This window comes from Streptomyces sp. NPDC057543 (assembly GCF_042801895.1).
GTDB lineage: Bacteria > Actinomycetota > Actinomycetes > Streptomycetales > Streptomycetaceae > Streptomyces.
In genome coordinates, this window is the sequence record NZ_JBHVFF010000011.1 from 1 (window position 1) to 55,454 (window position 55,454).

Annotated in this window: 54 protein-coding genes and 1 pseudogene (1 of these 55 running past the window's edge); 23 read left to right on the forward strand and 32 right to left on the reverse strand. The window is 69.9% G+C overall.

The window, feature by feature from the left end:
• Positions 1–50 precede the first annotated feature (50 nt).
• The 5 genes from ACFU8Q_RS03790 to ACFU8Q_RS03810 form a co-directional block, all read right to left on the reverse strand.
• A complete protein-coding gene (locus ACFU8Q_RS03790; RefSeq protein WP_384447324.1) occupies positions 51–1,400 on the reverse strand; it encodes a dicarboxylate/amino acid:cation symporter in 1,350 nt (449 codons plus the stop codon).
• Positions 1,401–1,841: 441 nt separating this feature from the next.
• The gene (locus ACFU8Q_RS03795) at positions 1,842–2,138 is read right to left on the reverse strand and encodes a DUF4229 domain-containing protein (protein ID WP_384447326.1); all 297 of its coding nucleotides are present in this window, start codon (positions 2,136–2,138) and stop codon (positions 1,842–1,844) included.
• 122 nt (positions 2,139–2,260) lie between these two features.
• A complete protein-coding gene (locus ACFU8Q_RS03800) occupies positions 2,261–2,785 on the reverse strand; it encodes a GNAT family N-acetyltransferase (RefSeq protein WP_384447328.1) in 525 nt (174 codons plus the stop codon).
• A gap of 127 nt (positions 2,786–2,912) precedes the next feature.
• The gene (gene mqnE, locus ACFU8Q_RS03805) at positions 2,913–4,076 is read right to left on the reverse strand and encodes an aminofutalosine synthase MqnE (protein WP_384447330.1); all 1,164 of its coding nucleotides are present in this window, start codon (positions 4,074–4,076) and stop codon (positions 2,913–2,915) included.
• Between the two features lie 90 nt (positions 4,077–4,166).
• Positions 4,167–4,622, reverse strand: coding sequence for an Lrp/AsnC family transcriptional regulator (locus tag ACFU8Q_RS03810; protein WP_073787137.1), 456 nt, complete (start codon positions 4,620–4,622; stop codon positions 4,167–4,169).
• 132 nt (positions 4,623–4,754) lie between these two features.
• Here ACFU8Q_RS03810 and ACFU8Q_RS03815 point away from each other — a divergent pair, with 132 nt between their 5' ends.
• Positions 4,755–4,889 carry a hypothetical protein gene (locus ACFU8Q_RS03815; RefSeq protein WP_384447332.1) on the forward strand — a complete coding sequence of 45 codons (135 nt, stop codon included), beginning with the start codon at positions 4,755–4,757 and terminating at the stop codon, positions 4,887–4,889.
• Between the two features lie 8 nt (positions 4,890–4,897).
• On the opposite strand, the gene ACFU8Q_RS03820 is transcribed toward ACFU8Q_RS03815, so the two are convergent.
• Positions 4,898–5,578, reverse strand: coding sequence for a UbiX family flavin prenyltransferase (locus tag ACFU8Q_RS03820; protein ID WP_384447334.1), 681 nt, complete (start codon positions 5,576–5,578; stop codon positions 4,898–4,900).
• A 139-nt stretch (positions 5,579–5,717) separates the two neighbouring features.
• Between ACFU8Q_RS03820 and ACFU8Q_RS03825 the strand changes: the two genes are divergently transcribed.
• Complete coding sequence (locus ACFU8Q_RS03825) at positions 5,718–6,353, forward strand: rhomboid family intramembrane serine protease (protein ID WP_384447336.1); 636 nt, start codon at positions 5,718–5,720, stop codon at positions 6,351–6,353.
• A 192-nt stretch (positions 6,354–6,545) separates the two neighbouring features.
• Here the strand turns inward: ACFU8Q_RS03825 and ACFU8Q_RS03830 are convergent, their stop codons facing one another.
• The 5 genes from ACFU8Q_RS03830 to ACFU8Q_RS03850 all read right to left on the reverse strand — a co-directional run bounded on the left by ACFU8Q_RS03830 (position 6,546) and on the right by ACFU8Q_RS03850 (position 11,889).
• Entirely contained in the window at positions 6,546–7,223 is a 678-nt protein-coding gene (locus ACFU8Q_RS03830; protein ID WP_384447338.1) for a DUF4232 domain-containing protein, read from the reverse strand.
• Between the two features lie 455 nt (positions 7,224–7,678).
• Positions 7,679–8,596, reverse strand: coding sequence for a menaquinone biosynthesis prenyltransferase MqnP (mqnP, locus tag ACFU8Q_RS03835; protein ID WP_384447340.1), 918 nt, complete (start codon positions 8,594–8,596; stop codon positions 7,679–7,681).
• Positions 8,593–10,050 carry a menaquinone biosynthesis decarboxylase gene (locus ACFU8Q_RS03840; RefSeq protein ID WP_384447426.1) on the reverse strand — a complete coding sequence of 486 codons (1,458 nt, stop codon included), beginning with the start codon at positions 10,048–10,050 and terminating at the stop codon, positions 8,593–8,595. The genes mqnP and ACFU8Q_RS03840 overlap by 4 nt, the downstream gene beginning before the upstream one ends.
• Before the next feature lie 242 nt (positions 10,051–10,292).
• Complete coding sequence (locus tag ACFU8Q_RS03845) at positions 10,293–10,835, reverse strand: DapH/DapD/GlmU-related protein (RefSeq protein ID WP_384447342.1); 543 nt, start codon at positions 10,833–10,835, stop codon at positions 10,293–10,295.
• Between the two features lie 82 nt (positions 10,836–10,917).
• A complete protein-coding gene (locus ACFU8Q_RS03850; protein ID WP_384447429.1) occupies positions 10,918–11,889 on the reverse strand; it encodes a LysR family transcriptional regulator in 972 nt (323 codons plus the stop codon).
• 248 nt (positions 11,890–12,137) lie between these two features.
• Between ACFU8Q_RS03850 and ACFU8Q_RS03855 the strand changes: the two genes are divergently transcribed.
• From ACFU8Q_RS03855 to ACFU8Q_RS03870, 4 genes are all read left to right on the forward strand, one after another.
• Entirely contained in the window at positions 12,138–12,533 is a 396-nt protein-coding gene (locus tag ACFU8Q_RS03855; protein ID WP_384447343.1) for a PLD nuclease N-terminal domain-containing protein, read from the forward strand.
• A gap of 71 nt (positions 12,534–12,604) precedes the next feature.
• Positions 12,605–13,033, forward strand: coding sequence for a nucleoside deaminase (locus ACFU8Q_RS03860; protein WP_384447431.1), 429 nt, complete (start codon positions 12,605–12,607; stop codon positions 13,031–13,033).
• 119 nt (positions 13,034–13,152) lie between these two features.
• Complete coding sequence (locus ACFU8Q_RS03865; RefSeq protein WP_384447345.1) at positions 13,153–15,333, forward strand: hypothetical protein; 2,181 nt, start codon at positions 13,153–13,155, stop codon at positions 15,331–15,333.
• Positions 15,326–16,888, forward strand: coding sequence for a hypothetical protein (locus ACFU8Q_RS03870; protein WP_384447347.1), 1,563 nt, complete (start codon positions 15,326–15,328; stop codon positions 16,886–16,888). The genes ACFU8Q_RS03865 and ACFU8Q_RS03870 overlap by 8 nt, the downstream gene beginning before the upstream one ends.
• A gap of 256 nt (positions 16,889–17,144) precedes the next feature.
• Here ACFU8Q_RS03870 and ACFU8Q_RS03875 read toward each other — a convergent pair whose 3' ends face one another.
• From ACFU8Q_RS03875 to hemL, 8 genes are all read right to left on the reverse strand, one after another.
• Positions 17,145–17,672 (reverse strand): SRPBCC domain-containing protein, encoded by a 528-nt coding sequence (locus tag ACFU8Q_RS03875; protein WP_384447349.1) that lies wholly within the window; start codon positions 17,670–17,672, stop codon positions 17,145–17,147.
• 56 nt (positions 17,673–17,728) lie between these two features.
• Positions 17,729–18,817, reverse strand: coding sequence for a c-type cytochrome biogenesis protein CcsB (gene ccsB / locus ACFU8Q_RS03880; protein ID WP_384447351.1), 1,089 nt, complete (start codon positions 18,815–18,817; stop codon positions 17,729–17,731).
• A complete protein-coding gene (locus ACFU8Q_RS03885; RefSeq protein WP_384447353.1) occupies positions 18,814–20,583 on the reverse strand; it encodes a cytochrome c biogenesis protein ResB in 1,770 nt (589 codons plus the stop codon). Before ACFU8Q_RS03885 ends, ccsB begins: the two co-directional genes overlap by 4 nt.
• Positions 20,584–20,588: 5 nt before the next feature.
• Positions 20,589–21,353: a cytochrome c biogenesis CcdA family protein gene (locus tag ACFU8Q_RS03890; RefSeq protein ID WP_384447355.1), complete on the reverse strand. Its 765-nt coding sequence runs from the start codon at positions 21,351–21,353 to the stop codon at positions 20,589–20,591.
• A 4-nt stretch (positions 21,354–21,357) separates the two neighbouring features.
• Entirely contained in the window at positions 21,358–21,969 is a 612-nt protein-coding gene (locus ACFU8Q_RS03895) for a TlpA family protein disulfide reductase (protein ID WP_384447357.1), read from the reverse strand.
• A gap of 67 nt (positions 21,970–22,036) precedes the next feature.
• The gene (locus ACFU8Q_RS03900; protein ID WP_384447359.1) at positions 22,037–23,281 is read right to left on the reverse strand and encodes a hypothetical protein; all 1,245 of its coding nucleotides are present in this window, start codon (positions 23,279–23,281) and stop codon (positions 22,037–22,039) included.
• A gap of 350 nt (positions 23,282–23,631) precedes the next feature.
• Entirely contained in the window at positions 23,632–24,324 is a 693-nt protein-coding gene (locus ACFU8Q_RS03905; RefSeq protein ID WP_384447361.1) for a histidine phosphatase family protein, read from the reverse strand.
• On the reverse strand, positions 24,321–25,628 hold the full coding sequence (gene hemL / locus ACFU8Q_RS03910) for a glutamate-1-semialdehyde 2,1-aminomutase (protein ID WP_384447433.1): 1,308 nt from the start codon (positions 25,626–25,628) through the stop codon (positions 24,321–24,323). The genes ACFU8Q_RS03905 and hemL overlap by 4 nt, the downstream gene beginning before the upstream one ends.
• Before the next feature lie 327 nt (positions 25,629–25,955).
• Here hemL and ACFU8Q_RS03915 point away from each other — a divergent pair, with 327 nt between their 5' ends.
• Positions 25,956–26,546, forward strand: a complete 591-nt coding sequence (locus tag ACFU8Q_RS03915; protein ID WP_384447362.1) for a hypothetical protein — start codon at positions 25,956–25,958, stop codon at positions 26,544–26,546.
• Positions 26,547–26,828: 282 nt separating this feature from the next.
• Here ACFU8Q_RS03915 and ACFU8Q_RS03920 read toward each other — a convergent pair whose 3' ends face one another.
• Positions 26,829–27,389, reverse strand: coding sequence for an NADPH-dependent FMN reductase (locus ACFU8Q_RS03920; RefSeq protein ID WP_384447364.1), 561 nt, complete (start codon positions 27,387–27,389; stop codon positions 26,829–26,831).
• Positions 27,390–27,510: 121 nt separating this feature from the next.
• Between ACFU8Q_RS03920 and ACFU8Q_RS03925 the strand changes: the two are divergent.
• Positions 27,511–28,152 (forward strand): annotated as a pseudogene (locus ACFU8Q_RS03925) (TetR/AcrR family transcriptional regulator); the annotation flags it as partial.
• Between the two features lie 79 nt (positions 28,153–28,231).
• Here ACFU8Q_RS03925 and ACFU8Q_RS03930 read toward each other — a convergent pair.
• The 3 genes from ACFU8Q_RS03930 to ACFU8Q_RS03940 all read right to left on the reverse strand — a co-directional run bounded on the left by ACFU8Q_RS03930 (position 28,232) and on the right by ACFU8Q_RS03940 (position 32,020).
• A complete protein-coding gene (locus ACFU8Q_RS03930; protein ID WP_384447366.1) occupies positions 28,232–30,898 on the reverse strand; it encodes a glycoside hydrolase family 65 protein in 2,667 nt (888 codons plus the stop codon).
• Positions 30,898–31,659, reverse strand: coding sequence for an HAD family hydrolase (locus ACFU8Q_RS03935; protein ID WP_384447368.1), 762 nt, complete (start codon positions 31,657–31,659; stop codon positions 30,898–30,900). Before ACFU8Q_RS03935 ends, ACFU8Q_RS03930 begins: the two co-directional genes overlap by 1 nt.
• A gap of 157 nt (positions 31,660–31,816) precedes the next feature.
• Positions 31,817–32,020, reverse strand: a complete 204-nt coding sequence (locus ACFU8Q_RS03940; protein ID WP_384447369.1) for a hypothetical protein — start codon at positions 32,018–32,020, stop codon at positions 31,817–31,819.
• Positions 32,021–32,049: 29 nt separating this feature from the next.
• Between ACFU8Q_RS03940 and ACFU8Q_RS03945 the strand changes: the two genes are divergently transcribed.
• Positions 32,050–33,051, forward strand: coding sequence for an Acg family FMN-binding oxidoreductase (locus tag ACFU8Q_RS03945; RefSeq protein ID WP_384447371.1), 1,002 nt, complete (start codon positions 32,050–32,052; stop codon positions 33,049–33,051).
• Positions 33,052–33,061: 10 nt separating this feature from the next.
• A complete protein-coding gene (locus tag ACFU8Q_RS03950) occupies positions 33,062–34,018 on the forward strand; it encodes a universal stress protein (protein ID WP_384447373.1) in 957 nt (318 codons plus the stop codon).
• A gap of 175 nt (positions 34,019–34,193) precedes the next feature.
• On the opposite strand, the gene arsB is transcribed toward ACFU8Q_RS03950, so the two are convergent.
• Together arsB and ACFU8Q_RS03960 are read right to left on the reverse strand one after the other, a co-directional pair.
• Positions 34,194–35,294: an ACR3 family arsenite efflux transporter gene (gene arsB, locus ACFU8Q_RS03955; protein ID WP_384447375.1), complete on the reverse strand. Its 1,101-nt coding sequence runs from the start codon at positions 35,292–35,294 to the stop codon at positions 34,194–34,196.
• On the reverse strand, positions 35,294–35,605 hold the full coding sequence (locus ACFU8Q_RS03960; RefSeq protein WP_384447377.1) for an ArsR/SmtB family transcription factor: 312 nt from the start codon (positions 35,603–35,605) through the stop codon (positions 35,294–35,296). Before ACFU8Q_RS03960 ends, arsB begins: the two co-directional genes overlap by 1 nt.
• A gap of 145 nt (positions 35,606–35,750) precedes the next feature.
• Between ACFU8Q_RS03960 and ACFU8Q_RS03965 the strand changes: the two genes are divergently transcribed.
• Entirely contained in the window at positions 35,751–36,173 is a 423-nt protein-coding gene (locus tag ACFU8Q_RS03965) for an arsenate reductase ArsC (protein WP_384447379.1), read from the forward strand.
• Positions 36,174–36,245: 72 nt separating this feature from the next.
• On the opposite strand, the gene ACFU8Q_RS03970 is transcribed toward ACFU8Q_RS03965, so the two are convergent.
• A complete protein-coding gene (locus tag ACFU8Q_RS03970) occupies positions 36,246–36,485 on the reverse strand; it encodes a hypothetical protein (protein WP_384447381.1) in 240 nt (79 codons plus the stop codon).
• Between the two features lie 90 nt (positions 36,486–36,575).
• On the opposite strand from ACFU8Q_RS03970, the gene ACFU8Q_RS03975 reads away from it, so the two are divergent.
• Positions 36,576–37,409, forward strand: coding sequence for a DUF6597 domain-containing transcriptional factor (locus tag ACFU8Q_RS03975; protein ID WP_384447383.1), 834 nt, complete (start codon positions 36,576–36,578; stop codon positions 37,407–37,409).
• A gap of 39 nt (positions 37,410–37,448) precedes the next feature.
• On the forward strand, positions 37,449–37,985 hold the full coding sequence (locus tag ACFU8Q_RS03980) for a GNAT family N-acetyltransferase (RefSeq protein WP_384447384.1): 537 nt from the start codon (positions 37,449–37,451) through the stop codon (positions 37,983–37,985).
• Positions 37,986–37,987: 2 nt separating this feature from the next.
• Here ACFU8Q_RS03980 and ACFU8Q_RS03985 read toward each other — a convergent pair whose 3' ends face one another.
• Positions 37,988–38,425 (reverse strand): GNAT family N-acetyltransferase, encoded by a 438-nt coding sequence (locus tag ACFU8Q_RS03985; protein ID WP_384447386.1) that lies wholly within the window; start codon positions 38,423–38,425, stop codon positions 37,988–37,990.
• A 68-nt stretch (positions 38,426–38,493) separates the two neighbouring features.
• On the opposite strand from ACFU8Q_RS03985, the gene ACFU8Q_RS03990 reads away from it, so the two are divergent.
• Positions 38,494–39,234: a Mut7-C RNAse domain-containing protein gene (locus ACFU8Q_RS03990; protein WP_384447388.1), complete on the forward strand. Its 741-nt coding sequence runs from the start codon at positions 38,494–38,496 to the stop codon at positions 39,232–39,234.
• Positions 39,235–39,540: 306 nt separating this feature from the next.
• Here the strand turns inward: ACFU8Q_RS03990 and ACFU8Q_RS03995 are convergent, their stop codons facing one another.
• The gene (locus ACFU8Q_RS03995) at positions 39,541–40,116 is read right to left on the reverse strand and encodes a TetR family transcriptional regulator (RefSeq protein ID WP_384447390.1); all 576 of its coding nucleotides are present in this window, start codon (positions 40,114–40,116) and stop codon (positions 39,541–39,543) included.
• Between the two features lie 125 nt (positions 40,117–40,241).
• Here ACFU8Q_RS03995 and ACFU8Q_RS04000 point away from each other — a divergent pair, with 125 nt between their 5' ends.
• The gene (locus tag ACFU8Q_RS04000) at positions 40,242–41,699 is read left to right on the forward strand and encodes an FAD-dependent monooxygenase (RefSeq protein WP_384447392.1); all 1,458 of its coding nucleotides are present in this window, start codon (positions 40,242–40,244) and stop codon (positions 41,697–41,699) included.
• 73 nt (positions 41,700–41,772) lie between these two features.
• Here ACFU8Q_RS04000 and ACFU8Q_RS04005 read toward each other — a convergent pair whose 3' ends face one another.
• Positions 41,773–42,180, reverse strand: a complete 408-nt coding sequence (locus ACFU8Q_RS04005) for a hypothetical protein (RefSeq protein WP_384447394.1) — start codon at positions 42,178–42,180, stop codon at positions 41,773–41,775.
• A gap of 308 nt (positions 42,181–42,488) precedes the next feature.
• Between ACFU8Q_RS04005 and ACFU8Q_RS04010 the strand changes: the two genes are divergently transcribed.
• The gene (locus ACFU8Q_RS04010; RefSeq protein WP_384447396.1) at positions 42,489–42,824 is read left to right on the forward strand and encodes a YnfA family protein; all 336 of its coding nucleotides are present in this window, start codon (positions 42,489–42,491) and stop codon (positions 42,822–42,824) included.
• Positions 42,825–42,878: 54 nt separating this feature from the next.
• A complete protein-coding gene (locus tag ACFU8Q_RS04015; protein ID WP_384447398.1) occupies positions 42,879–43,637 on the forward strand; it encodes an SDR family NAD(P)-dependent oxidoreductase in 759 nt (252 codons plus the stop codon).
• Between the two features lie 207 nt (positions 43,638–43,844).
• Here ACFU8Q_RS04015 and ACFU8Q_RS04020 read toward each other — a convergent pair whose 3' ends face one another.
• Positions 43,845–45,038, reverse strand: a complete 1,194-nt coding sequence (locus tag ACFU8Q_RS04020; RefSeq protein ID WP_384447400.1) for an RtcB family protein — start codon at positions 45,036–45,038, stop codon at positions 43,845–43,847.
• 170 nt (positions 45,039–45,208) lie between these two features.
• Here ACFU8Q_RS04020 and ACFU8Q_RS04025 point away from each other — a divergent pair, with 170 nt between their 5' ends.
• The 3 genes from ACFU8Q_RS04025 (at position 45,209) to ACFU8Q_RS04035 (ending at position 48,778) form a co-directional block, all read left to right on the forward strand.
• Complete coding sequence (locus ACFU8Q_RS04025; protein WP_384447402.1) at positions 45,209–46,111, forward strand: DUF3558 domain-containing protein; 903 nt, start codon at positions 45,209–45,211, stop codon at positions 46,109–46,111.
• A gap of 195 nt (positions 46,112–46,306) precedes the next feature.
• Positions 46,307–47,110 (forward strand): DUF3558 family protein, encoded by an 804-nt coding sequence (locus ACFU8Q_RS04030; protein ID WP_384447404.1) that lies wholly within the window; start codon positions 46,307–46,309, stop codon positions 47,108–47,110.
• Positions 47,111–47,371: 261 nt separating this feature from the next.
• Positions 47,372–48,778: a DUF2637 domain-containing protein gene (locus ACFU8Q_RS04035; protein WP_384447405.1), complete on the forward strand. Its 1,407-nt coding sequence runs from the start codon at positions 47,372–47,374 to the stop codon at positions 48,776–48,778.
• Between the two features lie 141 nt (positions 48,779–48,919).
• Here ACFU8Q_RS04035 and lysS read toward each other — a convergent pair whose 3' ends face one another.
• Positions 48,920–50,686: a lysine--tRNA ligase gene (gene lysS, locus ACFU8Q_RS04040; protein ID WP_384447407.1), complete on the reverse strand. Its 1,767-nt coding sequence runs from the start codon at positions 50,684–50,686 to the stop codon at positions 48,920–48,922.
• Positions 50,687–50,881: 195 nt separating this feature from the next.
• On the opposite strand from lysS, the gene argS reads away from it, so the two are divergent.
• Positions 50,882–52,654 (forward strand): arginine--tRNA ligase, encoded by a 1,773-nt coding sequence (gene argS / locus ACFU8Q_RS04045; RefSeq protein ID WP_384447435.1) that lies wholly within the window; start codon positions 50,882–50,884, stop codon positions 52,652–52,654.
• Between the two features lie 56 nt (positions 52,655–52,710).
• On the opposite strand, the gene ACFU8Q_RS04050 is transcribed toward argS, so the two are convergent.
• Positions 52,711–54,153, reverse strand: a complete 1,443-nt coding sequence (locus tag ACFU8Q_RS04050; RefSeq protein WP_384447408.1) for a helix-turn-helix domain-containing protein — start codon at positions 54,151–54,153, stop codon at positions 52,711–52,713.
• 312 nt (positions 54,154–54,465) lie between these two features.
• Here ACFU8Q_RS04050 and ACFU8Q_RS04055 point away from each other — a divergent pair, with 312 nt between their 5' ends.
• On the forward strand, positions 54,466–55,215 hold the full coding sequence (locus tag ACFU8Q_RS04055) for a DUF4232 domain-containing protein (protein ID WP_384447410.1): 750 nt from the start codon (positions 54,466–54,468) through the stop codon (positions 55,213–55,215).
• 84 nt (positions 55,216–55,299) lie between these two features.
• On the forward strand, positions 55,300–55,454 hold the beginning of the coding sequence (locus ACFU8Q_RS04060; protein ID WP_384447412.1) for a hypothetical protein. 574 nt of this gene lie beyond the right edge of the window; 155 of the gene's 729 nt are visible here — the first part of the coding sequence; its start codon is at positions 55,300–55,302; its stop codon lies beyond the right edge, outside the window.

The following is a 55,454-nucleotide window of genomic DNA, read 5'->3' on the forward strand; positions in this document are numbered from 1 at the left end:
GTCCGTGCTTACGGACCGGGGGCGCTCCCGTACCTCGGGCGAGGGTGCGGCTACGCGGCGACCGGCACGCGCTGCGGCTCGTCGTCACGCACCTCGGCGTCGTCGACCGGGGAGGACGAGGCCGAGTTGTACGCGTCGTGGTCGAGGATCTTCTCGCGGGCCGAGACGATCACCGGGACCAGCGCCTGGCCCGCCACGTTGGTGGCCGTCCGCATCATGTCCAGGATCGGGTCGATGGCCATGAGCAGACCGACGCCCTCCAGCGGGAGGCCCAGCGTCGACAGCGTGAGGGTCAGCATGACCGTGGCGCCGGTGAGGCCGGCGGTGGCCGCGGAGCCGATCACCGAGACGAACGCGATCAGGACGTAGTCACCGACACCCAGCTGGACGTCGAAGATCTGCGCGATGAAGATCGCGGCCAGCGCCGGGTAGATCGCGGCGCAGCCGTCCATCTTGGTGGTGGCGCCGAACGGGACCGAGAAGGAGGCGTACTCCTTCGGGACGCCGAGGCGCTCGGTGACCTTCTGGGTGACCGGCATCGTGCCGACCGAGGAGCGGGAGACGAACGCCAGCTGGATCGCCGGCCAGGCGCCCTTGAAGAACTGCAGCGGGCTGAGCTTGGCGACGGTGGCGAGCAGCAGCGGGTACACCCCGAACAGCACCAGGGCGCAGCCGATGTAGACGTCGGCGGTGAACGTCGCGTACTTGCCGATGAGGTCCCAGCCGTAGTCGGCGATCGCGTAGCCGATGAGGCCGATGGTGCCGATGGGGGCGAGGCGGATGACCCACCACAGGGCCTTCTGGAGGAGCTCCAGGACGGCCTCGCTGAGGGTGAGGATCGGCTGGGCCTTCTCGCCGAGCTTGAGCGCGGCGATGCCGGCGACGGCGGCCATGAAGACGATCTGGAGCACGTTCAGCTCGGTGAACGGGGTGATCACGTTGTCCGGGATGATGCCGGTGAGGAAGTCGAGCCAGGAGCCCGAGTGTTCCGGCAGCTTGCCGTCCTTCGGCGTGAGGCCGGTTCCGGCACCCGGGTTGGTGATCAGGCCGATCGCGAGGCCGATGGCGACCGCGATCAGCGAGGTGATCATGAACCAGAGCAGGGTGCGGGTGGCCAGCCGGGCGGCGTTGTTGACCTTGCGCAGGTTGGTGATCGACACCAGAATCGCGAAGAAGACGAGCGGCGCGACGGCCAGCTTCAGCAGCTGGACGAAGATGTGGCCGACCTTGTCGAGCGTGGTGTAGAGCCAGTTGATGTCGTACGTACGGGCAAGCCACCCGAGGACGACACCGAGGACGAGACCGGCGACTATCTGGGCCCAGAACGGGACCTTGGGTATACGGGAACCGGAGCCGGATGGGCTGTCGGTCACAGCGTCGGACGCGGGATTCGCGGACACGGACACACTCCAGGGGTGGCGCACCGGGGCGCACGGGGACGTTGTGCGGGGACGGGGGTGCGGCGCCCGCGTCAGGGGCGGCGCCGCTGCATGGTGCCGGTTCAGACGTTGCGGCAACAGACCGCGGACATACAGCGGCAGAGATCGACATGCAGGCGCTCCACGAGCGGGACGCTCGCGGCGAATCGATGGCGCACTGCTGTCTTCATGGCGAACACGTTAACACTTGAACTTTGAGAACCTCAAAGGTCTTCTTTGGCCCCGATCGAGCGGCGACGCGGGCGCCGGAGCGCCCAACACGCCTGCGGGAACGGCAAAACCCCAGTACAGGAGCAGCTGCTCCAGCGCTGGGGTTTCGTATGGAAGGTGTGCGGGTGTGAGGAAACTTACGTAGCCCTTACGGGGCCTCGCGCAGTCGCCCGAGTCGTCCTCGGCCGGTCGTCACGGGGTGACGTGGTCCTCGCTGGTCCGGTTCGCTTCGAGCCGCGCCTTGGTGCGGCCGACCGTGGACACGATCTGCGCGGACATCTCGTCACGCTGCTTGCGCAGCAGCACGTAGCTGAGCGGCGCGGACAGGATCAGGGCGAGGAGGATCACCCAGATGAGATTGGAGCCGCCCGCCCCGGAGGGCAGCAGGCCGAAGTGGACGGCCACGGCCGCGACGACGAAGCAGCCTACGAAGATGCTGAGGCGCATCGCGGTGTACCGAATTGTCGCGCTCGGCTTGGCAGCGGACACAGTTGGCCCCTCTCTCTACGTACGACAGTCCTGCGATCCTGCCCGACCAGTGAAGCATGCCCCGGAATCGATCACTTCGGAGGGCTGCGTCAAAAGGGGTGCGCCGTGTCCGCCGCGGGCTCTCAGCCGAGCGGCAGCAGCATGATGATGTCGTCGCGGTCGTCCCCCTCGGACACCCGGATCGCGTCGGGTACCCGCCCCACCTCCTTGTATCCGCACGACGTGTAGAACCGGTCGACTCCGATGCCTCCGCGGCAGGTGAGCCGGATGGCCTCGATCCCCCCGATCCCCCGGGCGGCGTCCGCGGCGGCGCCCATCAGGTCGCGCCCGTAGCCCTTGCCCTGGTGGCGGGGGTGGACCATCACCGTGTAGAGCCAGAGCCAATGAGCCATCAGCCGGTGCGTGTTGAGGGCGAGGAAGGCCGTGGCGGCGACGGCACCCTCCTCGTCGCGGCCGACCAGGAGGCGGGTGCGCCCCTCGGCCATGGCGACGAGGTGCTTGACCAGCTCGGGCCGGACGTCGTCGTTCGTGACGGGCGGTACGAAGCCGACCGCGCCGCCCGCGTTGGAGACATCGGCCCACAGCTCGGTTATGCCGTCCCGCAGCGCGCGGTCGACCTCCGGGTCCAGCTCAAAAGTAAGTGCCATAGTGGCAGATTAACCATTACCACCCCGCCCCCTCAAGCCATGCCCGGTACCCGAGAAGGCCTCTGCACGAGAAAGCCCCGGCCGACGGCCGGGGCTCTACTCGTACGGGGCTGCCGACGACGGAACGTCAGACGCGCATCGGCTGCGGCGACTCGCGCCGCTCGGCGTCCGGGCCCGGGTACTCGCGGATGATCTCGTACCGGGTGTTGCGCTCGACGGGCCGGAAGCCCGCGTCACGGATCAGGTCGAGCAGGTCCTCGCGGCCGAGCTTGTTCGGCGTGCCGTAGTTGTCCGCGTCGTGCGTGATCTTGTACTCGACGACCGAGCCGTCCATGTCGTCCGCGCCGTGCTGGAGCGCGAGCTGGGCGGTCTGCACGCCGTGCATGACCCAGAAGACCTTGACGTGCGGGACGTTGTCGAAGAGGAGCCGCGAGACGGCGAAGGTCTTCAGCGCCTCGGCACCGGTCGCCATCGTCGTCCGGGCCTGGAGCTTGTTGCGGACCTTGCCGTCCTTCATGTCCACGAAGTCGTGCTGGTAGCGCAGCGGGATGAAGACCTGGAAGCCGCCGGTCTCGTCCTGCAGCTCACGCAGCCGCAGCACGTGGTCGACGCGGTGCCGGGGCTCCTCGATGTGCCCGTACAGCATCGTCGCCGGGGTCTTGAGCCCCTTCTCGTGCGCCAGGCGGTGGATGCGCGACCAGTCCTCCCAGTGGGTGTCGTGGTCCACGATGTGCTGCCGGACCTCCCAGTCGAAGATCTCCGCGCCGCCGCCGGTCAGCGACTCCAGACCGGCCTCGATCAGCTCGTCGAGGATCTCGGAGGCGGAGAGCCCGGAGATGGTCTCGAAGTGGTGGATCTCGGTGGCGGTGAACGCCTTGAGGGAGACCTGCGGCAGGGCCTCCTTCAGCGCGCTGAGCGAGCGCGGGTAGTAACGCCACGGCAGGGTGGGGTGCAGTCCGTTGACGATGTGCAGCTCGGTGAGGCTCTCGCCCTCCATCGCCTTCGCGAGCCGGACGGCCTCCTCGATGCGCATGGTGTACGCGTCCTTCTCGCCCGGCTTGCGCTGGAACGAGCAGTACGCGCACGACGCGGTGCACACGTTGGTCATGTTGAGGTGCCGGTTGACGTTGAAGTGCACGACGTCGCCGTTCAGCCGTGTCCGCACCTCATGGGCGAGGCCGCCGAGCCAGGCCAGGTCGTCCGACTCGTAGAGGGCGATGCCGTCCTCACGGGTCAGCCGCTCCCCTGCGCGGACCTTCTCCTCCAGCTCGCGCTTGAGCCCAACGTCCATGCGGCTGCCTCCCAGGTGTCGACGTTCTTGTGCCTTCCCGGCGATACCGGGTGAAACCCCCGGTCCCCCGGGGGCTCCACCACGTTACGCCTACACCTCTTCGGGAAGTTCCCCGACCCGGTTCTCCCACTTGGTGGAGAGCACGATCGTGGTACGCGTACGCGAGACGCCCTTCGTACCGCTGAGCCGGCGAATGGTCCGCTCCAGACCGTCCACGTCACCGACGCGCACCTTGAGCATGTACGAGTCGTCGCCCGCGATGAACCAGGCGTCCTCGATCTCCGCGAGGTCCTTCAGCCGCCGCGCCACGTCCTCGTGATCGGCCGCGTCGGAGAGCGAGATGCCGATCAGGGCCGTGACACCGAGCCCCAGGGCCGCGGCGTCGACGGTGGCGCGGTAGCCGGTGATGACACCGGCGGATTCCAGCCGGTTGATGCGGTCGGTGACGCTGGGCCCGGAGAGCCCGACGAGCCGTCCCAGCTCGGCGTACGAGGCCCTGCCGTTCTCCCTGAGGGCCTGGATGAGCTGCCTGTCCACCGCGTCCATATGACTGAAACCTTCCATTGTTCAGCAGTATCGCGAGTCTACGTGTAGAATCTAAGGCATGCAGGCATCATCGCCTGCAAATCTTCTCGAACATCCAAAAAAAGCTTTCGAATCCTCAGGAGTGAGAACACCGTGTACACGATCGAGATGGCCTACGCCCGGATGCGCGAGCTGCAGGACCTGGCCAACCGCTCGCGTGCCCACCAGCCCGCCGCCGCGCACCGCATCGACAAGCCCCGCAGCCCGCGCGCCACGAAGAAGCGCTGACCACTGGCTCAGCCATCCCGGCGAGAGCCACCACCGAGCTCTCCCTCCCACCGGCGGTACAGGCCGTGCGGCACCCCCGCCGCGTCCAGCACCCGCCCCGCGACGAAGTCCACCAGATCCTGGATGTGCGTCGCCCCCGCGTAGAACGCCGGAGAGGCGGGCAGCACCACGGCGCCCGCCTCGTCCAGGCTCACCAGATGCTTCAGCGTCTGCCCGTTCAGCGGGGTCTCCCGCACCGCGACGACCAGCTTCCGCCGCTCCTTGAGCGTCACGCTCGCGGCCCGCTGGAGCAGATCCTTCGAGAGCCCGAGCGCCACCCCGGCCACGCACGCCGTCGACGCCGGGACGATCAGCATCCCCTTCGCCGGGTACGACCCCGAGGACGGCCCCGCGGCGAGATCACCGGCCGGCCAGTGCCGTACGCCCTCGATGTCGGCGTCGCCCACGTCGAAGGTGTGCGGCTTGCCGTCCGCCCCGCGCGCCAGCCAGCTGCGCAGATCCTCCTGCCAGTGCGCGTCGCGGAACGCGATCCCGGTCTCGTCCAGCAGCGTCAGCCGCGAGGCCCGGCTCACCACCAGATCGACGCTCTCCCCCGCGGCCAGCAGACCGCGCAGCACGGCTGCGGCGAATGGGGTGCCCGAAGCGCCTGAAACCCCGACAATCCAAGGCTGTCGCTGGTGCTGACTCACTGAAGTCCCGGAATCCACACTCCTGAGCCTATCCGGCGGCACGAAACCGGAACTGAGTAAGGTGCCCCGGGCGTTCCAGGGGTGGGAACAGGGACGGCGGGCAACCGCAAGGAACGACAGGGGACGGCAGGGGGGCACGATGGCCGCATCGTGGGACCGGTCCGCGCCGGCGTGGACCGCGGGCGACCGCGCGAAGACCGCGGCCAAGCTGATGCTGGGCTGGGTGGCGTTCCTCTGGCTGCTCGAAGCTGTCGACGCCGCGACCGGCCATTCGCTGGACTCGTTCGGGATCGAGCCCCGCCGGGCCGGCGAGCTGCTGGACGTGGTGCCCGCGTCCTTCATCCACTTCGGCTTCGGCCATGTCGCCTCCAACAGCGTGCCGCTGCTGGTCTTCGGCTTCCTGGCGGCGCTGAGCGGCGTCCGCAGATTCGCCGCCGTGGCCGCAGTAATCATCGTGGTCGACGGGCTCGGCGTCTGGCTGGTCTCACCGGACGGTTCCAACACGGCGGGCGCGTCCGGGCTGGTCTTCGGCCTCTTCGGCTATCTGCTCGTCCGGGGGTTCGTGGACCGCAGGGTGCTGGACATCGCCGCAGGTCTGGTGGTCGCCGCGATATGGGGCTCGTCGATCCTGGTGGGGCTCTCCCCCGCCGACGCCTCGGTCAGCTGGCAGGGCCATCTGTTCGGGCTGGCGGCGGGCGTGGCGGCGGCGTTCGTCTTCCGCCGCCCCGCGCGCGGCTGGAGCACGGCGACGCCCGCCCGGCCGCTCATACCGTAGAGCGCGTTCGGCCGCTCATGGCGCAGGGCCTGCCCGGCCGGTCATGTGACTTTCTGACCGGCCAGTCGTCGGTTCGGGTACGGGCCGGGGATCTGGCGCATCGCGAGTGGTCGCTTCTGGAGTCGCGTCTACCGCCGTCGGGCAGCCGTCCTCCGCCCATGATCCCCCCGGACGGATCCCATGGTGTCCGGGTCAGCCGCCCTGACCGGCGCTCCCCATCGGGCCGACCTTCACCTGGGAGCCGGAGCCGTCGGTGACGGGCAGCGTGTCGGCGCCCGGCCAGTCGAGGGTGACCGACTTCGTCTCGTCCGGCGGGGTCACCACCAGCCCCGTGATGCGGACGCCGGAGCCGCCCGACGTGTTGATCGGGTAGTTGATGCCGAAGTACACCGACTTCCCGTCCTTGAGGGTCATCGGGGTGGCCTTCTCACCGGTGCGCTTCGCGGACAGCGACCCCGAGCTGGTCTTCAGGTCGACGCCCGCGTACCCGGAGAGCACGCAGTCCCGGCCACCGCCGTTCTTCAGCTCCACCGCGACGGTCCCATCGGAGTCGCCATCGATGGTGCTGTCGATCGCCGTGATCTCCAGTTCGTCGGTGCGGCACTTGCCGGCCTTGCCGTTCTCGCTGGAGCCGGTCCCGGCGGTCGTGCCCTGCCCGCCGGATCCCTGCCCGCCGGATCCCTTTCCGGCGGAGTCCTTCCCGCCGTCCTGATCCGAACCGCCCGAGCCCGAACCGCCGCCGGTGGAAGACGCGGTGGACGCGGACGACGGGGCGATCTGTCCCATGCCTTCGTCGCCGTTCTGGCAGGCCGTGAGCGAGAGACCCGCGACAACGGCCAGGGCTGCGAAGGTGAGCTTCTGTACGCGCATTGTTTCTTCCTCAGCGTCGGTGGGGGGCGGCCGCTCGGCACGGTCGGTACGAGCGAGCGTTTCTGATCACCAAGAGCCGCCCGGCCCGGCAAGGCGTTCCGCCCAACCACCCGCTAATACACCGCTGTTACACGCACTGCCAGGCACGACGCGCACCACCACCGGGCACACCCCGCCCGTACCGCCCCCTGCCGCACCCGCTCCCTGCCGCCGTCCGGCACGGGAATCAGGGGCCGGACACGGCGCGCCGTACCGCGCCGCCGGCCGGCCGGGACGGCGGTTCCCGCCGCCGTTCCGCACCCGTCAACGCCCGCACCCCACTGGGACGGACCCGTAACGCGACGATCCTTGACCAGAGCAGGTGACATGCCTCCTCAACCCGCCTCGCCCGCGCCCGGGGCAGCCGTCCGTCGAGGATGAGGTCCTGGATGCGCCGGACACGACCCCGGGCAGGCTCAGACGGTCAGGCCCCGCACCAGCAGGTCCAGGAGAGCGCACGCGAACAGCGCCATCCCGATGAACCCGTTGACCGAGAAGAACGCACGGTTCAGCCGGGACAGATCGTGCGGGCGCACCACCCGGTGCTCGTACACGAAGGCGACGGCGACGATCACCATGCCGATCCAGTAGAAGAGCCCCGCCTCCGTGGCCAGCCCGAACCAGACCAGCAGCCCGGTCGTCACCACGTGGCAGACCCGCGCCCCCCAGAGCGCGGCCGGGATCCCGAACCGGGCCGGCACCGACAGCACCCCGTGCGCCCGGTCCGCCTGGACGTCCTGGCAGCCGAAGATCAGGTCGAAGCCGCCGATCCAGATCCCGACCGCGAGACCGAGGATCACCGCGTCCCACGACCAGCTGCCGGTCACCGCCAGCCAGGCACCGATCGGCCCTATCGCCTGCGCGATGCCCAGGATGGCGTGCGGGTAGTGGGTGAACCGCTTCCCGTACGGATAGACCACCATCGGCACGACGGCGACCGGCGCGAGCGCCAGACAGAGCGGATTCAGCAGCGCGGCCGCCCCGAGGAAGAAGACGACGGCGATGATCGCCCCCGTCCACGCCGACTTCACGGACACCGCGCCGGTGACCAGTTCCCGGCCCGCGGTGCGCGGGTTACGGGCGTCGATCTCCCGGTCGATGATCCGGTTGCAGGCCATCGCGAACGTCCGCAGCCCCACCATGGCGATGGTGACGAGCAGCAGCGTGCCCCAGTGGATGGACTCGTCCGCCTGGAACATGGCGGTCAGGGCGGCGATGTAGGCGAAGGGCAGCGCGAAGACCGAGTGCTCGATCATCACGAGCCGCAGGAACGCCTTGACCCTGCTGTTCGGCTGTACGGGCCCTGAGCCCAGTGCTGCTTCGGCGGCGCTCACAGTCCGTATTCCTTCCACCGGCGGTCGACCTTCGCCGCCGTCTCGGGGTCGGACTCGACCATCTCCGGCCAGCCCCCGTCCCGCGTGTAGCCCTCCTCGGGCCACTTCCTCGTCGCGTCGATCCCCGCCTTGCCGCCCCAGAACTGCTGGTAGGAGGCGTGATCGAGATGATCGACGGGCCCCTCGGTGACGGTCAGGTCCCGCGCGTAGTCCGTGTTCCCGAGCGCCCGCCAGGCCACCTCGTGCAGATCGTGGACGTCACAGTCGGAGTCCACGACCACGATCAGCTTGGTCAGCGACATCATGTGCGCGCCCCAGATGGCGCTCATCACCTTCTGGGCGTGCTTCGGGTACTTCTTGTCGATCGAGACGATCGCACAGTTGTGGAAGCCGCCCGCCTCCGGCAGGTGGTAGTCCACGATGTCCGGCACGATGATCTTGAGGAGCGGCAGGAAGAACCGCTCGGTGGCCCGCCCCAGCGGCCCGTCCTCGGTCGGCGGCCGGCCCACCACGATCGACTGGAGCAACGGACGCTTCCGCATGGTCACGCAGTCGATGGTCAGTGCGGGGAACGGTTCCTGCGGCGTGTAGAAGCCGGTGTGGTCACCGAACGGCCCCTCGGGAAGCATCTTCCCGGGCTCCAGCCACCCCTCGATGACGACCTCCGCCTGCGCCGGGACCTGCAACGGCACGGTCTTGCAGTCGACCATCTCGATCCGCTTGCCCTGGATGAACCCGGCGAAGAGGTACTCGTCGATGTCCCCCGGCAGCGGCGCGGTGGAGGCGTACGTCACCGCGGGCGGCGCCCCGAACGCGATCGCGACCGGCAGCCGCTCCCCACGCTTGGCGGCGACCTGGTAGTGGTTGCGGCTGTCCTTGTGGATCTGCCAGTGCATCCCGATGGTGCGCCGGTCGTGGCGCTGGAGCCGGTAGAGGCCCAGGTTCCGTACGCCGGTCTCCGGGTGCTTGGTGTGCGTGAGCCCCAGATTGAAGAACGAGCCGCCGTCCTCGGGCCAGGTGAAGAGCGCGGGCAGCAGGTCCAGGTCCACGTCGTCGCCGGTGAGGACGACCTCCTGCACGGGTGCGCTCTCGGACTTCACCTTCTTCGGCGGCACGTGCACCATCGAACCGAGCTTCCCGAAGGCCTCCCGCACCCCGACGAAGCCGTGCGGCAGCTCCGGCTTGAGCAACCCGCCGATCTTGTCGCCGATATCGGCGTACGACTTCAGCCCGAGCGCCTTGAGCAGCCGCTTGTCGGTCCCGAAGACGTTCATGGCCAGGGGCATCGACGACCCCTTGACGTTCTCGAAGAGCAACGCGGGCCCGCCCGCCTTGTTCACCCGGTCGACGATCTCGCCGACCTCCAGATACGGGTCGACCTCGGCCTTGATGCGCTTGAGCTCGCCCTCGCGCTCCAGTGCTCGGAGGAGGGAACGAAGATCGTCGTAAGCCATGCCGTCCAGTTTGTCATCACCGTTGGCGATCACCTGGGTTGCCCCACCTCTGCGCAACATGGCCCTGCTCGTTGAGCGCGGCCTCGATCGAGGCGATGCGTGTGAGTGGCTGTGTGACTGTGGTCGCGAGGCTGGTTCGTCGCCCTGGACCGGAGCCAGTTGTCTCGGTCAAGGGGCGCCAGGCCTTCGATGTGGTGATGGCTGCCCGTAGCCCGGGGCTCGGTGTGGCCCCGGAGAGGCCGTCACCACCGTCGGTGCACGGATGCCTTACTACCGGTCACCAGGCTTGCCGGCGGAACGTCATCGGCCACGACCGCGCCGGCGGCGACCACGGCATCACGGCCGATGCTGACGCCGGGCAGAATCGTGGCACCGGCACCGATCCACACGTTTTCCGCCACGTCGATGGGCGCGCCGCTCAGCCACCCCCGTCGCTCCTCAGGATCGACCGGGTGACCGACGGTGATGAACGTGACCTTCGGTCCGACCATCACGCGCTCGCCGAGCCGGATGCCGGCGTAGTCCAGGAACGTGCAGTTCTGGTTGATGAACACGCGCTCGGCGAGGTCGAGGCGGAGGCCGTGGTCCGTGTAGAAGGGCGGATAGATCGTGACTTTCGCCGGCAGCGGCTTGCCGAGGATCTTTTCGAACAGGTCCGCCTTGCCCGCTTCGTCCTCGAAGGGCAGGAGGTTCAGGCGGGAGGTGAGCTCGGTGACCCGCAGGACCCTCTCGGCCATGGCCTGGAACTCGGCGCTGTGGATGCGCATGAGACGGTCACTGGGCATGTCAGGATCCTTCCTGGTGTACCGGTGACCGGCACAGGACTCACTGGGCGCCGGCGGAGGCTGCTGTCAGCAGCCGGTCGAGTCACCTTCGTCGGGGTTGGGACCTGCGAGCATTCTCGATGTCGCTGTCGCCGCGCCGTGGCGTCGCTGCCCAGGACGGGACCCAGACCGTCCCAGGGAGCCTTGGCAGGCTTCCGAGGTGGGTGATGATTCCACGGAGTCCTGGATGTGGATTCGTTCCGGGGAGGATGAGCGAGAGTGGGTATGCGAGGGTCGGATTCACGACAGGGATGCGGCGTAGATCGTAGTGCGTCGGCCAGGTGTACCGGTCGCGTGCCCCGACGAGCGTGGCCACGTCCGCGGAGTCCGCGAGCGTGTCCAGGAGTACTTCGTCTCCGAAGTGCGGGCCTGTGGCGTCGATGCGTAGGTCGAAGTCGGTGGCGAGATGATCGTAGAACTCGGCCCATTCGCTTCGGGGCGCGATACCCGGCACCCAGATCCGGTGCTTACGCAGCTGCGGTGGTGTCAGTCTTCGCGCGGAGGCGAGCGGATGTCTCGGTCCGACGAGAAGTTCCAGCGGTGAGTCGAACGCGTGGATCATTTGCAGGGCGGGCGGCAGTGTGGCCGGGTCGGTGACGGTACGGAACGAGGCGTCGATATCACCTGCTTCGACGGCGGCGACCGCCACGCGTGGGTCATTGACCCTGAGGGTCACCACATCGAGGTTGGTTTCGGGATGCGACCGCCAATAGTCGTGCAGAACAACGGCCTGCGCGCTTCGCAGGCCGAGAACGTCGATCCGAAGGGCCCGGGAGCCCGGCCTGACCGCGGCGATGGCGCGCTCGACACCCGCGACGACGCTCTGCGCGTGAGGGAGAAACGCCCGACCGTCGAGCGTCAGCTCAACCCCTCGGGCGGTACGTGTGAACAGACGGACTTCCAGCTCGCGCTCCAGGGCGGCGATCCGCTTGGAGACTGCCTGCTGTGTCACACCCAGCTCATCGGCCGCATGTTGCAACTGTCCGAGCTCGGCCGCCCGGACGAACGATCGCATTGCCTCGGTGTCCACCGGTTCACCTTAGGCGTGCACAACTGATCGTTGTGACTCGTCGAGGATCGGTTGACCGGATCGCGGATGTCCACCTCCGCGCCGGCCGCGGCCGCACGGCGGACCCGTACCCCGACCTGTCGGCCGCCGGTTCCCACCTGCTCGCCGTGGGACGTCATTGGCACCGGCTACTCTGGGCCCGTCACCGGGGCGGGACAAGCCCCGCCATCTCTCCGCGGGGGGACCTTTCCACCATGTTCCGGGCCCTGATCTATCTCCTGCCTCTGGCGCTGACGATCTACGCGTTCATCGACTGCCTGAACACCCCCGAGGACGAGGCCAAGCACCTGCCGAAGATCGCCTGGGTCTTCATCATCCTGCTGTTCTGGATCGTTGGCCCGATCGTCTGGCTCGCTGCGGGCAAACTGCGCCAGGTGCCCGCCGGGGGCCGTACGCCCTCCGAATGGCACCGCAACCACCGCTCGCAGTGGGTGGCGCCGGACGACAATCCTGAGTTCCTGAAGGCGCTGAAGGAAGAGAACAAGAAGGACGAGTCGCTCCTCAAGGACTGGGAGGCGGACCTGCGCCGCCGCGAGGAGGAGCTCAAGCGCCGTGAGAGCGGCGAGAGTTCGAGCCCTTCCGGCGACTGACGAGCGGGGTGCCGGGGGCAGCGGCCCCCGGCGACGACGATCAGGAGCACGCACGCGTGAACGACAGGGCCATGCTCGCCACCGCCCTCGCCGAGGCCCGGACCGGGCTCGCCGAGGGCGGCATCCCCATCGGCGCCGCGCTGTACGGGCCGGACGGCACGCTCCTCGGGCGAGGGCACAACCGCCGGGTGCAGGACGGCGATCCGTCGCTGCACGCGGAGACGGCCGCCTTCCGCGCGGCCGGGCGGCAGCGTTCGTACCGGGGCACGACGATGGTGACGACGCTCTCCCCGTGCTGGTACTGCTCCGGACTGGTACGGCAGTTCGGGATCTCGCGGGTGGTGATCGGCGAGGCGCGGACGTTCCACGGCGGTCACGACTGGCTGGCCCGGCACGGCGTCGGGATCGTGGTGCTCGACGATGCCGAATGCATCGCGCTCATGCGGGACTTCGTACGGGATCGGCCCGATCTGTGGAACGAGGACATCGGCGCCGGCTGACACCCCCGCCCATCCCGCGTCCCAATCGTTCGAAAATCTACACCTGGCTCCAACACCCGCCCGATATCCTGGTGTTGACGGTGTGACAGATCGGATGGGACAGCGGCGCTGGGGGTGCTGTGGAGAGAGATCTGTACGGGCGCGAAGCGATCTTCGGCGATGACGGACTTGCGGCGCGTCTGACCGGTCTCACTCCGTACGGCTCCGCCCGGGTCGCGTACGAGCATCGTGACGATCCGCCGGTCGCCGTGCTGACCGGTGGCCGCGGCATGGGCAAGACGGCCGTGCTCAAGCAACTGCGCCATCTGTACCGGGAGATCACTCCGGTCGCCCTGGTCGACTGCGAGGCCGTCGTGCCGCCCGCGGACCCGGGGCCCGGCTGGACCCCGGTCACCGGGGCGCTTCAGGAGCTCGCCACCCAGCTGACGGCGAAGGTGCATGCGGCGCGGCAGGTGCCGTTCCCCCGGCTGAGCCTGGGGCTCGTCGCCGTCGCCTCGATCTCCTGGACGCGGGAGGACGAGACGCAGGCGCAGCAGGATCTGCAGTCGCTCGGCCCGGTGCTGGCGACCGTCGACACCCGTGGCGACGCGGCGACGGGCTGGGTCACCAAGGTGCTGACGAAGCTGGCGGCCAGCGCCTTCGACTCGATGGTGCCGCTGGCCGGGATGGTCGCGGAGGCGACGATCGAGACGGTGCTGGAGGAGTCGTTCAGCCGGTTCCAGCGGCGGGCGGCGGACTGGTACGGGACTTATCCGCACGCGGGCGGCAACGGCAGGATCGGGCTGCGGCAGCTGGCCGTCGATTTCGAGCGCGGTGGTGATCTGCGCCGCCGGGCCGAGGATCATCTGGTGCTCGCGCTGGTCGCGGATCTGGTGCGGGCGTACGGGGGGCTGGCGCGGGGTGCCCGCCGGGGCCGTCCGGTGCTGCTGCTGGACAACGCGCACACGCTGCTGGGCCGACAGCTGGTGGAGCCGGTGCTGCGGCAGCGGGCCGCCGGGGTGCGCGATCAGATCGCCGTGTTCGCCTCCTCGCGGGCCCGTGCCCACGTGGGGCTGAGCCATGCGGTGCGCAGGCGGCTGCCCGAGGTGGCGCACGGTTCGCACTGGGTGCGCGGTTCGGAGGTGACGTCCGGGATTCTGGCCGTGGAGCTCACCGCGCTGAGCCCGGTGCATGTGCAGGCGGCGTTCGACCGGCACGATCCGGTGGGCCGGGCCCCGGCCGGGCTGGCCCGTGGGGTGCACCGGCTGACGGGCGGGCGCCCGCTGGGCGTGGCGCTGCTGGCGCAGGCGGCGGGCGAGGCGCTGTTGCCCGGGGCGTCACGGCCGCAGGCGCCACGGCCGGGCGCGCCGCGATCGGGGAGGCCGGCACCCGAGTCGCTGGTGCCGGGTGCGTTGCTGGACCGGACGGTGGAGCTGCGGGAGGACCGGGCGCCGGTGCGGGTGGCGGACGAATTGCTGACGCGGCTGCTGCCGGGGCAGCAGCTCGACGTGCTGAGCGTGCTGGCCGCCGCGCACGGTGAGGAATCGGCGCGGCGGCTGGCCTCGGGCCGCCTGCGTGGCCTGTCGACGGACAGCAATGTCGCCCTGCGGGTACGGGATGTGCTGCGGTCGCAGGACTGGCCGGTCGGCCCCGAGTACTTCGTCGCCGATCCGCTGCTGCGGTCGCTGCTGCTGCACCGGCTGCGGTTCCAGGGCAACGACCACCGGGACTCCGGGGCGTGGCGTGCGGTGCACGAGACCCTGCACAGGGAGTACGCGCCCGGGGGCCACTGTGTGAGCGTCCGGCATCAGCTGCACCAGGAGCTGGTGCTGGGCAGCACGGGAAACTGCGTGACGTATCTGCGGGAGCGGTTCACCGGGCCCGATGTGACGGAGTGGCTCGACCGGCTGCGGTTCATCGCCTCGGCACCGTATCCGCATCCGCCCGGCCGTACCGGTCCCGATCCGCGGCGGGCGGTCGCGCTCGGCCGGGACGAGCCCGGTTCGTTGCCGGACGAGGAGACGGGACTCGACAGGCTCGGCGAGCGCGCCGCGGGGCTCCAGTTGCAGCTGCGCAGGCTGCTGTACGCCGTATGGCTGCTGTCCGATCCACTGGCTCTGCCGGACGAAGAGGTGATCGACAAGATGGCGCACGAACTGCGACAACTGTCCGGCAGGCATCCGACGGGCAACAGTGTGCTGTGGGACGCGGCGACGCACTGGCCGCGGGACATCAGGGCCTGGCACCCGCTGTCCATGCCGCCGGGTTCGGGCGGAAGCCGGGGCGGGCAGCGGCGTGGGGACGGTGGCTCGGATGCGTAACCCGCTGCGCTATCGCGTCTGGTACACGGCGCGGCAGAAGGTCGTCACCACGGTGGTGGCCGGCGCTCTGCTCGTCACGTCCGGCTGGTACGGCATCGGCCGGCTCACCGCCCCCGAGGACCGCTCCTGCGCGAAGGGGGTCGAGCGGCCGCCGGGCAGCGACGAGTGCATCGGCATCTCCGGTGACGGCTACGACTTCGGGCGGTCGAAGCTGACCGTGGTCGCGGCGGCCATCGCCCGGGAGAACGCCACTCTGAAGCCGGGCCGGTACGCGACGGTCGCACTGCTGCTGCCGCTGACGTCGACGGACGAGGCCATGCAGACGAAGATGCGGCGCGAACTCCAGGGCGCGTTCGCCGCCCAGTACCGGGCCAACCATCTGTCGAACGAGCAGGTGCCCAAGATCCGCGTCGTGCTCGCGAACACGGGGAAGAACAACCTGCTGTGGAAGCCCACGGTGGACCGGCTGAAGACGATGACCGGCGCCCCGGACCGCCTGCGGGCCGTGTCGGGCGTCGCCACCAGCAGTACGCAGGTCAAGGCGGCGGTCAAGGAGCTGACCGCCGCGCACATCGCGGTCGTCGGCACCACCATCACCGCCGACGACATCGCCAACGGTCCGGGCGGCGACCCGTTCCCCGGGCTGGCCCGCGTATCGCCGACCAACCGGGACGAGGCGCGGGCGCTGGCGCACTTCGGGCAGGTGAAGGCGGACAAGGCGCTGCTGGTCCAGGACACCCGTACCGGGGACCACTACACGGACACGCTGCGGGCGGCGTTCACGTCGCTGGTGAAGGGCACGCAGTACGAGCCGGAGCTGTTCACCTCGCGCGAGGACCCCAACGACGAGGGCACCACGGCCAATACGTTCCAGCAGATCACGCACATCATCTGTGACACGGACGCGGAGACGGTGTTCTTCGCCGGACGCCACACCCAGCTGCGGCAGTTCATCAACGCGCTGGGGGCCCGGGGCTGCCAGAGCCGCCCGTTCACCATCCTGACCGGCGACGAGGGCTCGTACCTCGGCAGCGACAAGAAGCTCGACCGGGACGCGCTGCGCCGCAAGCTGACGGTCCGCTACGCCTCACTGGCGCACCCGGATGCCTGGACGGCGGCGACGGCGGCGGGCAAGGCCGGCCCGGCGACCGGCGGCTCCCCGGCGGACTACCGGAGCTTCCTGGAACTGCTGGCCACGGTCGCGAAGAAGCCTGTGGGCCCGATCGGTCCGACCCGTCACCAGGATCTGACCGACGGCCAGATCATCATCGCGCACGACGCCATGACGCTGGCCGTGCACGCCGTCCGCCAGGCAACCCCGCAGGACAAGCAGCTGCCGCAGCCCGCGGACGTGGGTGAGCAGTGGCCGCGGGTGAAGGGTCCGTTGCGGGTGTCGGGGGCCGGCGGCTGGATCTGCCTGGACAACCACGGGAACCCGTACAACAAGGCGGTGCCGGTGGTGGAGCTGGCGCCCGAGGACGCCCGTCAGCGATTCGTGGCGATCGCCTGGCCGGCGGGAGCGCCGCCCGACCCGAAGTGCCTGCCGCCGTCCTAGGGTGTCCCGCGGATCAGGGCCGGACAGGGCGCGGCGTCCGGTGCGGTGCGTCGCAAGGCGCCGGAGCGTCCTGAGGTGGGGCCTCCCCTGCTCGAACGGAGTCGAGAGCCTGGGGAAGGAGCTCTTCGGTCGTTTCGGCAACGCCGCGAGGTGCCGTGCCGGGCGTCGCGACCCCGGCCGTGATCCGCCGGACAGGCCCTGGTGCCCCTCCCGGCAGGCTTCGCCGGTCACGGCACCGGACGGCCGTGATGTCGCGTCACCGCGCGGTGGCCGCGTACTCCTCGCGCAGCTCCGCCCACCGGACCGGGGTCCACCTCGTCCAGTCGGCGGGGTAGCCGTCGAGCGCGTCCACGAGGTAGAGGAAGTGGTCGTGCCAGTCGGCGAGGCGGTCCAGGCGCATCGTGTCGTAGCCCCGGAACTCGTGCCTGAAGCGCAGCAGCACATGGTCGCCGCGCGGTGGCTCCAGATGGAAGCGGATGCGGCCGTGGGCCCCTTCGAGGGTGTATTCGGCGACCCGCTCGACGTCCCAGGCGGTGACGGTGCCGGAGGCGGCCGAGGCGCGCCCGTTCAGGTCGGTGGTCAGCCGGCGCAGCGTGATCGCGCCACCGATGTGCGGTTCGAACGGATCGGCGGCGCCGAGCCAGCCGGCCAGCCCCTCGGAACTGGCTACGGCTGCCCACACCCGTGGAACGGGGTGGGGCAGCCGTAGCAGGAACCGCAGAATGTGCAGGTCACCGTGGGTCTCGCTGGTGCCACGCTCGATGACGGGGGTCGCGTCGGTCATGGTTCCAGCGTGGCCCGGTGGACCGGGATCCGCACCCCTTACGGGGCGGGCGCGGGTCAGACCCCGGCGTAGGAGTGCTTGCCGGTGACGAAGATGTTCACGCCGTAGTAGTTGAAGAGCCAGCAGCCGAAGGCGATGAGCGCCAGGTAGGCGGCCTTGCGGCCCTTCCAGCCGGCGGTGGCGCGGGCGTGCAGGTAGCAGGCGTACGCGACCCAGGTGATGAAGGACCAGACTTCCTTGGGGTCCCAGCCCCAGTAGCGGCCCCACGCGTCGCCCGCCCAGATGGCGCCCGCGATGATCGTGAACGTCCACAGCGGGAAGACGGCGGCGTTGATGCGGTACGAGAACTTGTCGAGCGTCGCGGCGGCGGGCAGCCGGGAGAGCACGGACTGGGCGAACGAACCGGGCTGCACGCCATTGGCGAGCTTGCTCTCGTAGCTGTCGCGGAAGAGGTAGAGCAGGGTGGCGACCGCGCCGATGTAGAAGACGGCGCCGCAGATGATGGCGGTGGAGACGTGGATCCACAACCAGTACGAGTGCAGTGCGGGCACCAGCTGGTCGCTGGAGGTGTAGAGCACCGTGGTAGCGATGCCGAGGTCCAGCAGGACGGTGGTGACCAGGAGCAGGCCCATCCAGCGGACGTTCTTCTTCAGCGCGAGCAGGATCAGGTACGCGCCGACCGCCACCGTGGAGAAGGTGATGGAGAACTCGTACATGTTGCCCCAGGGCGCACGCTGCACGGACAGCGCGCGGGCGATGACTCCGCCGGCCTGCACGAGGAAGGCGAGCACGGTCATGGAGACCGCCATGCGTCCGTACAGGTCGCCCTTGAACGTGCCGCCGGCCGCGCCGGGCCCGTCCGGGACGTCGCGGGAACCGGCTGCGGAGCGCGTGATGATCTTCGGGCGGTCCAGTACGGCGGTGCCGCCGCCCTGCTGCGCGACCTGCACCTTCACCGAGGCCCCGGCGCCCTGTCCCCCGGCGCCGGTCAGGGCGGCGGCGGTGCGGCCGACCTTGCTGCGGCTGCCGAACACCCATTCCGCGATGTGCGCGAAGAAGGCCAGGGTGTACACGGCCATCGACGAATAGATCAGCACATTGCTGGTGTGCGCCAGGTTCTCGTTGGTTGCGGCGGCGAGATTCACTTCTCAGCCCCTTCGGCAGGTTCTACGGGGGATTCTTCGACGGAGCCGGAATCGGATCCGGGGTCGGGGCCGGGCGCGGTGGGCGCGACGGCGTTGAGCGTGACCGCGAGATCGGCCAGCTCCTCGGGAAGCTTCGCGGACTCGCTGCGGCCGAGACCCGCCATTTCGACGACGGTGACGCCGTCCGCACCGCGTACGGCCCGCACCCAGACCCGGCGCCGCTGAATGAACAGCGAGCCCGCGAGTCCGGCGATCGCGGCGATGGCTCCGGTGAGCGCCCAGCCGCTGGCGGGCTGCTCGGAGATCTGGAAGCTGGCCCACTCCTCGACGCCCTCGAAGGTGATCGAACCGGCGCCGTCGGGCAGCTTCATCGTGTCGCCGACCGCCAGGCGCTGCTTGAGCAGGTTGCCCTTGCTGTCCTTGAACGCCTTCATCTTGGACTTGTCCAGCTGGTACACGTTCTGCGCCAGCCCGGAGTCGGGCCCGAGGTAGCCGTAGTAGCCGTTGAGGGCGAGCCGCGGATTGTCGGCGGCGGGGAACTGGGAGAACATCGTGCCCTGGTTGTCGCCCGCGAAGGTCGGCACGAAGAAGGCCTGGAAGCCCAGCTGGGTCTTCTCGCCGTTCTTGTCGCGGTAGCCGTCCAGCACCTTGATCGCCCCGGTCGAGGTGACGTTGTTGTCGATGGGCAGCAGCGGCACGGCGTTCCGGTAGACCACCTTGCCGCTCGCGTCCTTGACGGACACGACGGGCGCGTAGCCGTGCGCGTTCAGATAGACCTTGGTGCCGTCGATGACGAGGGGCTCGTTGACCCTGATGACGGTCTTCTGCGGCTTGCCGTACGCGCCCTTCTCGTACGTCACATGGGCCTCGTAGGTCCGGGGCGTACCGATCTGGGGGCCGCTGCGCTCGTACGTACCGATGAACTTGTCGAGCTTGAAGCTGAACGGGGCGAGCGAGTCGGTGTCGAACAGCGAACCGGACTTGAAGTCGTCGTACTGGGTGAGTGTGTTGGAGAAGCCGTCGCCCTCGACGACCAGTTTGGCGCCCTCGGACTTGAAGAGCTGTCCGAAGGCGAACGCCACCAGCATCACGATCAGGGCGATGTGGAAGATCAGGTTCCCGGCCTCGCGCAGGTAGCCCTTCTCGGCGGCGACCGCGTCCCCCGCGGTGTGCGCGCGGTACCGGCGCCTGCGCATCATGGCGAGCGCGGCCTCGCGGACCTGTTCGGGCTCGGCCTCGGTGCGCCAGGTGGTGTACGCGGGCAGCCGGGTCAGGCGCTTGGGGGCGCCCGGCGGGCGGCTGCGCAGCTGGTCGATGAACTGGCCGGTGCGCGGCACGATGCAACCGATGAGCGAGACGAACAGCAGGATGTAGATCGCGGAGAACCACACCGAGCTGTAGACGTCGAAGAACTGGAGCTTCTCGTAGATCGGCGTGACGGTGGTGTGGGCGTCCTTGAAGGTCTGCACCTTCATTTCGTCCACGCTGTTCTGCGGGATCAGCGAGCCGGGGATGGCGCCGAGCGACAGCAGGAAGAGCAGGATCAGCGCGACCCGCATCGAGGTGAGCTGCCGCCAGAACCAGCGGACCCAGCCGATGACGCCCATGGCCGGCAGGGCGGCCGCGGTCTCCTCGCGCGGGGCGGTGGAGAGCTGGGAGCCGGCCGCGCCCAGTTCGCGGGCGTTCTCCCGGTCCTGCTCGTCCCGGATCTCCCGCTCGTCCCGGTGCTCGCGCTCCGGGGCCGGGTTGGACTTGGTGTCGCTCATGGAACTCAGATCCCCACAGTGAAGCCGTTGGACCAGCCCTGCAATGCCTGCATCATGGTGTCCCACACGCCGGTGAGCAGGAGCAGGCCGGTCGCGATCATCATGACGCCGCCGATCCGCATGACCCATGCGTAGTGGCGCTTGACCCAGCCGAAGGCGCCGAGCGCCTTGCGGAAGGCGACTGCCGCGAGCACGAACGGCAGACCGAGCCCGAGGCAGTACGCGACGGTCAGTATCGCCCCGCGTCCGGCGGTGCCCTGCTCCATGGCGAGGATGCTCACCGAGCTGAGCGTCGGGCCGAGGCACGGGGTCCAGCCGATCCCGAAGAGGGCGCCCAGCAGTGGTGCGCCCGCCAGCCCGGTCACCGGCCTCTTGTGGATACGGAATTCGCGCTGCGTCATCCAGGGCATCAGGCCCATGAAGAAGATCCCCAGCAGGATCATCAGCACGCCGAGGATCCTGGAGAGCGTTCCGCTGTGCTCCTGGAGGGTGTCGCCAAAGAAGCCGAAGAGCGCGCCGCCGGAGACGAACACGGCGGTGAAGCCGAGCACGAAGAGCGAGGCGCCCACGACCATCCGCCCCCGCTTGGCCTGCGCCAGGTCCGTGCCGCTCACGCCCGTGACGTACGAGAGGTAGCCGGGCACGAGCGGCAGCACGCACGGTGAGAAGAACGAGACGAGCCCACCGAGTACGGCGATGGGCAGGGCGACGAGCAGCGCCCCGTGCAGGACGGTCTGGTTCTCGCCCTGGAGCGCGGCAAGGGTGAACACGGAATCACTTCTCCGCGATCAGCGGGTCGATCATCTTGTGCAGCTTGTCGGCGTCGAGCGCGGTCAGGGAACGGGCGGCGATCTTCCCGTCCCGGTCCAGCACCACGGTCGACGGAATGGCCTGCGGACGGAGTGTGCCCTTGGGGAAGCGGAGCATGAGCTTGCCGGTCGGGTCGAAGAGGCTCGGGTAGGGAACCCCGTAATCCTTCTCGAAGCTCAGCGCGGGGCCCTTCTGGGCGTCGCGCGTGTTGATCCCGACGAACTGGACGCCCTTGTCCTTCGTCTCCTTCGCCACCCTCGCGAAGTACTGGGCTTCCAGGCGGCAGGGCCCGCACCACGAGCCCCACATGTTCAGCACGACGACCTTGCCCTTGTAGTCGGCGACGTCGAGCTGCTTGCCGTCGAGGGTCTCGCCGTCGAGTTTCGGGGCGGCCTTGCGGTCACCCTTGGCCACGGTGGAGATTCCGCCACTGCCCGTGACGAAGTTCGTGTTGCCACCGCCACCGACCTTGTTGTCGTCCCCGCCGCACGCCGTCAGCGTGAGTGCGAGTGCGACGACCGCGGCGGGGGCGGCGAGCAGGGTGAAGCGGCGTCGAGGTACCCGGCCATAGCTCATGTGAAAAGTTTCGCATGGCGGTTACGGCGATCTCGGGCACCCCCCTCGGTGCCCGTAAAGCCCGTTGTCAGGTCTGTTTAAAGAAGGCGTTCCAGCCGCCTTCGGGTGCCTGCCCGACGCCCAGCGTACGGAGCTTGTCGAGCACGGCCGGGGTCTGCACGTCGAGCCAGTCGACGAACTGCTTGAAGGAGACGAGCCGTACGTCCGGCTTCCCCGCGATTTTCTTGATCGCTTCCTCGACCGCGTCCATATATATGCCGCCGTTCCACTCCTCGAAGTGGTTTCCGACGTAGAAGGGCGCGCGATTCGTCGTGTACGCGCGGTCGAAACCGGCGAGATACGACTGGGTGGCCTGCTTGCGCCAGCCCGGATAACGGGAGGGCATGCCCTTGGTCGAATTCTGCGACTGGTTGGCGAGGATGTTGTAGTCCATCGAGAGGACTTCGAAGGAGTGCCCGGGGAACGGCATGCCCTGCAGCGGCAGGTCCCAGACGCCCCCGCGCTTCTGGGGCCACACCTGGATGCCGCCGGGCGAACTGGCGTCGTAGCGCCAGCCCAGCCGGCTCGCCGTGGGCAGCAGATTGTCCTGGCCGAGCAGACAGGGGGCGCGGCCGCCGATCAGTTCCTTGCGGTAGTCGAAAGGCAGCGGATCGAGGTCGGTCCAGCCGGTGTTGGTGCGCCATTCGGTGACGAAGGAGACCGCCTGATCTATTTCGCTCCGCCACTGGGAGGGCGACCAGTTCGCGACCGATCCGGAACCGCCGCAGAAATGCCCGTTGAAGTGGGTGCCTATCTCATGTCCGTCGAGCCAGGCCTGCCGGACGTACTTCAGCGTCTGCTTGATGTGGTCATCGGTGAGATATCCGATGTCGGAAGCGCCGACCGGGTTGTTGGGCGGCCGGTACCTGGACTTCTTCGACTCGGGCAGCAGATAGAGGCCGGAGAGGAAGAAGGTCATCGCCGCGTCGTGTTCCTTGGCGAGTTCCAGAAAGCGAGGGAAGAGCCCGTTGCCGACCTCGCCCGCGCCGTCCCAGGAAAAGATCACGAACTGCGGCGGCGTCTGCCCGGGTTCGAGCGGAACCGGCGCGGCGGGCTGGTGCGGCTGCTTCCCGGTGTCCGCGGTGGAACCGTCGCCGATCTCCCGGACGTCCTTCTTGGCAGGCCCGGTCCCCGGGGTCTGCCCGTCGGCACCCTTCTCCCCCGCATCAGCGCCCGGCAGGCCCGTATCGGAGGTACCGCACCCCGCCAGACCGATGGCGGCCACGGCCCCAAGCCCGGCTCCGAGCAGACCCCTTCGGCTGATGTCGCGCATGAATTCCCCATCTGCGGTCGTTTTGCCTCAAGTCCCTACAAACTGACAAAGGCTTAGATGGGGGAAGCAGCACAAGGGTTCCGCGATTAGCACATCTTCCTGTGTGCGACCAGACCTCTCCTGCGATCGAACGCATGACCGAGCAAGCTGGGCGCAGCGGGAGCAGGGCTCGACCGCCGCCTCGGAGCGCCGGTCCCGTGGCGGCGGCAAAAACGCCGGACGGGCGAAAAATCAAGCCCGTCCGGCGATTGAGGACAGACCGGCAACCGGACGACCGGGGAATCCGGCGGACCGGGCGTGGGGCGGGGGCTCGGGAGCATCCCACCCCACGCCCCGCGGCCCCAGGCCGGCTACGCGCCGAACGCCTTCGACTTCCCCTTCACCGGCTTCGCTCCGGCCCGCAGATGAGCCGGCACCAGATCCCGCGCCGGCTCCGTGTACCCGACCGACACGATCTTGTCGCCCTGGTACGTGAAGCTGGTCAGCGACGCGAGCGTGCACTGCCGCTTGCGCGGGTCGTGCCACAGCCGCCGCCGCTCCACGAAGCTCCGCACGATCCAGATCGGCAGCTGATGGCTGACGCACACCGCCTCGTGACCGCGCGCCGCGTCACGCGCGGCGTCCAGGGCGCCCATCATCCGTACGACCTGCTCGATGTACGGCTCGCCCCACGACGGCCGGAACGGATTCGTCAGGTGCTTCCAGTTGTCCGGCTTGCGCAGCGCCCCGTCGCCGACCCCGAAGGTCTTGCCCTCGAAGACGTTGGCGGCCTCGATGAGCCGGTCGTCGGTGGCCAGGTCGAGGCCGTGCGTCTTGGCGATCGGCGTGGCGGTCTCCTGCGCCCGCTCCAGCGGGGAGGCCACGACATGGGTGATGTCACGGTCCTTCAGGTGCTCGGCGACCCGGTCCGCCATCTGCCGGCCCAGCTCGGAGAGGTGGTAGCCGGGGCGGCGCCCGTACAGCACGCCCTCCGGGTTGTGCACCTCTCCGTGCCGCATCAGATGGACGACGGTGACGTCCTTGCGGCTTTCGTTCGCGCTCATGCGGTGGCCTCCGATGCGGCGCGGGCAGCGGCGGGCAGGGCGGCGGCGATGCGCTCGACGGCCTGCGTGTCGTGGGCCGTGGAGACGAACCAGGACTCGAAGGCGGACGGCGGCAGGTAGACGCCCTGCGACAGCAGCGAGTGGAAGAAGGCGGTGAAGCGGAAAGCTTCCTGCCGCTTCGCGTCCTCGTAGTTCCGCACCGGCCGGTCCGTGAAGAAGACGGAGAACATGTTGCTCGCCGTCTGCACGGTGTGCGCCACGCCTTCCTTGGCGAGCGCCTCGCTGACCAGGCCGCGGATCTCCGCGGAGACCGCGTCCACCTTCGCGTACGCCGCGTCGTCGAGCAGCCGCAGCTGCGCGAGACCGGCGGCCGTGGCGACCGGGTTCCCGGAGAGGGTGCCCGCCTGGTAGACGGGACCGGCCGGGGCGAGGTGCGCCATCACGTCCGCGCGCCCGCCGAAGGCCGCGGCCGGGAAGCCGCCGCCCATGACCTTGCCGAAGGTCATCAGGTCGGGCCGCACCCCGTCGACGCCGAACCAGCCGGCCTTCGAGGTACGGAACCCGGTCATGACCTCGTCCGAGATGTAGAGCGCGCCGTTGGCGGCGCAGATCTCCTTGAGCCCGGCGTTGAAACCGTCCAGCGGCGGTACGACGCCCATGTTGCCCGGCGACGCCTCGGTGATGACGCAGGCGATCTCGCCGGGCTGCGCGGCGAACGCCTCCCGCACCGCCTCCAGGTCGTTGTACGGCAGCACGATCGTGTCGCCGGCCTGGGCACCGGTGACGCCGGGGGTGTCCGGAAGGCCGAAGGTCGCGACACCGGACCCGGCGGCGGCGAGCAGCGCGTCGACGTGGCCGTGGTAGCAGCCGGCGAACTTCACCACCTTGGCACGGCCGGTGAACCCGCGGGCGAGACGGATCGCGGACATGGTCGCCTCGGTGCCGGACGACACCAGCCGCACCTGCTCCACGGGCTCGACCCGGGCCACGATCTCCTCGGCGAGCGCGACCTCGCCCTCCCCGGGCGTACCGAACGAGGTACCGCGGCCGACCGCCTCCTGGACCGCGGCGATGACCTCGGGGTGGGAGTGACCGAGGATCATCGGCCCCCACGAGCACACGAGGTCGACATACTCACGGCCGTCGGCGTCGGTGAGGTACGGACCGGTACCGGACACCATGAAGCGGGGCGTACCGCCCACGGCCCGGAAGGCACGGACGGGAGAGTTGACGCCGCCGGGCGTCACGAGGGACGCGCGGTCGAAAAGCGTCTGCGAAACTGGGGCTTCATATTTGTAAGGCAGTTCGGTCATGACCTGCGACTTCTCCGACTCCGGGGGGCTAGTGACCTCCCCAGGGTAGGACAGCGCCCGTACGCGGCCGGGCGCGGAAGATTCCGGCCACCGAAAGCCCGGCGGGCACATCCGTCACGTGACGACCGGGCGTCGGCCCCCTCGCGTCTGCGAAACTGGGCCGACACAGGGAAAGCTCACACAATCCATGGTGTCCGAGCCACGGACGGTCTTGCGGACAGGTGTTTCACCGCGCGCCCGTGGGGGAGGTCACTGACACGATGATCGGGTTGCGCGGCGGGGGCTGCGTCTCCTAAGTAGTAGTCGGGTGGATGAAATATGCATCGCGGTGGCGGAGTGGGCGAAGGGACCGACGACCTGGGGCCCGAGCCTGCCCGGCGGGGTCGGCACCGGCGTGAGGCGGAGCGCAGACAGGGCATACAGGCCGGTGGTGCGCAGGGTGGCGGAGCCGGAAGCAGGAGTGGTGGCCGGGTGGGGGTGACCTACAAGTACTTCGGTGCCCCCGACGGGGCCACCGCGGCACGCGTGCCCATTTCGATGCGCCCCGAGGAGCTCGGGGGCGACGAACTGGGCATGGGCGGCATGTTCACCAAGATCAAGCCGGAGACGGTGGCGGCGATGGTCCTCACCGGCATCCAGGGCATACCCCTGCACAAGGTCCCCCCGCTGGAACTGGTCGTACTCCACCCCGATTACGCGGTGGTCAAGCTTCCGATGACGGTCGTCGACCCGCTGCGCGGCGTCGGCGAGGAGTCGGTGGGTGCCGCGGCCTTCATCTGGTCCACGGTCCCGGACCGGGGCGGTCCGCGCGACGCGTTCAACGTCTACCAACTGCTGCACGAATGGCAGGATTTCAGCCATCGCCTGCACGACGCGGGGCATCAGGCGTACTGCCTGGTGTGGCCCTGAAACAGGGGTTCCTCGCGGGGTGGGCGAATCGGACCGGGCCGGGGTGCATCGGGCCGGGGCGGTCCGGATCGGGCCTCGGCGCATCGGGCCGGGGCGGGCCTGATCGGGCCTCGGCGGACCGGGCCTGGACGGGGTGCATCGGGCCGGGGGCGGTCCGGATCGGGCCTCGGCGCATCGGCCGGACGGGGTCGCCGATGAGCCGGACTCGCCCGCGCCCGCGCGGTACGGCTTCGTACGGCGGCGGCGCGGCATCCTCGGCGGGCCGCCGCCGCACGTGGCGGGTCAGGCAGCGGCGGTCGTGGCCTGCTCGGTCACCTGGCGGATGACCTCGGTGAGCGCGGTGACGACCTCGGCGTCGTCGGCGGGGTGGGTCTCGGCGAAGCGCGTCACGGAGCCGGGGATGGACAGCTTGACGTCCTCCAGGACCACACCGCCCGCGATCCCGGCGGACTTGCGGGCATCGTCCTGTGCCCACACGCCGCCGTACTGGCCGAAGGCGGTGCCGACCACGGCGACCGGCTTGCCGGAGATGGCGCCGGCGCCGAACGGGCGGGACAGCCAGTCGATGGCGTTCTTCAGGACGGCCGGCATGGTGCCGTTGTACTCGGGCGAGAACAGCAGGAAGGCGTCGGCCCGGCCGGCCGCGTCGCGCAGCTGGACGGCGGCGGCCGGGACGCCACCCTCGACGTCGGTGTCCTCGTTGTAGAAGGGCACGTCGGCCAGGCCCTCGTACAGCTGGATGTCGACGCCCTCGGGGGCGTGCTTGGCGGCGGCTTCGGCGAGCTGGCGGTTGTGCGAGCCGGCGCGGAGGCTGCCGACGAGCGCGAGGATGCGTACAGACATGAGGAACTCCCAAAAGGGCGGAAACTTCGGAAACGGTTTCAAGCGGACCACGGTCCGTTGAAATTTGTACCACTTAAACGGACCACGGTCCACTTTCCTTTCCGGACGCTACCCTGAGCCCATGACCGGTCCCGAAACCCCGCCTCTCAGACCGTCCGACCCCGGCGAGGCGCGGACGAGTCTCCCCCTCGCCCCGACCGATGAACCGCCGCAGCTACGGGCGGACGCCGCACGTAATCGCACCCGCCTGCTGGACGCGGCCTCCCGGCTGATGTCCCAGTGCGGAGCGGCGAACCTGACCATGGAGTCGGTGGCTGCCGCCGCGGGGGTCGGCAAAGGCACCGTCTTCCGGCGCTTCGGCGACCGGGCCGGGCTCCTGATCGCGCTCCTGGACCACCGGGAGGTGCAGTTCCAGGCCGCCTTCCTCTCGGGTCCGCCGCCCCTGGGCCCCGACGCCCCCGCGGCGGAGCGGCTGCACGCCTTCGGGCCCGCCGTCCTGCGCCACGAACGCGATCACCACCCGCTGATCCTGGCCGGCCGGACCGACCCGCTGCGCGCCTACACCGTCCCGGCCAGCCGTCTGCGGCTCAGCCACATCACGATGCTGCTGCGTGGGGCGCGGGTGGCCGGTGACCCGGAACTGCTCGCGCACACCCTGCTCGCGTCCGTCGACACCGCTCTCGTCCACCACCTCACGCAGGAGCGCGGCATACCGCTGGAGCGCCTGGAGGAAGGCTGGCACCACCTGGTCACACGGCTCGGGGCGACCCGGCCGTCGGACCGGGCGGACTGTACGGACTCGCGTGACCGGGCGGACTGTACGGACTCGTCCGACCGGGCGGCTAAGGGCTCGGCGGTGGAGGGCCCGGCGGTGGAGGGCTGTGCCGGGTCGGGGGCAGATCGAGCCATCGGGCCGTACCAGGTGTGATCACATGGGTGTGGCCTCCCAGGACGACCCGGACGGCCGGGTGGTGCGAGTCCGGGACAGCGATCCGGAGCCGCTGGGAACGGAGGCGCAGGTCCACGTCCCAGTGGCGGCGGAACCGGATCCGTACCCCGAATTTCGAAAGCTGCGGCAGCGTGGCCGGCGCGAGCCACAGCGCGTCGTCGCGGGTCTCCAGCCCTGTCATTCCGCGCTGTACGAAGTCGACGGTGCCCGCCATCGCCCCCAGGTGGATGCCTTCTTCGGTGGTGCCGCCCTGGATGTCGGCCACGTCCCCGGTCAGGGCCTCCACGCAGTACTTCCACGCCGCCTCGCGGCGCACCCGGGCCAGAACCCAGGCATGGACCAGGGAGCTGAGCGTGGAGCCGTGACTCGTCCGCGCGAGGTAGTAGTCGACGGTGGCACGCCAGATGTCCCCGTCCAGCGGGTACCCGAGCCGGCGGAAGAGACCCGCGAGTTCTTCCGGTGAGAAGAGGTAGCCGAGCATCAGCACGTCTGCCTGCTTGGACGCCTGGTAGCGGTTGGCCGTGTCGCCCTCCGCCTCCAGGATCCGGTCCAGCCGCCGGATGTCCCCGTACCGCCTCCGGTACCCCGTCCAGTCGAGCTCCTCCAGCTCCCCGTAACCGGCGAACTGGCTGATGATGCCCCGGTGATACGGCACATGCAGCCGACGGGAGATGTCCTCCCAGCGTTCCGGTTCGGCGGAATCGAGACGCATCCGGTCGCACAGCCGCCGACGCCGTGTCTCGGGCAGGGCCCGGTACAGCTCCGTCGAACGTGACAGAACCCAGGCCGCTGTCACGTTCGTGTACGTGTTGTCGTCGAGGCCTGCCGCCTCCGTTCCCGGATAGGCGTCGTGGTACTCGTCCGGCCCGACGACGCCGCGGATGCGATACCGGGCCAGGGACTCGTCCCATGCGGCGCTGTCCGCCCAGAACCTGGCGATCTGCAGCAGCATCTCCGCACCCCTGGAGTACAGGTACTCCGTGTCCCCGGTGGCCTGGCAGTACTGCCACACGTTGTACGCGACGGCCGAGCCGACATGGTGCTGCAGCCGGGAACGGTCGGGCAGCCAGCGCCCCGAGTGCGGGTTGAGATGGAGTTCCTGGGTCTCCTCGCGTCCGTTGGCGGCGCTCTGCCAGGGGTACATCGCCCCCGCCCGGCCGGCCTCGCGCGCCGCCCGGCAGGCCGCGGGCAGCCGCCGATAGCGATAGTCGAGAAGGCCCCGTGAGACTTCCGGGAGATGCAGATTCAAGAACGGCAGTACGAACAGCTCGTCCCAGAAGACATGGCCGCGGTACGCCTCGCCGTGCAGCCCTCTGGCCGGTACGCCGACGTCGAGTTCGGCAGTGTGCGGGGAGAGCGTCTGCAGTACGTGGAAGAGGTGCAGCCGCAGAACGCGTCCCGCTTCGCCCGGGACGTCCAACCGGACCTGCCCCCACAGGTCGGCCCAGGCCTGCCGGTGCGAGGACAGCAGCTGTGCGAAGTCCGGGGCCCTTCGCACCGCGGCAACGGCTGCCCGCAGCGGGCTGCCGATCGCGAGGTCGCGGGTGGTGTGGAGGGCCACCGTCTTGTCGACGGCGACCGTGGCGGTGGTGTCGGAGTCCGGGCTCAGCGGCAGGACCAGCCGTTGGAAGACCGTCTTCTCCCTCTGCCGGGGGTGGGGATGGGGATGGGAGTGCGCATCGGGTCCCGGGGCGGAGTCGGGGCCGGTCTCGGGGCCGGGGCCGGTCACGGGGCCGGGGCCGGTCACGGGGCCGGGGCCGGTCACGGGGCCAGGACCGGTCACGGGGCCAGGACCGGTCTCGGGGCCGGGTTCACCGCCGTACACCGCGAGCGTGCGGGCCGCCAGCGCGACACCGATGTCCGACTCCACCGTGCGGCACTTCAGCGACACCACACCGTCCTCGTCCGCGCCGGTCACCCAGCCGGTGAGGTGCTGGTCCGACAGATCCCGGTACCGCGCGACGCCGGAGTTGCGGACGCCTCCGTCGATCCCGGACTCCACCTCGATCACGCCCGCCCACCCCTCCGCCCGGAACACCGTGTGCAGGGCGGCGAGATGCGGATCGCCCATGTGCACCAGACGGCACTGCTCCACGTGCAGCCGCCGGCCCGCCTCGTCCTCGTAGACGGATCGGCGGATCAGCGTGCCGCCGCGCAGATCGAGTGACTGACCGTGTTCCACGAGGTGTTCGTGGTCCGGGGTGAGCCACGGTCCCGGGGCGGTACCGGCAGGGTGGATGCGGTAGTGCAGCGGCAGCCAGTTCGGGAGGTTGACCAGGTCCTCGTTCTCGACCCGGCGGCCCCGGACCGTGGAGGTCAGCCGGTTGTAGCAGCCCGCCACGTAGGTGCCGGGGTAGTGCGGCCACGCCTCGGACGACGTCTCAGATGTCACGGGTGTCACGGGTGCCATGGGTGTCACAGAAGTCAGGGATGTCACGGGTGTCTCGGACGCGGCTCCTCGGGTGGCGAAGTAGCCGTTGCCGAGCGTGCACAGCGCCTCCCGCAGCCGTTCCTCCCGCGGGTCGTACCCCTCGTACGACCAGGTCCAGGCCTGTGCCATCAGTCGTCACCGGCCGTCAGCAGGTCCCCCGGATCGGACACCACGAGGTCGGCACCGTGGCCGCGGAGTTCGGCGGCGCTGGTGGGGCCGCCCGTACGGTCCACGCCGATCACGAGTCCGAAGCCGCCCCGGCGCCCGGCCTCGACCCCGGCCAGCGCGTCCTCCACCACGGCCGTGTCCCGGACCGGGACCCGCAGGCGCCTCGCCGCTTCGACGAAGAGCGCGGGGTCCGGCTTTCCCGGCAGCCGCAGCCGTTTCGCCTCGTTCCCGTCGACCACGGCGGCGAACCGGTCGATGAGGCCGACCCGCGACAGCAGTTCCGTCGCGTGCCGGGACGCGGACACGGCGGCACACGGCATCCGTTCGCCGCGCAGCACGTCGAGGAGGCGGACCGTGCCGGGCCAGACGTCGACCGGGTCGGTACGCAGGCCTTGCGTGAACAGTTCGTCCTTGCGGGCCGCGATCGCCCACACGGTCGCGGTTCCGGGCGGGTCGTCGGGGCTGCCTTCGGGGAGGACCAGCCCCCTCGACGCCAGGAACGCCGCCGCGCCGTCCCTCCGCGAGCGGCCGTCGACGTGGCGCAGGTAGTCGTCGACGGCATCGAAGGGCCGCTGCCCCTCGACGGCCGACAGAAAGGCGTCGAACGCCTTCTTCCAGGCTGCGGCGTGACTCCGGGCGGAGTCGGTGATCACTCCGTCCGTGTCGAAGACCACGGCCCGCACGGAGCGCAGGCACGGTGCCGGGGACAGTGCGGCTGCCACGATCGGGGGTCCCTTCGTCAGGGGCTCTGTTTCATGGCATCACGGTTCCGGCGCAGGGGCGCGGCGTGGCTCCGTGCGACGTCCCAGTGGGTCCCAGCAGTCCCAGAAGCTCCCAGAGCTCCCAGAGCTCCCAGAGCTCCCAACAGTCCTAGCAGTCCTAGCAGTCCCACCGGTCCCAGCAGTCCCAGCGGTCCCAGCAGTCCCAGCGGTCCCAGCAGTCCCACCGGTCCCAGCAGTCCCAGCGGTCCTGGCGGTCCCAGCGGTCCTGGCGTTTGCTGGGCGCGAGGGCCGTCCGGAGCCCGGGGCGGGACGAACGGCCCCATCCCACCGGAACGAGATCTGTTCCATGCTGGAGAGACATCGACCGTTCCCGATCTCCCGGGGGTCCCGATGCTCAGCCAGACACTCGACGACACGACGCTGACCGGCCTCGTCGCCGATGCCACCGCCGCCCCCTCCATGCACAACGCCCAGCCCTGGCAGTTCCGCTACACGCGCGCCGGCCGCACCCTCACGCTCCTTGCCGATCTCCGCCGCACGCTGCCGGAGGCCGACCCCGCCACCCGCGCACTGCACGTGGGCTGCGGCGCGGCCCTGCTGAATCTGCGGGTGTCCGCAGCCCACCACGGCCTGGAGGCGGTCACCGCGCTGCTGCCCGAACCGTCGGACCCGGCCCTGCTGGCCACCATCCGGTTCGGCGTCCGCCACGACGCCCCGCGAAAGCCCGAGGACGAAGCGCTCGACGCCCTCCACCCCGCGATCCCGGACCGGCACACCAGCCGCTACCCGTTCGACGACCAGCCGATCCCCGAGGACGTCCGCGCGCGCTTGGCCGAGGCGGCCCGCGTCGAGGGCGCGGACTTCACGTTCCTGGCCTCGCCGCATCTGGAGACCGTGCTCGAACTGATCCGGGACGCCGAGGGGTACAACCGCGGGGACCCGGCACGGGAGGCGGAGCAGCGGCACTGGACCCGGGACACGAAGACCGAGGCGCCCGTCGACGGAATCGCGGACTACGCCTTCGGCCCCCGCGACGCCTCCGAACGGGCGATCACCCGCGACTTCGTGGGATCCGGCGTATTCCCGGGCCGACCGCGCGTCCCGTTCGAGAAGCGTCCGCAACTGGCCCTGCTGACCACCCCCGGCGACCACGCCCTGGACTGGCTGTGCGCCGGTCAGGCGCTGGAGCGCGTCCTGCTCACCGCCACGCTCCACCAGGTGTCCACCTCGTTCTCGACGCAGCCCATCGAATGGCCGGACCTGCGATGGCTGCTGCGCGACCCGGTCTTCGGCACGGGACAGGCCCAGATGATCGTCCGCCTGGGGTACGGCCCCGTAGGACCACGCACGCCGCGCCGCCCCCTGGACCAGATACTGACCATCGAACCGTAGAAACAGAGCCGTGGAAACAGAACCGGTGGAAACATCCGTACGGAAGGCGGTGGGAGCGATGCGGCTCCCCGTAGTCGTCGGAGTGGACGGATCGGAGGGCAGTCTCCGCGCCCTGGACTGGGCGGCGGCGGAAGCGGCCCGCTCGGAGCACCCCCTGCGCGTCGTCCACGCCTCGCTGTGGGAACGCTACGAGGGCATGCACCCCGACTCCGACAGTGAGCGTCCCACCGAAAAGGCCCTGGCCGAGCATCTCGTCGCCACCGCCCGTGAACGCGCCCAGCGGCTCGGGCCCGAGGTGGCCGTGACGGCCTCCGTGGAACCCGAGGACCCGGTGGCCACACTCGTCAGGGAGAGTCACGAGGCGGCCATGGTCGTCCTCGGCTCCCGCGGCCGCGGGAGGATCGCCGGGATGCTCCTGGGGTCCGTCAGCCTCGCGCTCGCCGGCCGGTCCCACTGCCCGGTCGTCGTGATCCCGGCGAGGACACCGGACACCCTGCCGCAGTCCGGCCGCGTCGTCGTCGGGATCAGCGACGCCGCGGAACCGTCGGCGGCCACCGTCTTCGCCCTCGCCCAGGCCGCTTCGCGTCACGGCGAACTGGTCGCCGTGCGGGCCTGGCGCCGCCCCGCCCACCACGCGGTGGTCCATCCGCTCATCTCGGGTTCCCCCGCCTCCGCTCACCACCGGCAGGCCGAGGAGCACCTCGAAGAGGTATTGGCGCGGCTGGACCGGACCGGTGCCCCCGACGTCACCATCCAGAGGTCGGTGGTGCAGGGGCCGGTCCACCAGGAATTGATCGAAGCCGCCAAGGGTGCGGAACTGCTGGTCGTCGGCGCGCGGCGGCCCAGCGGATGGCATGGCACCCACCTGGGCCCGGTGAACCACGCGATGCTGCACTACGCGCCCTGCCCGGTCGCTGTCGTCCCTGACGCGTACCACCGCCCCGAGCCCGGGCCGGATACGGACTGAGCGGAATGTTCAGCAGCAGTTGCCGGGGCGCCGATCGGTAAGGTGCCGCAAGCCGCTGCAGCCGCAACCGGAAGCCGAGGCCGGAGCGGCCAGATGCTGCGCACCCCCGGCCGTAGCCCCCCGACCGCAAAGCGTCGGCCGCCCCGCCCCCTTTCGTACGCACGCCCCCACACACTCAGGAGCGCGGCGTGAACCTCTTGCGCCAGGCCAGCGACACGTACACCAGGGCGATCAGGACGGGAACCTCGATCAGCGGCCCGACCACACCCGACAGCGCCTGCCCGGACGTCACGCCGAACGTGGCGATGGCGACCGCGATGGCCAGCTCGAAGTTGTTGCCGGCGGCCGTGAAGGCCAGCGTCGCGGTGCGGTCGTAGCCGAGGCCGATGGCCTTGCCGAGCAGAAACGTGCCGAACCACATCACCGCGAAGTAGACCAGCAGCGGCACCGCGATGCGGACGACGTCCAGCGGCCGGGAGGTGATGGTTCCGCCCTGGAGCGCGAAGAGGATGACGATCGTGAAGAGCAGCCCGTACAGGGCCCACGGGCCGATCCGCGGCAGGAACGTCACCTCGTAGCCGGCACGCCCCATCCTCTGCTCGCCGACGCGGCGCGTCAGGAAGCCGGCCAGCAGCGGGACGCCGAGGAAGACGACGACGTTGAGGGCGATCTTCCCCATGGAGATGTCGAGCTCCTGGCCGTCACCGAGGCCGAGCCAACCGGGCAGCAGATCGAGATAGAACCAGCCCAGCACCCCGAACGCGACAACCTGGAAGACCGAGTTGAGCGCCACGAGCACGGCGGCGGCCTCCCGGTCGCCGCAGGCCAGGTCGTTCCAGATGATGACCATGGCGATGCAGCGGGCCAGGCCGACGATGATCAGACCGGTGCGGTACTCGGGCAGATCGGGAAGGAAGATCCAGGCCAGCGCGAACATGACGGCAGGGCCGACGATCCAGTTGACGACCAGGGACGACACCATGAGCCTGCGGTCACCGGTGACGGCGTCGAGCCTGTCGTAACGGACCTTGGCCAGGACCGGATACATCATGACCAGCAGGCCGACGGCGATCGGCAGCGAGATACCGCCGATCTCGACCTCGGCGAGAGCGTCGCCGAGCCCCGGGATCAGTCGGCCGAGCCCCAGCCCGAGACCCATGGCGATCAGGATCCACACGGCGAGGAACCGGTCGAGCGTGGACAGCCTGTCGACGATCGAGCCGTCGTCACCGCTCTGCGGCGGCACGGCCGCGGCGCCCGGTTCGGTCGCGGTCATCAGCAGGCCCGCTTCCGGCCGGTCTCGACGGTCGTACGGGCGACTGCGGCCAGCTCACCGAAGGAGCCGGCGAGCGCCTCCATGACCTCGGGCCGCAGCCTGTAGTACGTGAACCGGCCGCACGGCTCCGTCTCCACCACGCCGGCCTCGCGCAGGACCTTCAGATGGTTGGAGAGGTTCGTCTGCCGCGCCCCCGTCTCCTGCACGAGGTGGGTGGTGCACAGGGTCTCGTGCGCGAGCAGGGTCACGATCTGCAGCCTGAGCGGGTCGGCGAGAACCCGGATCAGGTCAGTGGTAGCTGACGTCATCATGGACTGATACTGTCACATCAGTGATGCCTGACGTCATAGTGCACTGATGTCACTCGCTCCTGACGCCGCCCCCTCTCGCCGCCCAGGTCCACCTTTGCCGCCACCACTGATTCCACCGCGCGACGCGCGACAGGAGAGACCCCCGATGCCCGACAAGCCCTCCGTGCTGTTCGTCTGCGTCCACAACGCCGGCCGCTCCCAGATGGCCGCCGCCTGGCTGACCCACCTGGCCGGGGACCGCGTCGAGGTCCGCTCGGCGGGATCGGATCCCGGCGACGCCGTGAACCCGGCCGCCGTCGAGGCGATGCGCGAGGTCGGCATCGACATCTCCGCCGAGATCCCGAAGATCCTCACGGTCGACGCGGTCCGCGAGTCGGACGTCTGCATCACCATGGGCTGCGGCGACACCTGCCCGGTCTTTCCCGGCAAGCGCTACCTGGACTGGAAGCTCGAAGACCCGGCAGGCCAGGGTGTCGAGGCCGTCCGCCCGATCCGCGACGAGATCAGGACCCTGGTCGAGGGCCTGATCGAGGAGATCGCCCCGGCCGCATCGGCGGCATCGGAGTAACGCCCGCGAACCCGCCGCATCGCGTCACGACCGCACCGCGTCACAGCCGCACCGCGTCACGACCGCACCGCGTCACAGCCGCACCGCGTCACGACCGCACCGCTTCCGCATTGCTCTGCGTTGTTCTGCGCCGCGAGGAGACCTGCGGTGGGCGTGGAAGTTGACGACCACTTGGAAAAGGTGGTTGATCAGGGTCCGTACGTCGTACTCCGTGCACGGCGTGGGGTCCCCCAGCCTGTTGTCGTCGATCCCGGCCAGCACGGGAACGGCCCGTCCGGCGGCCGTTTCCAGCAGCTCGCTGATTTTCTCCATCCTTCGACCCTGCACGCCGGAACCTACGGGCGCTTGAAGAAACGCGACATCGCCCCCACGGAGTTTCGCGCCCACCGTAGGATCGCGGCCATGCCAGGTCCGCGACGCGACACCCGGGGCATCGTCGATGCCCCCGACCTCTTCGCGCGGGTACGTTTCCGCCGCCGCGAACCGGCCCCCGGACTGCGGCCGTACCTGGAGCACTACTGGCTCATCGACTGGGATCTGCCGGAGCCCTACGCCTCCCATCTGGTGCCGCACCCGTCCGTGAACCTGGTCTTCCAGTGGTACGGGACCGAGGGCGGGACCCGAACCGGTGAGGACCACCACGACGCAGGCTTCGCCGAGATCTCGGGCATCGGCCCAAAGCTCTTCACACAGAAGCTGGAGGGGCGGGGACGGGTCTGCGGGGTGCAGTTCCGGCCCGGCGGATTCCGCCCGTTCGCACCGGACCGGCCGGTCTCCGCGTGGACGGGGCGGCGGCTTCCCGCGGACGAGGTGTTCACCCCTCCCGCCCCGCCATCGGCCGTGCTGGACCTGGCGGACGAGGACGCGCGGGTGGCGGCGCTCGACGCGTACCTGCTGGCGCTCGGCCCGGAACCGGACCCGCAGGCCGAGCGTGCGATGGCCCTGGTCGACCTGGTCCGTACGGACCGCACGGTGCGCCGCGTCGACGAACTCGCCCGCGTCGAGGGGCTGTCGTCGCGCTCGCTCCAGCGGCTGTTCGCCGCGTACGTCGGAGTAGGCCCCAAGTGGGTCATCCTCCGCTACCGCATCCATGAGGCACTGGAGCGGGCCGCGTCGGATCCGGAGGTGGACTGGGCGGCACTCGCGGCGGAGCTCGGCTACAGCGACCAGGCCCACCTGGTCAGGGACTTCACGGCAACGGTCGGCGTCCCCCCGACGGCGTTCGCCCCACGCTGACCCTGTCCCACTGTCAGCGCCCCGTTCTACAGTTTTGGCATGGAACGCACCGCTTCATCTTCCGTAAGGATCGAGCCCTGGTCAAAAACCGACCTGGAGCTGCTCCGCCGTGCCAACGCACCGGAGTTGATGGACCACCTGGGCGGTCCCGAGTCGGAGGAACAGCTCATGGCGCGTCACGAGCGCTATGTGGAGATGAGCGCGGACCGGACGGGCCGGGGCAGGATGTTCCGCATCGCCCTGGCCGACGGGGACAAGGCCGTGGGCACGATCGGCTTCTGGGAGCGGACCTGGCAGGGCCGGGAGGTGTACGAGACGGGGTGGGCCGTCCTCCCCGGACACCAGGGCCTGGGCATCGCGACGGCCGCCACGACAGCCGTGGCCGAGCAGGCCCGCGCCGAACACAGGCACCGTTATCTGCACGCCTATCCGTCGGTCGACAACGGCGCGTCGAACGCGGTGTGCCGCAAGGCGGGCTTCACCCTGATCGGCGCGTGCGACTTCGAGTACCCACCCGGCCATGCGCTGCTGACGAACGACTGGCGACTGGACCTCACCCCGGACGAGGAGGGCTGACCTCAGTCCAGATCGAGGGCCTTGTCGAAATTGAACGCGCCGATGCTCAGCCGCTCCCGCAGATAGAAGCGGTGGGCGTCGGTGCGCTGCGTGCCCGAGTCCAGATTGAGGTGCAGGCAGCCCGCGGCCCTGGCCCGCCCTTCGATGTGCCTCAGGAGCAGACGGCCGACACCGGTGGAACGGACCCCTTCGGCGGTCACCAGATCGTCGACGTACAGCATCCGGATCCGGCTGGTGTTGTGGACGACGCGCCAGCCGGCCGCGCCCACGCAGGCGCCCTCGTCGTCATAGGCGGCGCTGAACCGCAGTCCCTGCGGGTGCCCCTTCTCGTACACCTCCCGGAAGAGGTCCTCGGTGAGGTGCGGGCGGAGTTCACGCAGCACGGGAAGCAGGTCGGCGGCCAGTCGGGCATCGCCGGGTTCGAGATCGAGGATCTTCATGCGGGAACTGTAGGCACGCGAGGAGAAAGCCCTCGCCGACGCACCCCACCCGATGACATCCTGACGGGGTGAACGGACCGCAGATCCACCTCGAAGTCGCCCCCGAGCTGCGGCTCTTCGTCGCCCACGAACGCCGCCGGGGACGCTCGACCGTGACCACCGACGGCGCGTCCACCCTCGGCCACGTCGTGGAGTCGCTCGGCGTCCCGCTCACCGAGGCCGGACAGCTCCTGGTCGACGGTCGGCCCGTATCCGTCTCCCACATCCCGAGGGCGGGCGAAGTGGTAGAGGTGCGCGCCGTGGAACGCCCCCAGCGCGTCCCGGGCGCGCCCTTGAGGTTCCTGCTCGACGTCCACCTCGGCACGCTCGCCCGGCGGCTTCGGCTGCTGGGTGTCGACGCGGCGTACGAGAGCGAGGACATCGGCGATGCCGCACTGGCCGCCCGGTCCGCGGACGAGCGCCGCGTGCTGCTCTCCCGGGATCGCGGGCTGTTGCACCGGCGGGAGATCTGGGCCGGGGCGTATGTCTACAGCGACCGGCCGGAGGACCAACTGCGGGACGTGCTGGAACGGTTCACCCCGCATCTGGTCCCCTGGACCAGATGCACCGCCTGCAACGGCCCGCTGAAGGCTGCCGACAAGGACTCCGTCAGCGGCCGGCTGGAACACGGGACCCGGCGTTCGTACGACGTCTTCGCGCAGTGCACGGAGTGCGACCGGGTCTACTGGCGGGGCGCACACCACACCCACCTGGACGCGATCGTCGCGAAGGCGCTCCACGACTTCGCGTCCACTCCCCCGGAGCTCTGAGAGCCCGAGGAACCCCACAAACCTCAGGAACCCCAGGACCCCTACGCCCCTCACGAACGCCAGGACCTCAAGGTCCGAAGACTGAGGGGCCGCCCTCCCGCAACGCCGCGGCCCGCCGGGCGCTCAGCTCGGCAGTCCGCCGCATATAGCGATGAGCAGCGCCACCTCGTCATCGTCGTACGCCTCGAACGTTGCCGCCACGCGCCGCTCAGCCGCTCCCACACCGCGCCGCGCACTGCGGTGCCCCGGGATTTCTGCGGCCTGCGGAGGGCGTACGAAGCAGTCGCTGTCGGCCGACCCGTCGCTCTACGGCCGCTCGGCGGTCAGGTAGCGCTGAACGGTGGGCGCGAGCCAGGCGATCACCTCCTCGCGCGGCATCGAGACGGCGGGTTCGATCCGCAGGACGTAGCGCGCGAGCGCCATCCCCAGGATCTGCGAGGCGACGAGAGCCGCACGGCGCGGGGCGGCGGCCGCGTCGGGGCAGACGCCGGCCGCTATCGGGCCGAGCTGTTCGGCGAAGACCGCCCTCATCCGCTCGGCTCCGGCGTCGTTGGTGACACCGACTCTGAGCAGGCCCGTGAGCACGTCGTCGCCCTCCCAGCGGTCCAGGAAGTGCGCGACCAGGGCAGCGCCGATGTGTTTGCCCGGTATCGCGCCCAGATCCGGCATGCGCAGGTCGATCACGGACGCGGCGGCGAACAGCCCCTCCTTGTTGCCGTAATAGCGCATGACCATCGACGGGTCGATGTTCGCATCACGGGCGATGGCCCGGATCGTGGCGCGCTCGTACCCGTCGGCGGCGAACCGCTCGCGCGCGGCTTCGAGAATCGCGGCCTTGGTGGCGTCCGAGCGGCGGTTGGCGGTAGCGGGCTTCGTCTCCATGCCAACAACTGTAGGCCAACGCGCGTTGACATGCCAGGCATGACAGGGTTACCGTTGCCAACAAGCGTTGACCAACGGTTGTTGGCACGATGGTGACAGCTGACGAACGGGCCCAGGAGGCAGCCATGACCACCACCCCGAGCACCGCACCCGACACCGTCGACGTCCTCGTCGTGGGCGCGGGCCCCACCGGCCTGCTGCTCGCTGGCGACCTGGCCGCCCAAGGCCTCTCGGTCGCACTCGCGGAGCGCCGCCCGCACGAGACCGGCAACATGACCCGCGCCTTCGCCGTACACGCCCGCACCCTCGAATTGCTCGACACCCGCGGCGTGGCCGACGAGCTCGTCAAGACGGGCACCCCCCTCTCCGCCCTCCGCTTCTTCGGCAAGCTCTCGCTCGACCTCTCCCGGCTGCACACCCGCTTCCCCTTCGTGCTGATCACCCCGCAGTACGAGGTGGAGCGCCTGCTGGAGCGCCGCGCCCGCACCACAGGCGTCCATTTCCGCTACGACACGGAGCTGACCGCGCTCCATCAGGACGCCTCATCGGACACCGTCACCGCCGAACTGCACCGGGCGGACGGCAGCGCGACCACGGTCAGGGCCCGCTACCTCGTCGGTACCGACGGCGTGCGCAGCCGAGTGCGTCAGGCGCTCGGTCTCCCCTTCCCCGGAGAATCCGTGATCCGGTCGATCGTCCTCGCCGACGTCCGGCTCACCGAGGAGCCCCCGGACCTCCTGACGGTCAACGGCGTGGGGGACGCCTTCGCCTTCATCGCCCCCTTCGGCGACGGCTGGTACCGCGTGATGGGCTGGAACCGCGCCCACCAGGCCGCCGACAGCGACCCCGTCGACCTCGACGAACTGCGCCAGATCACCCACCGCGCCTTCGGCACCGACTACGGCATGCACGACGCGCGCTGGATCTCCCGCTTCCACAGCGACGAACGCCAGGTGCCCGCCTACCGCACCGGCCGGGTCTTCCTCGCCGGGGATGCCGCGCACGTCCACTCCCCCGCAGGCGGCCAGGGCATGAACACCGGCCTCCAGGACGCCGCCAACCTCTCCTGGAAGCTCGCCGCCGTTCTGCGCGGACAGACGGCCACCCCGGAGGCTTTGCTCGACAGCTATCACGCCGAACGGCACCCGGTCGGCGCAATGGTGCTCCGGTCCAGCGGCGCACTCATCCGCCTCGCCATGGCCCGCACGCCGCTCCAGCGGACGGCCCGCGCCCTCGTCGCCGCCGTGCTGTCCACGATCCGACCCGCCGCCGACAAGGCCATCGGCCAGGTCTCGGGCATCTCGATCGCCTACGCGGCCCCGCGCGGCGCCCACCCCCTCACCGCGAAGCGCGCCCCGGACCTGAGCCTGCAGGAAGGCCGCCTCCACCAACTCCTGCGCGCCGGCACGTTCGTCCTCGTCACCCCCGCCGACGCCACCCCTCCGGCATCACCCATCCCCTTGGTGCACGCCCACTGGAGGAGCGACCGCACCACCTCGCTGCTCATCCGCCCCGACGGCTACATCGCCTGGGCGAGCGACCACGCCGACCGGGCGGCCCTGCAGACCGCACTCACGCTATGAGCACCCACCTCGCACCCACCCCCGCCACCCCGCACCCACAGCGCCCGTCGTGCCGGCATCGCCCCGCGGACGGTCAGAACACGTACTCGTCCCCAGTGGCCGGGGCCAGCACCTCGTGGTCATTGTTCTGCGGGTTCCGGTCGGTCGCCCCGCCGTTCCACAGCGTGTCGACCCGCACGACGACCTCGTCCGGCCGCCCCGCGAGCTGCAGTTCGAGGGCGAGCCACCGCCCCTCCGTCTCGTCCGTGCGCAGCGCACCCGTCCGGCACAGCACAGTCAGCCGGTCCGTCTGCAGACAGCGTTCCGGAAGCTCCTGCCGCCCGGAGAGCGACACCGATGTACGCACCCGTACCGTCACATCGGCCAGGTTCGACGGACCATAGTTCACGCTCTGCACCCAGACACCGAGCCCCGAACCCCACAGCGAGACATGCCCGTGGTGCGACACATCCGCTTCGGGCCCGATGCCCCCGGCCGCCACCCCCGCCCCGGTTCCCGCTCCAGCCCCATTCCCAACCGCAGCCGCAGCCGCGCCACCCGTGCCCAGCACCACAGCCACAGTCACAGCCATGGCTGCCGCCACCGCGGCAGCAGCGGACTCCGCAGGCGCACCTCTACGTGTCACTACCATGCCCCGAAGATACAGATCACCCCGAATCATCCATATTTACCCACCAGTTCGGCGCGCCTTCCCTCGCGCCCCCCCTTCACCTCCCCTCGACTCCCCCGGCCTCCCCGGGCCTCGCCCCCTGGACCCGACTCCCTCCCCTCCCATGACACGCTGGATCCATGGTCGTCGCCCGCTCCGTAGCTCTGTTCGTCGTCGCCGCGCTTTTCGAGATCGGCGGCGCCTGGCTCGTCTGGCAGGGCATACGTGAGCATCGGGGCTGGATCTGGATCGGCGCCGGCGTCATCGCGCTCGGCGTCTACGGCCTCGTCGCCACGCTCCAGCCGGACGGCGAGTTCGGCCGCATCCTCGCCGCGTACGGCGGTGTCTTCGTCGCAGGCTCGATCGCCTGGGGCGTCGTCGCCGACGGCTACCGCCCCGACCGCTGGGACGTGATCGGCGCGCTGGTCTGCCTGGCCGGCATGGCCGTCATCATGTACGCCCCCCGCAACCACTGACCGCACGCCTGCCTATCCTGACCCCGTACCGATCAGCTGTCCGAGGAGTCCGCCATGGCCGCCACCCCGATCGCCGTCATCACCGGAGCGAGCAGCGGCATCGGCGCCGCGACCGCCCGGCAGCTCGCGGCCGCCGGCTACCGCGTGGTCCTGACCGCCCGCCGCAAGGACCGCATCGAGGCGCTCGCCGCCGAGATCAACGAGGCGGGCCACCAGGCAACGGCCTACGCCCTGGATGTCACCGACCGCGACGCGGTGGACGAGTTCGCCACGGCGTTCCGCACCCTCGCCGTCCTCGTCAACAACGCGGGCGGCGCGCTCGGCGCCGACCCCGTCGCCACCGGCGACCCCGCCGACTGGCGCCGGATGTACGAGACGAACGTCATCGGCACACTCAATGTCACCCAGGCCCTGCTCCCCGCGCTCACCGAGGGCGGCGACGGCACGATCGTGATCCTCTCCTCCACCGCGGGCCTCTCCACGTACGAGGGCGGCGGCGGCTATGTGGCCGCCAAGCACGGCGAACACGTCCTGGCCGAGACGCTCCGACTGGAGATCGTCGGCACCCCGGTCCGCGTCATCGAGGTGGCCCCCGGCATGGTCAAGACGGAGGAGTTCGCCACCACCCGCTTCCGCGGCGACACCGAGAAGGCGGCAAAGGTCTACGCGGGCGTCGAGGCCCCCCTCACCGCCGACGACGTGGCCGACACCATCACCTGGGCCGTCACCCGCCCCAGCCACGTCAACATCGACCTCCTGGTGGTCCGCCCCCGCGCCCAGGCTTCCAACACCAAGGTCCACCGCACCGCCTGAGCCCTCCGGGGCCCCCGAGGGAACAGCCGGACGGGCCCGGACACAAGTAGATCCCGGACAAGCGGACCTCGAATCGTAAGCGGACCTCGGCCGCAAACGGACCCTGGACGCAAGCGGGACCCCGGACGCAGGCGAGCCCCGGACGCAAGCGGGACCCCGGACGCGCAATCCGCGCCCGGGGCCCTCGTTTCGCATGCGTAAGGGGCCTCAGCCCTTCACGCACACCACCTGCTTGAGCTTGGCGACGACCTCCACCAGGTCCCGCTGCTGCTCGATGACCTGCTCGATCGGCTTGTACGCGGCCGGAATCTCGTCCACGACGCCGGAGTCCTTACGGCACTCCACGCCCCGCGTCTGATCCTCCAGGTCCCGCGCCGTGAAGCGCCGCTTCGCGGCGTTCCGGCTCATCTTCCGGCCGGCCCCGTGCGAGGCCGAGTTGAAGGACTTCTCGTTCCCGAGGCCCTTCACGATGTACGAGCCGGTGCCCATCGAACCCGGGATGATTCCGTACTCACCGGACCCGGCACGGATCGCGCCCTTCCGAGTGACCAGCAGGTCCATGCCCTCGTAGCGCTCTTCACTCACGTAGTTGTGGTGACAGCTGATCTCCGGCTCGAAGGTGACCTTGGCCTTCCTGAATTCCTTGCGGACGACTTCCTTCAGGAGCCCCATCATGATCGCGCGGTTGCGCTTCGCGTACTCCTGCGCCCAGAACAGGTCATTCCGGTAGTCCGCCATGGGCGGGGTGTCGGCGATGAACACGGCCAGGTCACGGTCGATCAGGTTCTGGTTGTGCGGCAGCTTCTGCGCCTGCCCGATGTGGAAGTCGGCCAGTTCCTTGCCGATGTTCCGCGATCCGGAGTGCAGCATCAGCCAGACGGAACCCGACTCGTCGAGGCAGAACTCGATGAAATGGTTTCCCGATCCGAGCGTTCCCATCTGCTTCGTGGCTCGTTCCCGACGGAATTTGACCGCATCGGCCACCCCGTCGAACTCTCCCCAGAAGTCGTCCCACCCCTTCGCCGAGAGGCCGTACACCCGGTCCGGGTCCACTGCGTCGTCATGCATGCCTCGGCCCACCGGAATGGCCTGCTCGATCTTCGACCGCAGCCGGGACAGGTCGCCCGGCAGGTCGTTGGCCGTCAGGGACGACTTCACCGCGGACATCCCGCAGCCGATGTCCACGCCGACCGCCGCCGGACACACCGCACCGCGCATCGCGATCACCGATCCGACCGTCGCGCCCTTGCCGAAATGGACGTCCGGCATGACGGCGAGTCCCTCGATCCAGGGCAGGGTGGCCACGTTGTGCAGCTGCCGCATCGCAACGTCCTCGACCGAAGCCGGGTCGGCCCACATACGGATCGGAACCTTCGCGCCCGGCACCTCTACGTACGACATACTTCCTCGATTCCCCCGAAAAGCCTGAAAGCGCAAAACCGGTGCCAAGGTCGACAAATAAGTCTGTCGACCGGCAATCACAGCGGCGCGTGCGATACACATTGTGTCCACCGGTCGCCACCGAGCGGCAACCGTTTTTCGCACGAAGGGAGCCCAGGACCGTGCGACGAATGGCGTACGTACCCGGCACCGCGCTATTGGCAGCGCTTGTCGTCGGCTGCAGTGCCGGCACCGGAACGGGTGGCTCCGCCCCCGACAGCAAGCCTGGCGAGGCAACCGCCACGGCCGCCGCACCGGGCAAGTACCGCACCCTCCTCGATCCCTGCCGCGCCGTTGCGCCGTCCGCCCTGAAGGACCTGCTCCCGGGCACCGCCGACCTTCCCGAGGACCAGCAGAAGAAGGTGTACGGCGGCACGGCCTCCGTCACCTACGACACCGACCGCCGCGTCGGCTGCCGCTGGAAGTCCGAGGCCTCCGACTCCTCGCGCACTCTCTTCGTCGACTTCGAGCGGGTCGTGTCCTACGACCCCTCGGTGAGCGACGACGACCGGGCTCGCGAGGTGTACACGAAGAAGGAGGCCGCCGCCGGCCTGACCGCGGACGCGAACACCGATGCCGCCACCGGCGCCGCCACGCCCGGCAGCTCGAAGAAGCAGACGCCCCTCTCCTCGGACTCCGCATCGCCCTCCGCCTCGCACGCCCTCTCCGGTCCGGCCGCCGAGGACAAGAACGCGGACAATCCCGAAGGCGACAACGCCGACAGCAACAACAGCGGACCCACCGACGGCAGTACGGCTGACAGTTCCGGCAACCCCGGAAGCTCCGACGCGAGCCTCGTCCCGCGCACCCTCGACGGTCTCGGAGACAGCGCATTTCTGGACGATCTGCTCACCCGGGCAGGTTCCACCACACAGAACCGCACGGTGAGCGTGGTATTCCGCACATCGAACGTCATCGTGACCGTCCAGTACACCGCGCAGCCGACCGTCTCCACGGTGGTCCCCGACAGCAAGGAACTGCAGGAGAAGGCCCAGTCGCTGGCCCGGAAGCTGGTCGAGAAGTTCAGCGAATAGCCCCGCCCGGAACGCCCCGGACCGGCACCGTCCCCGCCCGCCGAGCACCCGACCGAGGCGGCATCCGATCGCCGTCCGTCGTACCGTGGCCCTCCGGAACACCAGCCGGAACACCAACCGGGCCCCCCGGCCCCTCCCGGAACGTCCGCCGACCACCTGGCAGCCCGACCGCCGCGCCACCCGAGTGAAGGAACCATGCACCGTTCAGCCCCGCGACTCTCCCGCATACTCGCCTGCGCCGCCGTTCCGGTGATGCTCGTCGTCGCCGGCTGCTCGTCGGACTCCGGCGGCAAGGACAAGAAGGACTCGCCGGGTTCGTCCTCGTCGTCCGCAGCGCCGAGCGCGAAGAAGTCGGAACCGAGCGTCGCGCCCGCCAAGTTCGCCACGCTGCCCGACCCGTGCAAGTCGATCGCCAAGAAGACGGTCACCTCCCTGGTCCCCGATGCGAAGTCCAAGAACGGCACGCCTGCCAACTCCAGCGACACCTCGTACCGCGCCGGCTGCTCCTGGAACGGCCTCGCCGACAAGGGCGTGAACGGTTCCCAGTACCGCTGGCTCGACATCGGCTTCACCCGCTTCGACTCGGACCAGGCCCTGGGCAGCGGCGCCGAGCGGGCGCAGCAGGACTACGCGAAGCAGGTCGGCAAGGCCAAGGCGGCCGAGGGTGCGAAGAGGGTCGCCGAGGGGCCCGTCAGCGGAATCGGCGAGCAGGCCACCAAGATCACGTACGACCTCACCAAGACGAGTGAGGACTTCAAGTACGCGACGATCGTGGCCCGTACGGAGAACGTCGTCGTCACCCTCACCTACAACGGCGCGGGTTACGCGGGCGCGAAGACCCCGTCCGCCGACGACATCCTGAAGGGCGCCGAGAAGGCGGCCAAGGAGGCGGTCGCCTCGGTCGCCACCCCCGCCGCCGGCTCGAAGCCGGACGCGCCGAGCAAGCCCGCCGAGCCCAGCAAGTCCGCCGAGCCCAGCAAGTCCGCCAAGACGAGCTAGCCGACGCGACAGGGCGTGGCGGGCCCCTCGGGACGCGCCTCAACGCCCCTGCCCAGAAGCAGTTCTACGAAGCCCCGGACGAAGCCCTTCACCAAGCCGTTCACGAAGCCCGGTGCTCCCCCGAGTACCGGGCTTCGCCCCTCCCCGCGCAACGCGCCGCGCCCTCATGTGCCAGGCTGTGCCCGCCGGAAGTCGAAGCAGGACGTCGAAGCAGAGCATCAGCGCAGGGCGTCGGATACGGGAAACGGGGAGGGAATGCGGGTGGCCGCGATGCAGCTGACACGCACCCACCGAATACTCATCGGGCTCGTGGTCGCCGGTGCGGTGCTCATCGCCGCGATCGGTTTCGCGGGCTCGTACGCGGCGGTGCGCGAACTCGCGCTGCAGAAGGGCTTCGGGAACTTCTCGCTCGTCTTCCCGATCGGCATCGACGCGGGCATCTGTGTCCTGCTCGCCCTGGACCTGCTGCTGACCTGGCTGCGCATCCCGTTCCCGCTGCTGCGCCAGACGGCCTGGCTGCTGACCGCCGCGACGATCGCCTTCAACGGCGCCGCCGCCTGGCCCGACCCGCTCGGTGTCGGCATGCACGCGGTCATCCCGGTGCTGTTCGTGGTCTCCGTCGAGGCCGCCCGGCACGCCGTGGGCCGGATCGCCGACATCACCGCCGACAAGCACATGGAGGGCGTGCGGCTCACCCGCTGGCTGCTCTCCCCCGTGCCGACGTTCAAGCTGTGGCGTCGGATGAAGCTCTGGGAGCTCCGGTCGTACGAGCAGGTCATCAAGCTCGAACAGGACCGACTGATCTACCAGGCGCGCCTCCAGGCCCGCTTCGGCCGCAACTGGCGTCGCAAGGCACCCGTCGAGTCCCTGATGCCGCTGCGCCTGGCGAAGTACGGCGTCCCGCTGGCCGACACCGGTCCGTCCGGCCTCGCCGCCGCGGGCATCGAACCGGCCCTGCTGCCCCCCGCCCCGGCGCCCGCGCCGGCCTTGTCCGGACCGGATGATTTCCCGGAGTTGCCGTACGCAGAGCCCCACCCGGAGCAGCAATCCCAGCAGCAGCACCCGCAACAGCAGCAGCAGCACCTGGCAGAGCAGCAGCGCGCCCACCCCTCCGAGCCTGCCCCCGCCTCCGAGGAGTGGCCGCAGGAGGGCCCCGGCTCGCACGAGAGTCCCTGGTTCGCGGCGGCCCATGTCCCGGACGACACGTACGAGGGTGCGTACAACCCGGCGTACGTCGAGGGCCTGGAGCCCACCCCGATCATGGTCCCGTCGGGCGCCGGCGGCCGCACCCGCCCGCTGGGCAACGTGGGCACCATCGGCGCCGTCCCGGGCCCCCGCACCGCGGAACACCAGGAAGCGCAGCCCCAGCCGCAGCCCCGGCCCGAGGAGTCCCTGCCCAAGGAGCCGGAACCCCGGCCCGTGCAGCAGCAGGAGCCCGACCCGTCCGAGTGGGCCGAGGTCGAAGTCGAGTTCGGCAAGATCGCGTACGAGGCGTTCACCGCGTACACGAAGTCGCACCAGGACTACCCGAGTGCGGAGGTCCTCGACATACACCTCTCCGACCTCCACAACGTCCGCCATCCCCGCAGCGCGGCCCTGCTCCGCCGCCTCCTGCCGGGATTCAAGCAGCGCTTCGACACCGAGATGACCGAGAACCACATCGCGTAGGACCCCGCCCCGCCCGTCCGGCGTTCAGAGCCGGAACCAGCACGGACGCGACACACACGCGACGAGCACGCGACGGAGCCGGCAACGGCGGAGGGCCGTCACCCGAATCACCGGGTGACGGCCCTCCGTGTCGAGTACCCCCTACGCGCCCAGCAGCCTGCGCACCCGGTCCGCCCCCACGGCCAGCAGCAGCGTAGGCAGCCGCGGCCCCGTGTCCCGGCTCACCAGCAGCCGGTACAGCAGCGCGAAGAACGACCGCTGCGCGGCCTTCAGCTCGGGCGTCGGCTTGGCGTCCGGCTCCAGACCCTCAAGGATCTTCGGCACGCCGTAGACGAGCGTGGTGAGCCCGTCCAGCGACCAGTGCGTGTCCAGCCCTTCCAGGAGCAGCCGCAGCGACTCCCGGCCCTGCTCGTCCAGTGAGCCGAGCAGTTCCTTGTCCGGCTGGTCGCGGACGATGGTGCGGGCCTCGGCCGGGACCTGGCTGGTGATCCAGTTCTCGGCGCGGTCGAGGCGGGGCCGGGCCTCGTCGAGCGAGGTCAGCGGGTTCTCCGGGTCCAGCTCGCTCAGGATGCGCAGCGTCTGCTCGTCGTGCCCGCCCGTGATGTCGACGACCGACGCGAGCGTGCGGTACGGCAGCGGGCGGGGCGTGCGCGGCAGCTCACCGGCGGCCGTGCCGATGGCCCGCGCGTACGCGGCCGCGTCGGCCGACAGCACCGAGCCGTCGGCAACCTTGCGCGCCAACGAGTCCCACTCGTCGTAGAGCCGCTGGATCTCCTGGTCGAAGGCGATCTTGAAGGACTGGTTGGGCTTGCGGCGCGCGTACAGCCAGCGCAGCAGCGGCGCCTCCATGATCTTCAGCGCGTCGGCCGGGGTCGGCACACCGCCCTTGCTGGAGGACATCTTCGCCATGCCGGAGATGCCGACGAACGCGTACATCGGGCCGATCGGCTGCACGCCGTCGAAGACCTCGCGGACGATCTGACCGCCGACGACGAACGAGGAGCCCGGCGAGGAGTGGTCCACACCGCTCGGCTCGAAGATCACGCCCTCGTACGCCCAGCGCATCGGCCAGTCGACCTTCCAGACCAGCTTGCCGCGGTTGAACTCGCTGAGCCGGACGGTCTCGGCGAAGCCGCAGGCCGTGCACGTGTAGTTCAGCTCGGTGCTGTCGTCGTCGTAGGACGTGACGGTCGTGAGGTCCTTCTCGCAGTTGCCGCAGTAGGGCTTGTACGGGAAGTAGCCGGCCGAGCCGCCGCTGCCGTCGTCCTCGCCGGCCGCGCCGGAACCCGCCTCGGCCTCCAGCTCGGCCTCGTCGACCTTCTTCTGCTGCTGCGGCTTCTTGCCGCCCTTGGCGCCCGCCGCGCCCGGCTCCTTCTTCGTCCGGTACCGGTCGAGGACGGCGTCGATGTCGGCGCGGTGCTTCATCGCGTGCAGGATCTGCTCGCGGTACGCGCCCACCGTGTACTGCTCGGTCTGGCTGATGCCGTCGTACTCGACGCCCAGCTCGTCCAGCGCGGCGGTCATGGCGGCCTTGAAGTGTTCCGCCCAGTTCGGATACGTGGACCCGGCCGGGGCGGGGACCGAGGTCAGCGGCTTGCCGATGTGCTCGGCCCAGGACTCGTCGACCCCCGGGACTCCGTTGGGAACCTTGCGGTAGCGGTCGTAGTCGTCCCAGGAGATCAGGTGCCGGACGGTGTACCCGCGGCGGCGGATCTCGTCGGCGACGAGGTGCGGGGTCATGACCTCGCGGAGGTTGCCCAGGTGGATCGGGCCCGACGGGGAGAGGCCGGACGCGACGACGACCGGTTTGCCAGGCGCACGACGCTCCGATTCGGCGATGACATCGTCCGCGAAGCGGGAGACCCAGTCGGTCTCGGTGCTGCTCTGACTCTGAGCCACGGTCTGCACGTCCTTCTCTCTTGTGGGGCTCGCAGGGACAAAACCCCTGGCCGGGCCAAAACCCTTGGCAGGGGCAAAACCCTTGTGGGACTGGTAAGGCATTGCCCATTGTCCCAGGTCCCACCGACAGCGCGAAAACGGCTTTACTCTCCGTGGAATACTGGGTGTGATCCCTTGTACTCCTACGGAAACGGCAGCCAGCCCATGGCCTCGGTCAATTCCCTCGCTTCCTCGCTCCAGCAGCAGCTGGCGGACGCCCTGACGGCAGCTCTGCCGGATGCCGGCACCGCGGACCCGCTGCTGCGACGAAGCGACCGGGCCGACTTCCAGGCCAACGGCATCCTGGCCCTCGCCAAGAAGCTCAAGGGCAACCCGCGCGAGCTGGCGTCCCAGGTCACGGCCGCGATCCCGGCGGGCGGCCCGATCAAGGAGATCGAGGTCTCCGGCCCCGGCTTCCTGAATGTGACGCTCACCGACCGGGCGATCATCGAGACCCTCGCCGCGCGTGACGCGGACGACGAGGGCCGCCTCGGTGTCCCGTACAACAGCGCCGCGGGCACCACGGTCGTCGACTACGCGCAGCCGAACGTGGCCAAGGAGATGCACGTCGGTCACCTCCGTTCCGCGGTGATCGGTGACGCGATGGTGCAGATCCTGGAGTTCACCGGCGAGACCGTGGTCCGGCGCCACCACATCGGCGACTGGGGCACCCAGTTCGGCATGCTCATCCAGTACCTGATCGAGCACCCGGGCGAGCTGAACCACGAGGGCGCCGACAGCGCGGCGGACGGCGAGGCCGCCATGTCCTCCCTGAACCGGCTCTACAAGGCGTCGCGGGCGCTGTTCGACTCCGACGAGGAGTTCAAGGCCCGCTCCCGGGACCGGGTCGTGGCGCTCCAGGCCGGTGACGAGGAAACCCTCTCCCTGTGGCAGCGCTTCGTCGACGAGTCGAAGATCTACTTCTACTCGGTCTTCAACAAGCTCGACATGGAGATCCGCGACCCCGACATCGTCGGGGAGTCCGGCTACAACGACATGCTGGAGGAGACCTGCCGCATCCTGGAGGAGTCGGGCGTCGCCGTCCGCTCCGAGGGTGCGCTGTGCGTGTTCTTCGACGATGTGAAGGGCCCGGACGGCAACCCGGTGCCGCTGATCGTCAAGAAGGCGAACGGCGGTTACGGCTACGCGGCGACGGACCTCTCCGCGATCCGCGACCGGGTCCAGAACCTCAAGGCGAACACCCTGCTGTACGTCGTGGACGCCCGGCAGGCCCTGCACTTCAAGATGGTCTTCGAGACGGCCCGCCGGGCCGGCTGGCTGAACGAGGACGTCAAGGCCGTGCACCTCCCCTTCGGCACGGTGCTCGGCAAGGACGGCAAGCCGTTCAAGACCCGTGAGGGCGAGACGGTCCGGCTGGCCGACCTCCTGGACGAGGCGATCGACCGGGCGTCCGCCGTCGTGCGCGAGAAGGCCAAGGACCTCACCGAGGACGAGATCACCGAGCGTGCCACGCAGGTCGGCATCGGCGCGGTGAAGTACGCGGACCTGTCGACGTCGGCCGCCCGCGACTACAAGTTCGACCTGGACCAGATGGTGTCGCTGACCGGCGACACGAGCGTGTACATCCAGTACGCGCACGCCCGTTCCCGCTCCATCAAGCGCAAGGCGGGCGAGCTGAAGCCCCAGCCGCACCCCGAGCTGGAGCTGGCCCCGGCCGAGCGCGCGCTGGGCCTGCATCTGGACCAGTTCGGCGAGGTCGTGGCCGAGGTCGCCGCCGCGTACGAGCCGCACAAGCTGGCCTCGTACCTCTACCAGCTGTCGTCGCTCTTCACGACGTTCTACGACCAGTGCCCGGTGCTGAAGTCCGACGTCCCGGCCGATGTGGCCGAGAACCGCCTCTTCCTCTCGGACCTCACCGCCCGCACCCTGCACCAGGGCATGGAGCTGCTCGGCATCCGGACCCCCGAGCGCCTCTGACCAGAACGCCAGTCAGTCCGTACGCACCGGCCCGGTGGCCGTGACCACGAGGGACGCTAGTCCCACTCCTTGGTCACCCACTGGGCCGTGTCGTACCGGTACATGTACTGCGGCCGCGCCTGGATGCTGCTGGTACGGAACGGCTTCCCGCCGTCGTCGATGCGCAGCATCCCCGTCCGGCCGCCGCTGCTCCACTCCAGGTCCAGGTACCAGCTGACGTCGTGCCCTTCGACGTGGACCTTGAGGTCGAACACCTCCACATCGGTGGAGGACACCTGGAACGGGAAGTCCTTCGGCGGCACCCGCACGTCCCCCTGCTGCCCCGCCACCGGGGTGAGGTTCGGCCGGTCGTCGTCGAGGTCGATGTCGAAGGACTGCGGGGTGATGCCGCTCCCGCAGCCCTCGCCCATCGAGTACGCCGACCACGCCAGCGGCGCCTTCCGGGACAGCGTCCGCACATGCAGTCCGGTCAGCACGACGGCCTGCCCCGACTTCCCCTGCACGGTGAGTTCGAGCTGCATGCTGCCGCCGTCCACCCCGCCGAGCGCCTTGGCCCAGCCCCGGGTGCCCTGCGGCGAGGGCGGCGGAGGCACGTCCTCCGGCTTCTGGTCCAGAACGTAGTTCTGGCCGCAGGGCTCTTCCCAGTTGTACGAGCTGATGGTGGCGGTCAGCGGCACGCCCCCGCTCTGCTGCCCACCCGAACCGGATCCCGTGCCACGTCCCCCGGTCGTGGCGGAGGCGCCGCCGGACGGCGGGGACGAGACGGTCGCCGAGCCGGACGGCACGGGCTTGCCCGACTTCTTCGCCCCGCTCGGTGAGGCGGTGGCGCTCGCGTCGTGGCCGGGCCCGGCGAGCTCGGCCTCGCCCGGGTCCTTCGCGTCCACGGCGGGGGCGTTACTGAGATCGTCCTTGTCCGTACCCGACAGATTGCTGACGACGATCGAGGTGGGCACGGTCAGCGCGACGACGGCGACGGCCGCGAGCAGCACGCGCGCCCGTGCCGAGGCCAGGAACCGCCTGGGCCGGCTCGCCCCACCGGCCACGATCGCGGGCTCGGGTTCGAGCGTGAGCGCGGACGCGTCGCCACCAGCCTCGGCCTCGGCCTCGGAGCCGCGAACCGCCTCCGGACCCGAGTCGGAAACCATGTCCGAAACCGCATCCCGTCCCGGCTCCGAACCCGCGTCCCGTACCGGTCCCGCAGCCGCGTCCCGCACCGGCTCAGCAGCCGCAGGAGCAGCCGCGGCCGGGCGCCGCCGGGCCGCATCCGCCACGATCCATCGCCGGTGCAGCTCCACCAGCTCCTCCGGGCTCGCCGCACACAACCGCGCCAGCCGTTCCACCGGGGCGTACTCGTTCGGCACCGCATCACCGTTGCAGTACCGGTGGAGCGTCGACGTGCTGACGTGCAGTCTCCCGGCGAGAACCCCGTAGCTGCGCCCCGAACGGTCCTTCAGTTCCTTCAGCAGAGCCGCGAATTCCCCGGCCTCCGGCGTCGCCACTTCGGCGTTCCCCCTCCTGGTCCGTCCCGGAACACCGTTCCAGGGACGTGGAATCTGCCCAGGTCACAGTACGCGCAGGCATTCCAGCTTCCCCAATGGGCTGTTCGGCGTTGCGCTCGGATTCCGCCGCCCCGCAATCTGTGATCACACCGCAGCGACCACCGGGACAACGCAGTGCGAATCCACTACCGCATCGAGCTCATCGATGCCGTGGCCATCGGAGTGGTGATCGTGTCCACCGCGATCGTCATGGTCCTGATCTGCCACAACTGACCGAACGACATCACCAGCCCACACACGGGGAGTACCAGCATGCGCAGCAACCACATCCGCACCACCGCCCTCGCCGCGACCGCCCTCCTGGCCGCCCTCTCGCTCACCGCCTGCGGCGGCGACGACACGGACAACGGCAAGAAGGCGGGGGCGGCGGCTCCGGCGGCAAGCACCACCGCCACCGCCCCCGACACGGGCAAGGACGCCAAGGACGCTGAGGACACCAAGGACACCAACAGCGGCACGGCCAATGGCCCCGCCGAGAACGCCTCCGCCACCTCCAAGGGCTCCACCGGCGGCAGCAGGAGCGAGAAGAGCGGCGCCGGCACCACCGGCAGCGGCAGCGGCAGCGGCAGCGGCAGCAAGTCAACCGTCACCTGCACCGGCTCGAACACCAAGGTCACCATCAGCAAGGTGAGCCGTCCCATCAACCACCTGCTGCTCACGGCGACCAACACCGGCTCCGTACCCTGCTACGCGTACCACGCGCCGGCGCTCCGCTTCGACGACGCCCAGGCCGCCTTCCCGGTCCTCCGCGACAGCATCCCGCAGGCCGTGGTCACCCTTGCGCCGGGTCAGTCCGCCTACGCGTCGATCGGGCTGTCCGGTGAGCCGGACGGACAGGAGCTGCACAAGGGCACCCACCTCACGGTGTACTTCACCGGTAAGGCCAACCAGGGCTCCACGGGCGCCCCCGCCGAGCTGACCCTCCCCGCCGGCACCTCCTGGGGCGACAACGGCTTCGTCACCTACTGGCAGAGCGACATGGCCGACGCCCTCACCTACTGATTCCGCACGCGCCGAGCCAACAACTCGCGGCCCCCCGAAGGCAATTGATCGTAAGATCTGAGATCGAAACCTGGAGGGGGCAACGTGCGGACACACAAGGGCGCCGGATCAACCACCTCGGCCGTACGGGCATCGGCAGCCATCGCGGCCGCGGCCGCGTTGCTCGCCCTGATCACCGGCTGCGGCAAGGCGACGGGGTACCGCGCATCGGACAAGGAGTCCGGCAGCCCCACCGCCTC

Excerpts from the sequence above, each read along its gene's own strand:
- ACFU8Q_RS03895 (WP_384447357.1), bottom strand. The coding sequence starts at position 21,969 with ATGAGCTATGGCCGGGTACCTCGACGCCGCTTCACCCTGCTCGCCGCC.
- ACFU8Q_RS03840 (WP_384447426.1), bottom strand. The coding sequence starts at position 10,050 with ATGGCTTACGACGATCTTCGTTCCCTCCTCCGAGCACTGGAGCGCGAG.
- ACFU8Q_RS03970 (WP_384447381.1), bottom strand. The coding sequence starts at position 36,485 with ATGGAGAAAATCAGCGAGCTGCTGGAAACGGCCGCCGGACGGGCCGTT.
- ACFU8Q_RS04015 (WP_384447398.1), top strand. The coding sequence starts at position 42,879 with ATGGCCGCCACCCCGATCGCCGTCATCACCGGAGCGAGCAGCGGCATC.
- ACFU8Q_RS04020 (WP_384447400.1), bottom strand. The coding sequence starts at position 45,038 with ATGTCGTACGTAGAGGTGCCGGGCGCGAAGGTTCCGATCCGTATGTGG.
- ACFU8Q_RS04030 (WP_384447404.1), top strand. The coding sequence starts at position 46,307 with ATGCACCGTTCAGCCCCGCGACTCTCCCGCATACTCGCCTGCGCCGCC.
- ACFU8Q_RS03965 (WP_384447379.1), top strand. The coding sequence starts at position 35,751 with ATGCCCGACAAGCCCTCCGTGCTGTTCGTCTGCGTCCACAACGCCGGC.
- ACFU8Q_RS03960 (WP_384447377.1), bottom strand. The coding sequence starts at position 35,605 with ATGATGACGTCAGCTACCACTGACCTGATCCGGGTTCTCGCCGACCCG.
- mqnE (WP_384447330.1), bottom strand. The coding sequence starts at position 4,076 with ATGGACGTTGGGCTCAAGCGCGAGCTGGAGGAGAAGGTCCGCGCAGGG.
- ACFU8Q_RS04000 (WP_384447392.1), top strand. The coding sequence starts at position 40,242 with ATGACCACCACCCCGAGCACCGCACCCGACACCGTCGACGTCCTCGTC.
- ACFU8Q_RS03845 (WP_384447342.1), bottom strand. The coding sequence starts at position 10,835 with ATGCCCAGTGACCGTCTCATGCGCATCCACAGCGCCGAGTTCCAGGCC.
- arsB (WP_384447375.1), bottom strand. The coding sequence starts at position 35,294 with ATGACCGCGACCGAACCGGGCGCCGCGGCCGTGCCGCCGCAGAGCGGT.
- ACFU8Q_RS03875 (WP_384447349.1), bottom strand. The coding sequence starts at position 17,672 with ATGACCGACGCGACCCCCGTCATCGAGCGTGGCACCAGCGAGACCCAC.
- ACFU8Q_RS04025 (WP_384447402.1), top strand. The coding sequence starts at position 45,209 with ATGGCGTACGTACCCGGCACCGCGCTATTGGCAGCGCTTGTCGTCGGC.
- ACFU8Q_RS03825 (WP_384447336.1), top strand. The coding sequence starts at position 5,718 with ATGGCCGCATCGTGGGACCGGTCCGCGCCGGCGTGGACCGCGGGCGAC.
- ACFU8Q_RS03900 (WP_384447359.1), bottom strand. The coding sequence starts at position 23,281 with ATGCGCGACATCAGCCGAAGGGGTCTGCTCGGAGCCGGGCTTGGGGCC.
- ACFU8Q_RS03975 (WP_384447383.1), top strand. The coding sequence starts at position 36,576 with ATGCCAGGTCCGCGACGCGACACCCGGGGCATCGTCGATGCCCCCGAC.
- ACFU8Q_RS03810 (WP_073787137.1), bottom strand. The coding sequence starts at position 4,622 with ATGGACGCGGTGGACAGGCAGCTCATCCAGGCCCTCAGGGAGAACGGC.
- ACFU8Q_RS03850 (WP_384447429.1), bottom strand. The coding sequence starts at position 11,889 with ATGCGATCGTTCGTCCGGGCGGCCGAGCTCGGACAGTTGCAACATGCG.
- ACFU8Q_RS03995 (WP_384447390.1), bottom strand. The coding sequence starts at position 40,116 with ATGGAGACGAAGCCCGCTACCGCCAACCGCCGCTCGGACGCCACCAAG.
- ACFU8Q_RS03855 (WP_384447343.1), top strand. The coding sequence starts at position 12,138 with ATGTTCCGGGCCCTGATCTATCTCCTGCCTCTGGCGCTGACGATCTAC.
- ACFU8Q_RS03980 (WP_384447384.1), top strand. The coding sequence starts at position 37,449 with ATGGAACGCACCGCTTCATCTTCCGTAAGGATCGAGCCCTGGTCAAAA.
- ACFU8Q_RS03915 (WP_384447362.1), top strand. The coding sequence starts at position 25,956 with ATGCATCGCGGTGGCGGAGTGGGCGAAGGGACCGACGACCTGGGGCCC.
- ACFU8Q_RS03860 (WP_384447431.1), top strand. The coding sequence starts at position 12,605 with ATGCTCGCCACCGCCCTCGCCGAGGCCCGGACCGGGCTCGCCGAGGGC.
- ACFU8Q_RS03800 (WP_384447328.1), bottom strand. The coding sequence starts at position 2,785 with ATGGCACTTACTTTTGAGCTGGACCCGGAGGTCGACCGCGCGCTGCGG.
- ACFU8Q_RS03830 (WP_384447338.1), bottom strand. The coding sequence starts at position 7,223 with ATGCGCGTACAGAAGCTCACCTTCGCAGCCCTGGCCGTTGTCGCGGGT.
- ACFU8Q_RS03905 (WP_384447361.1), bottom strand. The coding sequence starts at position 24,324 with ATGAGCGCGAACGAAAGCCGCAAGGACGTCACCGTCGTCCATCTGATG.
- ACFU8Q_RS04055 (WP_384447410.1), top strand. The coding sequence starts at position 54,466 with ATGCGCAGCAACCACATCCGCACCACCGCCCTCGCCGCGACCGCCCTC.
- ACFU8Q_RS03945 (WP_384447371.1), top strand. The coding sequence starts at position 32,050 with ATGCTCAGCCAGACACTCGACGACACGACGCTGACCGGCCTCGTCGCC.
- ACFU8Q_RS03885 (WP_384447353.1), bottom strand. The coding sequence starts at position 20,583 with ATGAGCGACACCAAGTCCAACCCGGCCCCGGAGCGCGAGCACCGGGAC.
- ACFU8Q_RS03870 (WP_384447347.1), top strand. The coding sequence starts at position 15,326 with ATGCGTAACCCGCTGCGCTATCGCGTCTGGTACACGGCGCGGCAGAAG.
- ACFU8Q_RS03920 (WP_384447364.1), bottom strand. The coding sequence starts at position 27,389 with ATGTCTGTACGCATCCTCGCGCTCGTCGGCAGCCTCCGCGCCGGCTCG.
- ACFU8Q_RS03985 (WP_384447386.1), bottom strand. The coding sequence starts at position 38,425 with ATGAAGATCCTCGATCTCGAACCCGGCGATGCCCGACTGGCCGCCGAC.
- ACFU8Q_RS03940 (WP_384447369.1), bottom strand. The coding sequence starts at position 32,020 with ATGTCTCTCCAGCATGGAACAGATCTCGTTCCGGTGGGATGGGGCCGT.
- ACFU8Q_RS04010 (WP_384447396.1), top strand. The coding sequence starts at position 42,489 with ATGGTCGTCGCCCGCTCCGTAGCTCTGTTCGTCGTCGCCGCGCTTTTC.
- argS (WP_384447435.1), top strand. The coding sequence starts at position 50,882 with ATGGCCTCGGTCAATTCCCTCGCTTCCTCGCTCCAGCAGCAGCTGGCG.
- ACFU8Q_RS03930 (WP_384447366.1), bottom strand. The coding sequence starts at position 30,898 with ATGGCACAGGCCTGGACCTGGTCGTACGAGGGGTACGACCCGCGGGAG.